Source organism: Pseudomonas sp. NFACC10-1, assembly GCF_900119195.1.
GTDB lineage: Bacteria > Pseudomonadota > Gammaproteobacteria > Pseudomonadales > Pseudomonadaceae > Aquipseudomonas > Aquipseudomonas cerasi.
Window position 1 is genome coordinate 900,988 of sequence record NZ_FPJB01000001.1, and the last position, 55,190, is coordinate 956,177.

General features: G+C 59.3%; 55 protein-coding genes and 4 tRNA genes (2 of these 59 only partly in view). 30 read left to right on the forward strand and 29 right to left on the reverse strand.

Annotation, left to right across the window (positions count from 1 at the left end; translation table 11 throughout):
* The 5 genes from BT119_RS03880 to BT119_RS03900 form a co-directional block, all read left to right on the forward strand.
* Positions 1-1,058: the 3' portion of an MBL fold metallo-hydrolase RNA specificity domain-containing protein gene (locus tag BT119_RS03880; protein ID WP_072364834.1), read on the forward strand. It extends 376 nt beyond the left edge of the window; only the last 1,058 of its 1,434 coding nucleotides appear in the window; its start codon lies beyond the left edge, outside the window; its stop codon occupies positions 1,056-1,058.
* A 198-nt stretch (positions 1,059-1,256) separates the two neighbouring features.
* Positions 1,257-2,237 carry a UDP-glucose 4-epimerase family protein gene (locus BT119_RS03885; protein ID WP_072364836.1) on the forward strand — a complete coding sequence of 327 codons (981 nt, stop codon included), beginning with the start codon at positions 1,257-1,259 and terminating at the stop codon, positions 2,235-2,237.
* Positions 2,230-3,240, forward strand: a complete 1,011-nt coding sequence (locus tag BT119_RS03890) for an MraY family glycosyltransferase (RefSeq protein WP_003369738.1) — start codon at positions 2,230-2,232, stop codon at positions 3,238-3,240. Before BT119_RS03885 ends, BT119_RS03890 begins: the two co-directional genes overlap by 8 nt.
* Before the next feature lie 104 nt (positions 3,241-3,344).
* A complete protein-coding gene (locus BT119_RS03895; protein ID WP_003434424.1) occupies positions 3,345-5,339 on the forward strand; it encodes a polysaccharide biosynthesis protein in 1,995 nt (664 codons plus the stop codon).
* Positions 5,340-5,497: 158 nt separating this feature from the next.
* Positions 5,498-5,860: a ComEA family DNA-binding protein gene (locus tag BT119_RS03900; protein ID WP_003434427.1), complete on the forward strand. Its 363-nt coding sequence runs from the start codon at positions 5,498-5,500 to the stop codon at positions 5,858-5,860.
* 101 nt (positions 5,861-5,961) lie between these two features.
* Here BT119_RS03900 and BT119_RS03905 read toward each other — a convergent pair whose 3' ends face one another.
* Together BT119_RS03905 and BT119_RS03910 are read right to left on the reverse strand one after the other, a co-directional pair.
* Complete coding sequence (locus BT119_RS03905) at positions 5,962-6,531, reverse strand: TetR/AcrR family transcriptional regulator (RefSeq protein WP_003369744.1); 570 nt, start codon at positions 6,529-6,531, stop codon at positions 5,962-5,964.
* Positions 6,532-6,651: 120 nt separating this feature from the next.
* Positions 6,652-7,443 carry a TlpA disulfide reductase family protein gene (locus BT119_RS03910; protein WP_072364838.1) on the reverse strand — a complete coding sequence of 264 codons (792 nt, stop codon included), beginning with the start codon at positions 7,441-7,443 and terminating at the stop codon, positions 6,652-6,654.
* 415 nt (positions 7,444-7,858) lie between these two features.
* Between BT119_RS03910 and BT119_RS03915 the strand changes: the two genes are divergently transcribed.
* Positions 7,859-9,136: an aromatic amino acid transport family protein gene (locus tag BT119_RS03915; protein ID WP_003369750.1), complete on the forward strand. Its 1,278-nt coding sequence runs from the start codon at positions 7,859-7,861 to the stop codon at positions 9,134-9,136.
* A 72-nt stretch (positions 9,137-9,208) separates the two neighbouring features.
* Here the strand turns inward: BT119_RS03915 and BT119_RS03920 are convergent, their stop codons facing one another.
* The 3 genes from BT119_RS03920 to BT119_RS03930 form a co-directional block, all read right to left on the reverse strand.
* Positions 9,209-9,415 (reverse strand): hypothetical protein, encoded by a 207-nt coding sequence (locus BT119_RS03920; protein ID WP_002554553.1) that lies wholly within the window; start codon positions 9,413-9,415, stop codon positions 9,209-9,211.
* Positions 9,416-9,538: 123 nt separating this feature from the next.
* Entirely contained in the window at positions 9,539-10,021 is a 483-nt protein-coding gene (locus tag BT119_RS03925) for a GreA/GreB family elongation factor (RefSeq protein WP_003369752.1), read from the reverse strand.
* Positions 10,022-10,024: 3 nt separating this feature from the next.
* On the reverse strand, positions 10,025-10,435 hold the full coding sequence (locus tag BT119_RS03930) for a hypothetical protein (protein WP_072364839.1): 411 nt from the start codon (positions 10,433-10,435) through the stop codon (positions 10,025-10,027).
* Between the two features lie 159 nt (positions 10,436-10,594).
* On the opposite strand from BT119_RS03930, the gene earP reads away from it, so the two are divergent.
* Positions 10,595-11,731: an elongation factor P maturation arginine rhamnosyltransferase EarP gene (earP, locus tag BT119_RS03935; RefSeq protein ID WP_054080858.1), complete on the forward strand. Its 1,137-nt coding sequence runs from the start codon at positions 10,595-10,597 to the stop codon at positions 11,729-11,731.
* 99 nt (positions 11,732-11,830) lie between these two features.
* Complete coding sequence (locus BT119_RS03940; protein WP_002554550.1) at positions 11,831-12,400, forward strand: elongation factor P; 570 nt, start codon at positions 11,831-11,833, stop codon at positions 12,398-12,400.
* Positions 12,401-12,502: 102 nt separating this feature from the next.
* Here the strand turns inward: BT119_RS03940 and BT119_RS03945 are convergent, their stop codons facing one another.
* Positions 12,503-12,922, reverse strand: a complete 420-nt coding sequence (locus BT119_RS03945) for an organic hydroperoxide resistance protein (protein ID WP_003434440.1) — start codon at positions 12,920-12,922, stop codon at positions 12,503-12,505.
* Positions 12,923-13,134: 212 nt separating this feature from the next.
* Positions 13,135-13,608 (reverse strand): MarR family winged helix-turn-helix transcriptional regulator, encoded by a 474-nt coding sequence (locus BT119_RS03950; protein WP_003369762.1) that lies wholly within the window; start codon positions 13,606-13,608, stop codon positions 13,135-13,137.
* Between the two features lie 188 nt (positions 13,609-13,796).
* Between BT119_RS03950 and BT119_RS03955 the strand changes: the two genes are divergently transcribed.
* Positions 13,797-14,543, forward strand: a complete 747-nt coding sequence (locus BT119_RS03955; protein ID WP_042930760.1) for a sulfite exporter TauE/SafE family protein — start codon at positions 13,797-13,799, stop codon at positions 14,541-14,543.
* Here the strand turns inward: BT119_RS03955 and BT119_RS03960 are convergent.
* The 3 genes from BT119_RS03960 to BT119_RS03970 form a co-directional block, all read right to left on the reverse strand.
* On the reverse strand, positions 14,533-15,387 hold the full coding sequence (locus BT119_RS03960) for a LysR family transcriptional regulator (protein WP_218190025.1): 855 nt from the start codon (positions 15,385-15,387) through the stop codon (positions 14,533-14,535). The genes BT119_RS03955 and BT119_RS03960 overlap by 11 nt on opposite strands.
* Positions 15,388-15,472: 85 nt before the next feature.
* A complete protein-coding gene (locus tag BT119_RS03965; protein ID WP_072364843.1) occupies positions 15,473-16,510 on the reverse strand; it encodes a glycosyltransferase family 4 protein in 1,038 nt (345 codons plus the stop codon).
* Positions 16,507-17,637: a hypothetical protein gene (locus BT119_RS03970; protein ID WP_003369770.1), complete on the reverse strand. Its 1,131-nt coding sequence runs from the start codon at positions 17,635-17,637 to the stop codon at positions 16,507-16,509. The genes BT119_RS03965 and BT119_RS03970 overlap by 4 nt, the downstream gene beginning before the upstream one ends.
* Before the next feature lie 460 nt (positions 17,638-18,097).
* Between BT119_RS03970 and BT119_RS03975 the strand changes: the two genes are divergently transcribed.
* Positions 18,098-18,331 (forward strand): DUF1127 domain-containing protein, encoded by a 234-nt coding sequence (locus BT119_RS03975; RefSeq protein ID WP_003369772.1) that lies wholly within the window; start codon positions 18,098-18,100, stop codon positions 18,329-18,331.
* Between the two features lie 27 nt (positions 18,332-18,358).
* On the opposite strand, the gene BT119_RS03980 is transcribed toward BT119_RS03975, so the two are convergent.
* Entirely contained in the window at positions 18,359-19,705 is a 1,347-nt protein-coding gene (locus BT119_RS03980; protein ID WP_003434448.1) for a class II 3-deoxy-7-phosphoheptulonate synthase, read from the reverse strand.
* A 169-nt stretch (positions 19,706-19,874) separates the two neighbouring features.
* On the opposite strand from BT119_RS03980, the gene BT119_RS03985 reads away from it, so the two are divergent.
* Together BT119_RS03985 and BT119_RS03995 are read left to right on the forward strand one after the other, a co-directional pair.
* Complete coding sequence (locus BT119_RS03985; protein WP_003369776.1) at positions 19,875-20,636, forward strand: spermidine synthase; 762 nt, start codon at positions 19,875-19,877, stop codon at positions 20,634-20,636.
* 420 nt (positions 20,637-21,056) lie between these two features.
* Positions 21,057-22,763: a DEAD/DEAH box helicase gene (locus tag BT119_RS03995; RefSeq protein ID WP_170846046.1), complete on the forward strand. Its 1,707-nt coding sequence runs from the start codon at positions 21,057-21,059 to the stop codon at positions 22,761-22,763.
* Between the two features lie 90 nt (positions 22,764-22,853).
* On the opposite strand, the gene BT119_RS04000 is transcribed toward BT119_RS03995, so the two are convergent.
* Complete coding sequence (locus BT119_RS04000) at positions 22,854-23,621, reverse strand: DODA-type extradiol aromatic ring-opening family dioxygenase (protein ID WP_072364847.1); 768 nt, start codon at positions 23,619-23,621, stop codon at positions 22,854-22,856.
* A gap of 101 nt (positions 23,622-23,722) precedes the next feature.
* Here BT119_RS04000 and BT119_RS04005 point away from each other — a divergent pair, with 101 nt between their 5' ends.
* Positions 23,723-24,379: a thiopurine S-methyltransferase gene (locus tag BT119_RS04005; RefSeq protein WP_072364849.1), complete on the forward strand. Its 657-nt coding sequence runs from the start codon at positions 23,723-23,725 to the stop codon at positions 24,377-24,379.
* Positions 24,380-24,809: 430 nt separating this feature from the next.
* Here the strand turns inward: BT119_RS04005 and htpX are convergent, their stop codons facing one another.
* Both htpX and BT119_RS04025 read right to left on the reverse strand, forming a co-directional pair.
* Positions 24,810-25,697 (reverse strand): protease HtpX, encoded by an 888-nt coding sequence (gene htpX, locus BT119_RS04020; RefSeq protein ID WP_003369784.1) that lies wholly within the window; start codon positions 25,695-25,697, stop codon positions 24,810-24,812.
* Positions 25,698-25,962: 265 nt separating this feature from the next.
* Positions 25,963-27,174 (reverse strand): pyridoxal phosphate-dependent aminotransferase, encoded by a 1,212-nt coding sequence (locus tag BT119_RS04025; protein ID WP_003314686.1) that lies wholly within the window; start codon positions 27,172-27,174, stop codon positions 25,963-25,965.
* Between the two features lie 188 nt (positions 27,175-27,362).
* Between BT119_RS04025 and msrB the strand changes: the two genes are divergently transcribed.
* The gene (msrB, locus tag BT119_RS04030) at positions 27,363-27,758 is read left to right on the forward strand and encodes a peptide-methionine (R)-S-oxide reductase MsrB (RefSeq protein WP_003434456.1); all 396 of its coding nucleotides are present in this window, start codon (positions 27,363-27,365) and stop codon (positions 27,756-27,758) included.
* Positions 27,759-27,815: 57 nt separating this feature from the next.
* Positions 27,816-28,301, forward strand: a complete 486-nt coding sequence (locus BT119_RS04035; RefSeq protein WP_003369788.1) for a glutathione peroxidase — start codon at positions 27,816-27,818, stop codon at positions 28,299-28,301.
* Between the two features lie 4 nt (positions 28,302-28,305).
* On the opposite strand, the gene BT119_RS04040 is transcribed toward BT119_RS04035, so the two are convergent.
* Entirely contained in the window at positions 28,306-30,657 is a 2,352-nt protein-coding gene (locus BT119_RS04040) for a hybrid sensor histidine kinase/response regulator (protein WP_003369790.1), read from the reverse strand.
* Positions 30,658-30,742: 85 nt separating this feature from the next.
* On the opposite strand from BT119_RS04040, the gene BT119_RS04045 reads away from it, so the two are divergent.
* Both BT119_RS04045 and BT119_RS04050 read left to right on the forward strand, forming a co-directional pair.
* Positions 30,743-31,633 carry an ATP-binding protein gene (locus BT119_RS04045; protein WP_003418057.1) on the forward strand — a complete coding sequence of 297 codons (891 nt, stop codon included), beginning with the start codon at positions 30,743-30,745 and terminating at the stop codon, positions 31,631-31,633.
* The gene (locus tag BT119_RS04050; RefSeq protein WP_072364851.1) at positions 31,630-32,112 is read left to right on the forward strand and encodes a GAF domain-containing protein; all 483 of its coding nucleotides are present in this window, start codon (positions 31,630-31,632) and stop codon (positions 32,110-32,112) included. Before BT119_RS04045 ends, BT119_RS04050 begins: the two co-directional genes overlap by 4 nt.
* A gap of 53 nt (positions 32,113-32,165) precedes the next feature.
* Here the strand turns inward: BT119_RS04050 and BT119_RS04055 are convergent, their stop codons facing one another.
* The gene (locus BT119_RS04055; RefSeq protein WP_054081671.1) at positions 32,166-32,924 is read right to left on the reverse strand and encodes a hypothetical protein; all 759 of its coding nucleotides are present in this window, start codon (positions 32,922-32,924) and stop codon (positions 32,166-32,168) included.
* Between the two features lie 304 nt (positions 32,925-33,228).
* Between BT119_RS04055 and BT119_RS04060 the strand changes: the two genes are divergently transcribed.
* The 4 genes from BT119_RS04060 to BT119_RS04075 all read left to right on the forward strand — a co-directional run bounded on the left by BT119_RS04060 (position 33,229) and on the right by BT119_RS04075 (position 33,638).
* Positions 33,229-33,304 (forward strand) — tRNA-Glu (locus BT119_RS04060).
* A gap of 2 nt (positions 33,305-33,306) precedes the next feature.
* Positions 33,307-33,382 (forward strand) — tRNA-Gly (locus BT119_RS04065).
* Positions 33,383-33,482: 100 nt separating this feature from the next.
* Positions 33,483-33,558: transfer RNA gene (locus tag BT119_RS04070), tRNA-Glu, on the forward strand.
* Between the two features lie 4 nt (positions 33,559-33,562).
* Positions 33,563-33,638: transfer RNA gene (locus BT119_RS04075), tRNA-Gly, on the forward strand.
* 110 nt (positions 33,639-33,748) lie between these two features.
* On the opposite strand, the gene BT119_RS04080 is transcribed toward BT119_RS04075, so the two are convergent.
* Complete coding sequence (locus BT119_RS04080) at positions 33,749-34,477, reverse strand: pirin family protein (RefSeq protein WP_003369800.1); 729 nt, start codon at positions 34,475-34,477, stop codon at positions 33,749-33,751.
* A gap of 183 nt (positions 34,478-34,660) precedes the next feature.
* Between BT119_RS04080 and BT119_RS04085 the strand changes: the two genes are divergently transcribed.
* The 3 genes from BT119_RS04085 (at position 34,661) to BT119_RS04095 (ending at position 38,989) form a co-directional block, all read left to right on the forward strand.
* Complete coding sequence (locus tag BT119_RS04085) at positions 34,661-35,569, forward strand: LysR family transcriptional regulator (RefSeq protein WP_072364853.1); 909 nt, start codon at positions 34,661-34,663, stop codon at positions 35,567-35,569.
* A gap of 117 nt (positions 35,570-35,686) precedes the next feature.
* Positions 35,687-36,679, forward strand: coding sequence for an ABC transporter substrate-binding protein (locus BT119_RS04090; RefSeq protein ID WP_170846045.1), 993 nt, complete (start codon positions 35,687-35,689; stop codon positions 36,677-36,679).
* 39 nt (positions 36,680-36,718) lie between these two features.
* A complete protein-coding gene (locus BT119_RS04095; protein WP_072364857.1) occupies positions 36,719-38,989 on the forward strand; it encodes a molybdopterin guanine dinucleotide-containing S/N-oxide reductase in 2,271 nt (756 codons plus the stop codon).
* Between the two features lie 7 nt (positions 38,990-38,996).
* Here BT119_RS04095 and BT119_RS04100 read toward each other — a convergent pair whose 3' ends face one another.
* From BT119_RS04100 to BT119_RS04115, 4 genes are all read right to left on the reverse strand, one after another.
* Positions 38,997-40,190 (reverse strand): acyl-CoA dehydrogenase family protein, encoded by a 1,194-nt coding sequence (locus tag BT119_RS04100; protein ID WP_072364859.1) that lies wholly within the window; start codon positions 40,188-40,190, stop codon positions 38,997-38,999.
* A gap of 21 nt (positions 40,191-40,211) precedes the next feature.
* On the reverse strand, positions 40,212-41,201 hold the full coding sequence (locus BT119_RS04105; protein ID WP_044309950.1) for an ABC transporter substrate-binding protein: 990 nt from the start codon (positions 41,199-41,201) through the stop codon (positions 40,212-40,214).
* 86 nt (positions 41,202-41,287) lie between these two features.
* Positions 41,288-42,871, reverse strand: coding sequence for a rhodanese-related sulfurtransferase (locus tag BT119_RS04110; protein WP_072364861.1), 1,584 nt, complete (start codon positions 42,869-42,871; stop codon positions 41,288-41,290).
* Positions 42,868-43,476 (reverse strand): cysteine dioxygenase family protein, encoded by a 609-nt coding sequence (locus BT119_RS04115; RefSeq protein WP_175550545.1) that lies wholly within the window; start codon positions 43,474-43,476, stop codon positions 42,868-42,870. The genes BT119_RS04110 and BT119_RS04115 overlap by 4 nt, the downstream gene beginning before the upstream one ends.
* Before the next feature lie 207 nt (positions 43,477-43,683).
* Between BT119_RS04115 and BT119_RS04120 the strand changes: the two genes are divergently transcribed.
* On the forward strand, positions 43,684-44,589 hold the full coding sequence (locus tag BT119_RS04120; protein ID WP_044309947.1) for a LysR family transcriptional regulator: 906 nt from the start codon (positions 43,684-43,686) through the stop codon (positions 44,587-44,589).
* Positions 44,590-44,654: 65 nt separating this feature from the next.
* Here the strand turns inward: BT119_RS04120 and BT119_RS04125 are convergent, their stop codons facing one another.
* Positions 44,655-45,743, reverse strand: a complete 1,089-nt coding sequence (locus tag BT119_RS04125) for an LLM class flavin-dependent oxidoreductase (RefSeq protein WP_003434496.1) — start codon at positions 45,741-45,743, stop codon at positions 44,655-44,657.
* 257 nt (positions 45,744-46,000) lie between these two features.
* Here BT119_RS04125 and BT119_RS04130 point away from each other — a divergent pair, with 257 nt between their 5' ends.
* The 4 genes from BT119_RS04130 to BT119_RS04145 all read left to right on the forward strand — a co-directional run bounded on the left by BT119_RS04130 (position 46,001) and on the right by BT119_RS04145 (position 48,955).
* Positions 46,001-46,858, forward strand: coding sequence for an ABC transporter permease (locus BT119_RS04130; RefSeq protein WP_003434499.1), 858 nt, complete (start codon positions 46,001-46,003; stop codon positions 46,856-46,858).
* Positions 46,859-46,862: 4 nt separating this feature from the next.
* Positions 46,863-47,687, forward strand: coding sequence for an ABC transporter ATP-binding protein (locus tag BT119_RS04135; protein ID WP_003434511.1), 825 nt, complete (start codon positions 46,863-46,865; stop codon positions 47,685-47,687).
* A 51-nt stretch (positions 47,688-47,738) separates the two neighbouring features.
* On the forward strand, positions 47,739-48,041 hold the full coding sequence (locus BT119_RS04140) for an Rdx family protein (RefSeq protein ID WP_003434512.1): 303 nt from the start codon (positions 47,739-47,741) through the stop codon (positions 48,039-48,041).
* 92 nt (positions 48,042-48,133) lie between these two features.
* Complete coding sequence (locus tag BT119_RS04145) at positions 48,134-48,955, forward strand: UDP-2,3-diacylglucosamine diphosphatase (RefSeq protein WP_003342638.1); 822 nt, start codon at positions 48,134-48,136, stop codon at positions 48,953-48,955.
* Between the two features lie 10 nt (positions 48,956-48,965).
* Here the strand turns inward: BT119_RS04145 and BT119_RS04150 are convergent, their stop codons facing one another.
* Positions 48,966-49,277, reverse strand: a complete 312-nt coding sequence (locus BT119_RS04150) for an Mpo1-like protein (protein ID WP_003393857.1) — start codon at positions 49,275-49,277, stop codon at positions 48,966-48,968.
* 191 nt (positions 49,278-49,468) lie between these two features.
* Entirely contained in the window at positions 49,469-50,923 is a 1,455-nt protein-coding gene (locus BT119_RS04155; RefSeq protein ID WP_003369828.1) for a TrkH family potassium uptake protein, read from the reverse strand.
* A gap of 173 nt (positions 50,924-51,096) precedes the next feature.
* Here BT119_RS04155 and BT119_RS04160 point away from each other — a divergent pair, with 173 nt between their 5' ends.
* Positions 51,097-51,657 carry a nitroreductase family protein gene (locus tag BT119_RS04160; RefSeq protein ID WP_003369830.1) on the forward strand — a complete coding sequence of 187 codons (561 nt, stop codon included), beginning with the start codon at positions 51,097-51,099 and terminating at the stop codon, positions 51,655-51,657.
* On the opposite strand, the gene BT119_RS04165 is transcribed toward BT119_RS04160, so the two are convergent.
* The 5 genes from BT119_RS04165 to BT119_RS04190 all read right to left on the reverse strand — a co-directional run.
* Positions 51,658-53,007 (reverse strand): sensor histidine kinase, encoded by a 1,350-nt coding sequence (locus BT119_RS04165; RefSeq protein WP_044309943.1) that lies wholly within the window; start codon positions 53,005-53,007, stop codon positions 51,658-51,660. It lies immediately after the preceding gene.
* A gap of 86 nt (positions 53,008-53,093) precedes the next feature.
* A complete protein-coding gene (locus tag BT119_RS04175; protein WP_003369834.1) occupies positions 53,094-53,579 on the reverse strand; it encodes a Spy/CpxP family protein refolding chaperone in 486 nt (161 codons plus the stop codon).
* 186 nt (positions 53,580-53,765) lie between these two features.
* On the reverse strand, positions 53,766-54,443 hold the full coding sequence (locus BT119_RS04180; RefSeq protein WP_003434516.1) for a response regulator transcription factor: 678 nt from the start codon (positions 54,441-54,443) through the stop codon (positions 53,766-53,768).
* A 7-nt stretch (positions 54,444-54,450) separates the two neighbouring features.
* Positions 54,451-54,864 carry an SH3 domain-containing protein gene (locus BT119_RS04185; RefSeq protein WP_060708066.1) on the reverse strand — a complete coding sequence of 138 codons (414 nt, stop codon included), beginning with the start codon at positions 54,862-54,864 and terminating at the stop codon, positions 54,451-54,453.
* Positions 54,865-55,005: 141 nt separating this feature from the next.
* A protein-coding gene (locus BT119_RS04190; RefSeq protein WP_003369841.1) for a YciI family protein crosses the window boundary here: on the reverse strand, positions 55,006-55,190 show its 3' portion. Its footprint extends 115 nt past the window's final position; the window shows 185 of its 300 coding nt (coding positions 116-300); its start codon lies beyond the right edge, outside the window; the stop codon is at positions 55,006-55,008.

Sequence of the window (55,190 nt, forward strand, 5' to 3'; positions counted from 1 at the left end):
CTCTGCCATTCGATGAATGGTTCAGCCTGGTCGACAACGAATCCCTGCATTGCCGGGTCCGTTTGCAGCGTGCCGGGCACATACTGGGATCTGCCTATATAGAATGCGATCTTCAATATCCTGCACAAACGCGTTCTGTGCGCGTGGTGTTTTCCGGTGACCTGGGGGCGAGTCATACGCCGTTTCTGCCTGCGCCGAAACCGCCCGAGCGCGCGGATGTGCTGGTGCTGGAAAGCACCTATGGCAATCGTGTTCACGAAGATCGCAGCATTCGTCAGCAAGGGCTTGAGCGCATCATAGGCAAGGCGCTGGAGGATAACGGCACCGTCCTGATACCGGCATTCAGCATCGGCCGAACCCAGGAGTTGCTCTACGAGCTGGAAGACATACTGCGACGCAAGATGCCATCGAATCATGCCGTCGAAAACGGTAGGCAGCCGGGTGACGGTGATCCGGACTGGTCGAGGTTGCCGATCATCCTTGATTCGCCTCTGGCGAGTCGCTTTACCAAGGTCTATCAGTCGTTTGAAGACTACTGGGATGAGGGCGCGCGGTTAAGGCTCGACGTCGGCAGAAAGCCGTTGGGTTTCGAACAACTGGTTACCGTCGACACCCATGAGGAACATCTGCGCACTGTCAATTACCTGGCCAGTACGGCGCGTCCGGCCATCGTGATTGCCGGTAACGGTATGTGTGCCGGAGGCAGGATCGTCAATTACCTGAAAGCCATGCTCGGTGACACACGGCATAACGTGGTATTTGTCGGCTATCAGGGCAAGGGAACGCCGGGCGAGGCCATTCAGTTGCACGGCCCGTCGGGCGGCTATGTAGAGCTGGACCGCGAGCGCTTCGATATAAATGCCGGGGTCCACACCGCAAAAGGCTATTCTGCCCACGCTGATCAGGTCGAACTGGTCGAGTTCGTGACGGGGATGAAAGAGTGGCCGACGCAAATCAGGCTGGTGCATGGCGAGGCGGCCGCGAAAAAGGTTCTGGGCAATATTCTGAGTCGCAAGTACTCGCTCAAGAAACGCCCGTTGGAACTGTTTATCCCTTGAAGGCGCGATGAGCACGTTAGTTGTCGGCCGATGCGGTAATCGAATTCTTGCAAGTGAGTGCCAATGCATGATTATCGTGCATTGTCCCTGGGGTACGTTGAACGTCATCGTGAAAGTTATAAAATGGCTTGAACATATTTCAGTTGTCAAAACGCGTTACTTAAGCAATATTTGGCCGATTTGGAAGGGCGTGTTTGCATGAGCGGTGATGTTGCATTGGTTGCAATAACAGGTGCGACAGGTTTCGTGGGCAGTGCTGTGGTTCGCCGACTGATCGAACGCACAGGCTGCTCTGTGCGGGTTGCGGTCCGGGGCGCTTATGCTGCTTCCGACTCGCGCATCGACGTTGTCAGTGCGCAATCATTGGCGCCGGACAATCAATGGGCAAGTTTTGTAACCGGCGCGGACGTGGTGATTCATTGTGCTGCCCGGGTGCATGTACTCAACGAGACCGCTGACGCTCCGGATCAGGAATACTTCCGCGCCAATGTCACCGCAACGCTGAATCTGGCCGAGCAGGCCGCAGCGGCAGGCGTCAGACGCTTCATCTTTATCAGTTCCATCAAGGCCAATGGCGAGTCTACGCTTCCGGGCGCGCCATTCAATGCGAGCGACCCGTGCAATCCACTGGATGCCTATGGCGTGTCAAAGCACAGGGCCGAAGAGGGCTTGCGCGAGTTGTCTGCCCGCACCGGTATGCAGGTGGTGATCATTCGACCGGTATTGGTCTATGGTCCGGGGGTCAAGGCGAACTTCAGAAGCATGATGCGCTGGCTGGACAAAGGGCTGCCGTTGCCGCTCGGGGCCATCGATAATCGTAGAAGCCTGGTGGCGGTGGATAACCTGGCAGACCTGGTGACGGTCTGTGTCGATCATCCTGCTGCGGCTGACCAGACGTTTCTGGTCAGTGACGGTGATGATCTGTCTACGGCCAGGCTGCTGCGCGAAATGGGCAAGGCCTTGGGCAAACCTGCCCGGCTGCTGCCGGTGCCGACCGTGCTGTTGAACGCGGCTGCAGCACTGTTGGGCAAGAAGGCTTTTTCACAACGGCTGTGCAACTCGCTGCAGGTCGATATCAGTAAAACCTGTACGATGCTGGATTGGCTTCCACCTGTGAGTATTGAACACGCCATGCAGGACACCGCTCGATATTATCTGGAACACGACAAGCATGATTGAGTGGCTGTCGGTCATCGCTATTGCCTTTCTGTCTCTGATTCTAACGGCGTTGTTGCGCAAGTATGCGCTCGCCAAAAGTCTGATCGACATTCCAAACGCTCGAAGTTCGCATTCCATACCCACGCCCAGAGGTGGCGGCGTTGCCATCGTCATCACTTTCGTCATGGCGATGGCTTTGCTGGGGTGGGCCGGCTATCTGCCTTGCTCTGCGCTTGTTGCCATCGTCGGTTCGGGCGGCTTGGTGGCGGTGATCGGTTTCATGGACGATCACGGGCATATCGCCGCACGATGGCGCCTGCTGGGGCATTTTGCTGCGGCTGCATGGGCCTTGTTCTGGCTGGACGGTCTTGCCCCGCTTGACGTCATGGGCTGGACGGTCGACCTGGGGCCATTCTGGCAAGTACTCGCGGCGTTCTATCTGGTGTGGATGCTGAACCTTTACAACTTCATGGACGGAATAGACGGTATCGCCGGTATCGAGGCGGTCACTGTATGCCTGGGCATGAGCATCATCTATGCCTTGGATGGCCACGCCGGGCTGTCCTGGGAAGTGCTCATGCTGGGCGCTGCCGCAGCAGGTTTCCTCTACTGGAACTTCCCGCCGGCGAAGATATTCATGGGCGACGCGGGCAGCGGCTTCCTCGGGATAGTGCTCGGTGTGCTATCCATTCAGGGTTCCTGGGCCTCACCTCAGTTATTCTGGTCCTGGTTGATTCTGCTGGGAGTGTTTATCGTCGACGCGACCGTGACCCTCGTGCGACGCCTGTTACGCAAGGAAAAGCTCTACGAGGCACATCGCAGCCACGCGTATCAGTTTGCGTCGCGTCATTACGGCCGGCATGTGCCGGTTACGCTTGCAGTGGGGCTGATCAATCTTGTCTGGTTGCTGCCGATTGCACTATGGGTTGCGCTGGGCGATGGAGAAGGGCTTATATGGGCGGTAGTTGCTTACTGCCCGCTGATTCTACTGGCGCTGAGGTTCCGCGCCGGCAAGGCAGAATAAGGTAACGAAGTGTTTTTCTGGTTGTCTCAGACACGTAGCTGTTTCACAGGTACCGATTTCAGATCATGTTGCAACCGGTAGCATAACGGAGCATTAAAAAATTGATGAGCAGGTTGCGGACCAGATTACTGGCTCTACCACGCCGCAAAAAACGAATAATTCAGGTGGCTGCCGACGTCCTGTTGGTCTGGCTGGCTCTATGGATGGCGTTTGTCGTACGACTGGGTATCGATGAGCTGATCAATCCGCTCGAGAAGCACACGTGGCTGTTCATCAGTGCGCCCGTTGCGGCTATCCCGCTGTTCATCCGGTTCGGCATGTATCGCGCAGTGATGCGCTATTTCGGCAATGATGCGCTGATTGCCATCATCAAGGCCGTGACGATGTCGTCGCTGATCCTTGGGTGCATGGTCTACGTTTACAGTAACCACCAGCAATTGGTCCCGCGTTCGGTGATCTTCAATTATTGGTGGCTGAGCATGGTCATGATCGGCGGTCTGCGACTGGCCATGCGGCAGTATTTTCTCGGCGACTGGTTCGCTGCGGCGCAGCACGTACCTTTCGCCAAGAGCGACAACGGTTTGCAGAAGGTTGCCATCTACGGCGCTGGCGCTGCGGGAAACCAGTTGGTCGCCGCATTGCGCATGGGCCGTCTGATGCATCCGGTGGCGTTCATCGATGATGATGAATCGATTTCCAACCGGGTTATTTCCGGTCTTCAGGTCTACAAACCGCGAAACATCCAGCGAATGATCGATTCCACGGGGGCTCAGGAAATCCTCCTGGCAATCCCTTCATCGTCGCGTGGACGTCGTCGGGAAATCCTCGGTTTTCTGGAAGGCTTTCCGCTGCACGTACGAAGCGTTCCGGGCTTCATGGATCTGGCCGCTGGCAGGGTCAAGGTCGATGACCTTCAGGAAGTCGACATTGCAGACCTTCTGGGGCGCGATGCAGTCCCGGCCCGCGATAACCTGCTTGAGCACTGCATCAAGGGCAAAACGGTGCTGGTGACCGGCGCTGGCGGCTCGATCGGCTCCGAGCTGTGCCGACAGATATTGCTGCTGCAGCCTACCCAGTTACTGTTGCTGGACCACAGCGAGTTCAATCTCTACAGCATTCTTTCCGAGCTTGAACAGCGCTCGGCCCGTGAGTCACTTTCGGTGAAATTGCTGCCCATACTCGGTTCGGTGCGCAACCACCCCAAATTGCTGTCGATCATGAAAACCTGGAAGGTCGACACGGTCTATCACGCTGCGGCCTACAAGCATGTGCCCATGGTCGAGCACAATATCGCCGAAGGCGTCATCAACAACGTTGTGGGCACGCTCAATACCGCCCAGGCGGCGTTGCAGGCAGGCGTGTCCAACTTTGTCCTGATCTCTACCGACAAGGCGGTCCGCCCGACCAATGTAATGGGCAGTACCAAGCGTCTCGCCGAATTGATATTGCAGGCACTGAGCCGCGAAACCGCACCAGTGATCTTCGGCGACAAGGCCAATGTCTATCAGGTCAACAAGACCCGCTTTACCATGGTTCGCTTTGGCAATGTGCTTGGCTCGTCCGGTTCGGTGATCCCGCTGTTCCACAAGCAGATCCAGTCAGGCGGGCCGCTGACGGTGACGCATCCCAAAATCACCCGCTACTTCATGACCATCCCCGAAGCCGCTCAATTGGTCATTCAGGCGGGCTCCATGGGGCATGGCGGCGACGTGTTCGTTCTCGATATGGGTGAGCCGGTCAAGATTGTCGAACTGGCCGAGAAGATGATCCACCTGTCCGGTCTGGCCATTCGCTCGGAGAAAAATCCGCACGGTGATATCTCCATTGAGTTCACCGGGCTGCGTCCTGGCGAAAAACTCTATGAAGAGCTGTTGATCGGCGACAACGTGGTTGCCACCGAGCACCCGATGATCATGAGTGCAAACGAAGATTGCCTGCCGTGGGATGTATTGAAAGGCCGCCTGACAAAACTGCTGGACGCGGTCGACCGCGACGATTACACCAGTGTGCGTCAGTTGCTGCGCGAAACGGTAAACGGTTATACGCCAGAGGGCGAAATCGTTGACTGGATGTATCAGGAACGCAGCGGCGAAACGTGATTTCATCAGCACCGCCGGGGCTCTGGGCAGAGGCGGAAATACGTTGAACGATCCGGCAACAGGCAGCAACGCTCGACTGCTTTTCCAGGAGGGGACGCTGGTCTAAGTTTCAGGCACAGCATGTGGATGCTGCCTTGAACTGCTATGGAGCTTTATCTATGCGAACCCCTATTTTCAGTGCCCTGATCTTTGCCTTGCTCACCAGTGCCTCGGTTGCGGTCAATGCCGCCCCTGTGTCTCAGCCCGCCACATCGGCGCCCTCGGTATCCCATTCGCCGATGATGGAGGACACCGCGCCCACTGCGGCGCATGAGCAACGCAAGGACAGGGTCAATCTCAATACTGCCGATGCGCAAACACTGCAGAAAGAACTGGCGGGTATCGGGAAGAACAAGGCCGATGCCATTGTGGCTTACCGGGAAGCCAACGGTGAGTTCACGTCGATTGATGAGTTGATAGAGGTCAAGGGGATCGGCAAGGCCATTCTGGAGAGGAATCGCGAAAAACTTGCGATCGACTGAACAGCGCTTCAGCCAGTAAAAACACAGGCCGATCAATGATTGGCCTGTGTTTTATAAACTCTCGCTGAGACGCTCCCCGCGAAAGTGTCTGTACCAGAGGGTCAATTGGTGCTCTTTTTTATCTCCTGTTTGAGATAGTCGCGGGTCGTGTCCAGAATGCGCTGTGACAGCTCCTCGTCAAAAGCGCTGCGGGCGAGTGCCAGACCACCCACCAGTGCGGACAGCACCGGCAGGCTTTTGGACTCCATTCCATTCTCCGCGAGGGGCTTGTCGAACTGCTCCAGCAGGTGAAGGATGATTTTATCCGTCGTCATGCTGGGCTGATCGCGCTGGCCCAGTTCCAGGCACATGGTCGGTAACGGGCAACCCCCGTCCTCCGCATCGCGGCTGGCTATCGATAGGTAGAGATCAATGAATTCACTGAGCGAGTCCTGTCTGGCGAAAACGTCGCTGGTGATTCCTTTTACATTGTCGAGGGCGTGACTCAATGCCTGTTCAACAAGATCATCCTTGGATTTGAAATGCGCGTAGAACCCGCCATGGGTCAAGCCAAGTGCCTTCATCAAAGGTTGCAAGCCCGTAGCACCAATGCCGTCACGACGGAAGCGCATGGACGCTTCCTTGACAATGCGTTGGTGCGTTTGGGCCTTATGATCGAGCGCGTAACGCATGCGCTGAGTCTCCAGAGAGGGCCAATGTGTCAGCGCATTTATACATGGATAGGTGAAACGTTGCAGCAGGCTTTCGCTCGCAATGAGAACTTCAGCTCAATCAGTCAGGTGAATACCTGACTATTTATCCAGATAATGAGTGAGGCTGGCTCTGGACAATTCGCCCAGATGGCTACCGATCAGGCGTCCGTCCGGCGAATAGAAGAGAGTGGTGGGTAGCGCCGCCGAACCGACCTGGCGGGCGAACTCGCCGTCCGGATCCAGAAAACTGTTGCTCAGCACCAGTTGCTGTTTGGACAGATAGTCGCTGACTGTCCCGGCGCTTTCGGCCTGATTGACGAACAGAAATGTAATGTCCTTGCGTTCCCGTTGCATGTCGCGCAGCACCGGCATTTCGCGGCGACACGGAGGGCACCAGGTGGCCCACAGGTTGATGACCACCGATTTGCCCCGGTAGTCGGACGCCCTGACCGGCTCGCCAGCCAGCGTCCGAAGTGTTGTATCAGGCAGTGAAATACGCTTTTGATAATGATCCAGAATCAAGCCGCCCGATACCCAGATCGCCAGTCCGATGCCCATCCCGAACGTCAGGGCGCGACGCTGTTCGGGACGGCGCCAGCCGATGATCAAGGCGCCCAGCAGGGCGCAGATAACCCCGGGCCAGACCAGAAAGCCGCCATCACGGATGTCCAGTGCCTTCCAGGGAGTGTCGCTGTACTGTGCGAAATAGGTCAGGACGAACGCGATACGTGCGCTGGCTACACCCAGAATGAAGAGTCCGAACACGGCGGTCTTTCTGGACAGGGTATGCCGGACAAGCCGCGCCTCTATCCAGGTGGCCGTCATCAAGGCGCCCAACAACAACAGGTGGGGTATCGCGAGGGCGAACGGCCCGGCGTTGATGCTCAACATCGTTTTGGGTCCTTGAAGGGGTTTTTGCCGGGATCACATTCAGCTGCCGGTGCGCTTATCTGCCTGACGACCATCCATTGCGCACTGCACAGGCGCAGCATGGTATCGCTGCCGGCCCCTCCAGGAAAACGCAGAACTGTTCCCGGATGTCAGGCCGCGTGGGCGGCTTGATTGAGCCTGTAAGCTGTTGAAACACTAATTCCTCGACAAGAGGTCGACCGTCCTCCAGCCCTTTGTACAAAAGGCGTGCGCTCGAATGCCGACTTGTTGTGGAAGAAACTATTGTCCTACAAGCCTTTGACTTCTGGCGTCAATCCCGGAGAATCTCGCCCGCTGTTTTCGAGGGGGGCGCTGAACTGCCGGTTTTTTCGACGCGTTTCCCTTTTTGATAAACCGGCCACGGAGAGTCGACCGGATGAATGATCAGGCTAATGGCGTCGTAGAACGTCTGGATGTAGCTCCCGAGAGCATCGCGTCGTGGAATCGTAATGACACGACCTGGATGCTCGGATTGTTCGGTACCGCCATCGGTGCGGGTACCCTGTTTTTGCCAATCAACGCAGGTATCGGCGGTTTCTGGCCATTGATGGCGCTGGCGCTGCTTGCGTTTCCCATGACCTTCTACGCCCACCGCGGGTTGACGCGCTTTGTGCTGTCAGGGCGTGAAGGTGCCGACATCACCGATGTGGTCGAACAGCATTTCGGCAAGAGTGCCGGTGCGATGATCACCTTGTTGTACTTCTTCGCAATCTTCCCGATCCTGCTGATCTACAGCGTGGCCCTCACCAACACCGTTGGCAGTTTTCTTGAGCATCAGTTGCACATCACGCCACCGCCACGCGCCGCACTGGCGTTCGTGCTGATCATGGGCCTGCTGGCCGTGGTGCGTTGCGGCGAGCGGTTCATCGTCAAGGCCATGAGCCTGATGGTTTACCCGTTCATCGTCGCTCTGTTGTTTCTCGCGGTATTCCTCATCCCGCACTGGACCGGGGGCATTCTGAGTACCGCTACGACGTTCCCCGAGCTATCGGCGTTCATACCTACGCTGTGGCTGGCCATCCCGGTGATGGTGTTCTCTTTCAACCACACACCGATCATCTCGGCCTTTGCCGTTGATCAGAAGCGCCAGTATGGTGAAAACGCAGAGGTACGCAGCTCGCAGATTCTGGCCCGCGCCCACGGTCTGATGGTGGTGATGGTGCTTTTCTTCGTGTTCAGTTGCGTGTTGACACTGTCACCTGCTCAACTGGCCGAGGCCAAGGCGCAGAACATTTCAATCCTGTCCTACCTGGCCAACCACTTCAATAACCCGACCATCGCCTTTGTCGCACCGCTGATTGCGTTCGTGGCTATTTCCAAGTCGTTTCTGGGTCATTACATCGGTGCAAGCGAGGGCTTGAAAGGCCTGGTTCTGAAAGCGGGTCGTCGTCCTGCACCCAAGGCGCTGGACCGTATGACCGCGGCGTTCATGCTGGTGGTGTGCTGGCTGGTGGCAACGCTTAACCCAAGCATTCTGGGCATGATCGAAACCCTGGGCGGGCCGGTGATTTCGGCTCTGCTGTTCCTGATGCCGATGTACGCTATCCACAAAGTCCCGGCCATGCGCAAATACGCTGGCGCATGGTCCAACTACTTTGTGGTTGCCGCCGGTGTGGTGGCGATTTCAGCACTGATCTTCTCGCTGGCCCGCTGAATCCGGCAAGCGAAACCTCCTGGTCTGCGCCGATTCAACGGCGCAGACTTTGATCAGGTTATGCGATCGTGATCAATCTACTGGCTCGGGATACAGCGGCCTGGACAAGTGCATGATGCTCGCATAGTCGTAAACGTACTGCCGTCCCGCATGGCTGGTCGAACGCAGTTGGTCGATCAGTTGTCGTTCTTTCTTGTTCAAGTATCTCAACGCCGGATCTTGGCTGGACTTCAGGCGATCACGTTCATGGGCGTCAGGGAATGCGATGACGTTCGTCATGAAAAATCTCCTTGGGTTTTAGTCCTTGTTTGCTTTGATGTTGCCCCGGTTGCGGTGGTGATGGCGACGGTTCACCTTACCCACAAAAACTTGATGCGATCAACCCTGTAGATGCCGGGTGTGTCACAACGTTTGTGTGATCTCGTAGGATTGTCGGCTGCCGTTGATGACAATCTGTACAGCATCGTCTTCGAATTTGCCCAGCAGGTTCTGCCCGAGGGGGGCTCTGGCAGTAATGACGGTGACCAGTTGATCGCCTGCGCTGACCTTCAGCCCGGCAGCATCGGGGCCGAGGAACAGATAGTGTGTCTGCCCGCCCGCATCCTCGACAACTATCAGATCACCGGTCTGAATACCGCGCGATTCATCGAATGGCTTGAGCGACCATTTTCGATAAAGCGCCAGCGACTGACGAATTTCCTCGACGCGGCGTGCCTGTCCGGCTGCCAGATAAGAGGCCTCCAGCCCTAGCGTGTCGTACTTGTTCTCGGCGATGTTCTCTTCGTGGGTTGCCGTTTCGTAGGCGGTCTGCGCCGCTCGTTCGGCGATGTCCAGATCGATGTTCAGTTTATCGATGATCAGTTGCAGTACATCCCGTTTATTCATGGTTCATCCGCAGTACTGATCGATGCTGGCACGGCTTTTCTCGCTTGGTGCGGTGCGATCCTGCTGTATCCAGAAATCACACTTCGAACGGTTGAAGGTACGCTGTTGTTGCTCCTGAGCCTGTTCACGCGCCTGGCGGGCCTCGCTTTCACGCAGGCTTTGCTCATATTTGCGAAACATCTCGGTCTCCGGCGCAGACGGGGAGGCGGCCTTTTGTGCGGGCGGTGCAGTCAACTGCGCGGCGGCATTGTCCAGCGCCTGGGCCTGGGCCTGGGCCTGGGTCGGTGGCAGGCTTTTGTAGTAGAGCAGGGCGGTCAGAAACACCGCCAGGGCGCCCAGCCAGATGCCCAGCGCAATGCACACGATCAATTTCAACGACACGTACAGGTCGCGACGGCGGGTGGGAAATGACATGGCTGAACTCCTTGCAGGCCAACAGATGTGATTGTGCCATGCCTGATGCCCAGGCATGAAAACTGTGCAGCATGTTTGCCTGGCAGCACCAGGCTGGTGACAACGTGCCGTTCTGAACGACAATCAGCGTTTTTTGCCATCCAGCCTCAGGGAGTCAGGATGAAAGCCTCGTGGGATATTTTTTGCAGCGTAGTCGACAACTACGGTGATGCGGGCGTGACCTGGCGGCTGGCGCGCCAGCTGGCTGCCGAGCACGGCCTGCAGGTGCGTTTATGGATCGATGATCTGTCGGCTTTCGTTCGCTTGTGCCCCGGTGCAGATCCACAGGCCCGGCAACAGTGGCAAGAGGGCGTGAGCGTCTGCCAGTGGCCGACCGACTGGGTGAGCACCGATATTCCTGACGTGGTCATCGAAGCCTTCGCCTGCCGCTTGCCGACGCGCTATACCGAATCGATGCTGCAGCGTTCGCCAAGGCCGCTGTGGCTGAATCTCGATTACCTCAGCGCCGAAGACTGGGTGTCCGGCTGCCACGGCCTGCCTTCGCCACAGTCGAACGGTTTGAAGAAGTTCTTTTTCTTCCCGGGCTTTTCCGAGGCCACGGGTGGGTTGCTCCGCGAAGCAAACCTGATCGAGCAGCGTCAGGTATTTCAGCGAGACATGGCCGCGAAACAAGGCTTTCTGAAGGGATTGGGTATCGAAGCGTTGGCCGAGGCACGGTTGATCTCGGTATTTGCCTATGAAAACCCCGCGCTCGGCAGTTGGCTCGACGTCCTGGCCAGCGACAGCCGGCCGACGCATCTTCTGGTGCCGGAGGGACGCATTCTCGGCGACCTGCAGCGCTGGCTGGGTATCGACGATCCGCTGTACGCCGGGTTCATTCAGGTCCGCGGGGGGCTGACGGTTCAGGTCCTGCCGTTCATCCGTCAGGAGCTTTACGACCAACTGCTCTGGAGCTGTGATTTCAACATTGTGCGCGGCGAGGACTCGTTCGTGCGTGCGCAGTGGGCGGGGCGGCCGATGCTCTGGCACATCTATCAGCAGGAAGAAGACGCGCATCTGCCCAAGCTCGATGCGTTTTTAACGCTCTACCTCGCGGGTCTTTCCCCGGCGGCCGCTCAAGCGGTGAATCAGTTCTGGCAGCGCTGGAATGTCGGCGGCGACCTTGGCGAGTGTTGGACGGCGCTGGCAGAACACTGGCCGCAGATCGAGCGACATGCCGAACGCTGGTGCCAGCAACAAGCCGCACAGACTGATCTTGCCACGGCGCTGGTGCAGTTTTATGTAAATTCGCTATGATACGCGGCCTTGATACAAGGCTCTGTACGAAAAAGGCCTGCGCAGGTTGTTTCTCGTACAGAGCCTTTGGTTAATTCCATCCAAATTCGGATATATGCAATGAAAACTGGTAAAGAGCTGAAACCCGGTACCGTGATCCGTCTCGAAAACGATCCTTGGCTGGTTCAGAAAGCTGAATTCACCAAATCCGGTCGTAACAGCGCGATCATGAAGACCAAGCTGAAAAACCTGCTGACCGGTTACAAGACCGAGATCGTTTACAGCGCCGACGACAAGCTGGACGACGTGATCCTGGATCGCAAGGAAGCCACCCTGTCGTTCATCAGCGGTGACACCTACACGTTCATGGACACCACTGACTACACCATGTACGAGCTGAACGCCGAAGACATCGAAAGCGTTCTGCCTTTCGTCGAAGAAGGCATGACCGACGTCTGCGAAGCCGTGTTCTTCGAAGACCGTCTGGTTTCCGTAGAACTGCCGACCACTATCGTGCGTCAGGTCGACTACACCGAAGGCTCCGCTCGTGGCGACACGTCGGGCAAGGTCATGAAGCCTGCCAAACTGAAAAACGGCACCGAGCTGAGCGTTGCTGACTTCATCGAAATCGGCGACATGATCGAGATCGATACCCGTGAAGGCGGTTCCTACAAAGGCCGTGCGAAGTAAGCATGGTTTTGTAACCCCGTTACGCAAAAAACCCGCATCGCTGCGGGTTTTTTTGTGCCTGGGATTCTTGCCGGACAGCGGTCACTCAGGCGTCCGACAGGATCAGACCGTTACATGCAGGCGCACATCGACGTTACCGCGAGTGGCGTTGGAGTAAGGGCAGACCACGTGAGCGGCATCGACCAGTTGCTGAGCGTCGGCTTGTTCCAGACCTGGCAGGCTGACATGCAGATCGATGTCCAGACCGAAACCGCCCGGGATCTGGCCGATGCCTACATGGGCGGTGATCGAGGTGTCTGCCGGAATGCTGCGTTTGCTCTGGCCGGCCACGAACTTCAATGCACCGATGAAACAGGCCGAATAACCGGCAGCAAACAGCTGCTCAGGGTTGGTGGCTGCGCCGCCAGCACCGCCGAGCTCTTTCGGGGTCGCCAGCTTGACGTCGAGAATCTTGTCGTTGGAGACAGCACGACCATCACGGCCGCCGGTGGCGGTTGCAACTGCGGTGTAAAGAGTGTCCATGATCTTTCCTCGTTCGATGAAGGTTTGATTGCGCTAAATGCTTGCGCGCTAACTAATCGCAGGACAAGGGTAGTCCAGGGATAGTTTGCGCGCAAGCTAATTTTGCAAAAAAGTTCGAGGCTGGTCGTTGGCGGGCGAGGCAACAGGCTTGAAGGGCCTGCCAGACCTCACGCGTAGTGGCCGGGCATGACGAGAGCCGGGTAACGCTTTTTCTAGAGACTATGGTGCAGGTGCTCGCGCAGCTCCAGCAACTGGGCCTGCAGGTCGCGAAGCTTTTCCATGGTCAGCCCGCTCGACGAGAGAATGCAACCAGGTACGCTCAAGGCCTTTTGTTGCAATTCGCGTCCCTGTGCGGTGAGGTGAAGCAACACCACCCGCTCGTCTTCCTTGCTGCGCGTACGGCTGATGAAGCCTTCGCCTTCGAGGCGTTTGAGCAGCGGCGTCAATGAGCCCGGATCGGTAAGCAGACGCGTGCTGACGTCCCCTACAGTAAGCCCGTCCTTTTCCCACAGCACCATCATCGCCAGATACTGTGGATAGGTCAGCCCGAGCGCCTGCAGCAGCGGCTTGTAAACCTTGGTCATCATCAACGAGGTGGAATACAGGGCAAAACACAATTGGTTATCCAGCAGCAGCGAATCGCAATCGGCAGGTGCGGAGCGGGTCGGGCTTTCGTCGGCACTCATATCAGGTCCTCAAACTCAGTCGAATGAGTTTAACTTAGTGTTGCACTCTTTAATGCGCCAGATAATTTCGCTCGTGCATGCTCGAAGCGCCGGCATTGTGCGTGACGCGTGAAAAAAACGGCGTCATCGGGTGTCGGTCCAGAGCAGGACTGCGTAGCATTTGGTCATTGACCGGGTGGGGACGCAGTGTGATTGAAATTGTGATGTTTGTATTGCTGGGTGCAGCGATGGGCACCCTGGGAGGGTTGTTCGGCATCGGTGGTGGTCTTGTGGCAATTCCCGCGCTCGGGGTGCTGTTCGGTCTGGATCAGCAACTCGCTCAAGGGACCGCCTTGTTGATGGTCCTGCCCAATGTGTTGCTTGCCTTGTGGCGTTACAACCAGCGCAACCGGATTCTGCTGCGTAATGCGCTGATGTTGATCATCCCCAGTTTCATTTTTGCCTGGCTGACCTCACTGCTGGCGGTCCGCGTCGACCCGCAGGGCATGCGCCTGGGCTTCGTCGGTTTTCTGGTGGTGCTGACCGTGTTCAACGTTGCGCAGATGTATTGGCGCAGCAAGCAGGCCGCTGGCGGGTTGCGTCATGAGAAGTGGTTATGGCTGCTGGGCGTCGGGTCCGGCGTGACCGGTGGCCTGTTTGGCGTTGGCGGCGGAGTAGTGGCGACGCCGATCCTTACCAGCGTCTTCGGCACGACCCAGGTCGTGGCCCAGGGGCTGGCGCTGTCCCTGGCTGCGCCGAGCACCGGCATCACGCTGGTCACCTACGCGCTGCACGATCACGTCAACTGGTCGATGGGCATTCCGCTGGCCATCGGCGGCCTGGCCAGCATCAGTTGGGGCGTGAAACTGGCGCATTCGTTACCCGAGCGAACCCTGCGCCTGATGTTCTGCGTGTTTCTGGTGTTCTGTGCGGTCATTCTCGCGCTCAAGGTTTGAAGCCGGCGATGATGTAATCGGCCATGCATTCGGTGATGGGCGAGGGATTTTCAGGGTTGCGCAGCAGGACGATGCTGGCGGTCGGCAACTGTGGCAATTGTTCCGCCTCGCCGAGGATACGCAAATCCGCTGTGGCCAGGCTCTGGAACTGTGCGGTGACTGCCAGGCCCGCACTGACCACTGCGGTGATCGCTGCCATGCTCGAGCTGCTGTAGGCGATGCGATAATCGCGCCCCGCGCCGTCCAGCGCATTGCAGGCCCAGTCACGACAGAAGCAGTGGGTGTTGAACATCGCCAGCGGAATGGGCGTTTGCTCATGTGGGGCAAAGCCGATGGCTTCCATCCACATCAGACGCTCCTGACGCAGCAGTGTGCCGATCTCAGTGCCGGGCTTGCACGTGACGATAGTCAGATCAAGGTCGCGGCGTTGCAGCAGAAGGTCCGATGGCTCGCAATGCACTTCCACCTGAACCAGCGGATAGGCCTGGGCGAACTGCGCCAGAATGCCGGGCAGGAAGCGCATCACGTAATCGTCCGGCGAGCCGATTTTTACCACGCCGATCATGTGCGGCTCGCGCAAGGTGTTGAACACCTCGCTGTGCAGCTTGAGGATCCGTCGTGCGTAACCGAGCAGTACCTGGCCCTCGGCAGTCAGGTTCAGAACCCGACCTTCACGCTGAAACAGCGGGCGCTGCACGACGTCTTCCTCAAGACGCTTCATCTGCATGCTGACCGCCGACTGCGTGCGATTGACGGCTTCGCCTGCACGGGTAAAACCGCCGTGATCGGCAATCGCCACGAAGGTGCGCAACAGTTCGGTATCAATGCTCGGGTAGGTGGCCAAACCATCAATCTCCCAGAGGGACTGCATAAGAAACATTCTTCAAGCTGATCTTATGCATCAGCTCTGTTTTTTACGATGACTACTTTTAACAGGGTGAGGACCGGTCAATGAGTGACTGATAGGCATGGACATAGTTTTCGGCCATTTGACGCGCTGAAAAACGCTTTTGAAACTGCTCGCGTATTCGCATGGCAGATAGCTGGCCCACCTTATGGACGGCGGCTATCGCTTCTGCTTCGTTGCGGACAACGAAGCCTGTGACTCCGTCTTCTATGACTTCTGGGACTGAGCCGGAGGGAAATGCGATCACTGGAGTACCGCAGGCCATTGCCTCGATCATGACCAGACCGAAAGGCTCTGGCCATTCAATAGGAAACAAAAGTGCCAAGGCGCCTGACAGGAAAGTGGTTTTTTCCTGCTCATTGATCTCACCTATGTATTCGACCAGCGGAGAATCCAATAGCGGACGTATGTCTCGTTCAAAGTAAGCGCTGTCAACGGCGTCTATCTTGGCAGCAATCTTGATGGGGATATCGCATTGTTGGGCGATGCGAATGGCCGCATCGACTTGCTTCACAGGCGTGATTCGTCCCAGAAAAGCAAGGTATGTCCTTTTCACTTGCCGGGGTGTATGGAGTTGTAGCGGCAAGCCGTGATACACCGTGCCCACCCAGTTGGCGGCTGGCAGATCATTGCGTTGAGCGTTGGAAATCGAAATAAGCGGCATGTCTGCAAAGGTGTTGAACACCGGTTTGAGTGCGGGCAGATCGACTCGACCATGCAAGGTGGTAACAAACGGTGTGGGCTGGCGGCTGAACAGGGAGAAGGGGTAGAAGTCCATGTGGAAGTGAATAATGTCGAACTCCTGCGCACGACGCCTCACGCGTTCCATCATGACCAGGTGCGGGCTGATGACGTCGAAGCTTCTGTAATCGAGCCTCAGAGCGGCGGGCCAGACTGCATCAAGCTCTGCAGACGTCAATGAGTCGCCGCTGGCGAACAACGTCACTTGGTGGCCTAGTTCAACAAGTGCCTCAGTGAGGTAGGACACCACTCGCTCCGTACCTCCGTAGCGTTGAGGCGGGACCGCCTCGAACAAAGGGGCAACCTGGGCAATTTTCATAAGCGATCTCCGTTTTCGGGTACGTTTATCCATTCCCTGATTTTTTGAGCGGCCACTGCGTCACCTCCGCTGCCGAAGCGTTCGATCAGCCGAGAAGTCTTGCCGCCTGTGCACTGGCGCATGCGGGCAACTGCAACTGCCATTTTTTCATTGAGAATGGCACTTCGCTCAATGTCTCCCAGTGTTGAAATCGCCTCGTCGATGCTAGCCAGACAGGTTTGTGTGGATGTTGTGTAATCAATGTTGACGCCCAGCGTTTCCCAGCCTAGCTCCGCGTCGACCATACCGGCGTTGCGCAGATGAGCCAGCTGAAGGCCTTGCGTATTGTTGACGGGCGGCAGCCATATGACCGGTGTTTGCATAACAGCCGATTCGTAGATGTTGCCCAAGCCAGGTGTACAAACTGCAAATTGGCAGTCATGCATCATCCGGGCGACCTCCGTAAGGGGGTAAGTGGTGGCATCGTCTGATTCCAGTGCTTCTGCGATTGTTTGGCTGGTGGCGATGTGAAGCTTCACCCCCTGATCGAGTGCTGCGCGCAAGGCGAGCGTAATCGCGCGGGCAAAGTCGATAAGCATCGCCTCATCGGTATAAGGGTTCTTAAGTCCGCCCAGATTAAGCAGGACAACGTTGGACTCGCTATTTCGAGGTGCGTACCTGGCCCGGGATGTGATGGGCGGGACGACAAAGTGATTGTTTGATTTTATGCCCGCGAGGCGTTCAACGACGCCTATAAAGTTCTGGGCAATATAAAGTAAGCGAGGGCGGTGAATAAGTTCTTCGATGCGGGGCCAGCGTGTTTCTGCTTGCCAGCACCAGGTCAAGGCATCATAAAAAACAACGCGTTTACCTAAGGACAGTGATCGAGTTGCTATGTCGAGATCCATGGCTGTTACAACGATATCGACATCAGAGATTATAGTATCCCAGTCGCTCGGGCTGCTTCCGGTCATGTCATGGATTTTTCGATAGGGGAGGTGCTTTTGCAGATCCAGTGAGTGCCCTTCACCCGCGTAGGCATGGCAGCCGCTGCCTATAAAGTAAGGTGCAATGGCGGCAATTGCCGCAGAGGGACCGAATCCAAACGGTTCGGCGTTGAATAAAATGCGATTGGCTTCCATGCCCATGTGTTTCTCCAGAACGCTACCTAATTACCGATGCACGTCTTCTCGTTTCGGGGGCGCCTCTCCGCACCCTCAGCGGTTAGCTATTATCTTCAATGGACGGGTGTCAGCCGTTTTTATAATCGGTATTGGTATAATGATTTTTACAGTAGTTACTCAAGATGCTGTTTTCAGAATTCTAGAACGTTCACGGGGCCTGTCAATCGAAACGCTAGTCTATTCTGTAATAACGAAAGCGTTTGGCTTGCTGTAAGGTTGCTGCATGTCTCGCTTGGGTTTTATATATTGGTTATATGTCTGTCGGGGCAAGTGGGCAATTAAATAGTTATCGACTGGCGGTGTGAGCGGCAGCACATTTGGGTTGATCAATGCATCAATTTTAAGGATGTATTGCATAAGAAACATTCGTTGGATTGATCTTATGTCAGGCGCGAGACTTTAGTCATCTCACACGGAGGGCAAGATGATGAATGGTCAAAAAGAGTGTGTATTGATCGCAAGACCTGCCGGGCATGCTCAGCCTGGCAAGGCGTTGGTGTGGTTGAAGCATCACTTGCAGCGCTGGCTGGAGCTGCACCTTCAGCGCCGCTATCTGGCGCAGATGAGTGATGACACGCTGAAGGATCTGGGTCTGAGTCGGGCCGACATTCAACAGGAAGCCGAGCGTCCTTTCTGGGACGACCCGCTCAAGCATTGAGCGGGCCGTTGCACTGGGGTTTTTTGTTTAGCGCCTGACCTGCTTGAGGGTCTCGGCAATCAGGAAGGCCAGTTCCAGTGACTGATCGGCGTTCATGCGTGGGTCACAATGCGTGTGATAGCGATCCGAAAGGCCGTCTTCAGTGATCGGACGGGCGCCACCGATGCATTCGGTGACGTTCTGTCCGGTCATTTCGATGTGAATGCCGCCGGCGTAAGTGCCCTCGGCCTGATGCACCTGGAAGAACTGCTTCACTTCGCCAAGGATCTGCGCAAAGTCACGGGTCTTGTAGCCACTGCTGGCCTTGATCGTGTTGCCGTGCATCGGGTCCGAGCTCCAGAGCACCTTGCGGCCTTCGCGCTCGACGGCGCGGATCAGCTGCGGCAAGTGATCACCCACCTTGTTGGCACCCATGCGCGCGATCAGGTTCAGGCGGCCCGGGTCGTTGTCCGGGTTGAGGATGTCGATCAGGCGAACCAGGTCGTCGGTGTTCATGCTCGGGCCGACCTTGACGCCGATCGGGTTGTTGACCCCACGCAGGAACTCGACATGCGCGCCGTCCAGTTGGCGGGTACGGTCGCCTATCCACAGCATGTGCGCCGAGCAGTCGTAGTAATCGTTAGTCAGGCTGTCGCGTCGCACGAAGGCTTCTTCGTAATTGAGCAGCAGCGCCTCGTGAGCGGTGAAGAAGCTGGTTTCGCGCAGTTGCGGCGAGCTGTCCATGCCGCAGGCGCGCATGAACGCCAGGGTTTCATCGATACGCCCCGCCAGTTGGCTGTATTTCTCGGCCAGCGCCGAGTTGGCGATGAAGTCCAGGTTCCATTTATGGACCTGATGCAAGTCGGCGAAACCGCCCTGAGCGAAGGCGCGCAGCAGGTTCAGGGTGGCGGTGGACTGGTTATAGGCCTGCAGCAGGCGCTCCGGGTCCGGTACACGGCTCTTTTCGTCGAACCCGATACCGTTGACGATATCGCCGCGGTACGCCGGGAGCGTCACGCCGTCGATGATTTCGTCGTTGGCCGAGCGTGGCTTGGCAAATTGCCCGGCCATGCGTCCGACTTTCACCACCGGGCAGCCGGCGGCAAACGTCATCACGATTGCCATCTGCAGCAGAACCTTGAACGTATCGCGAATCTTGGCGGCGGAAAACTCCATGAAGCTTTCCGCGCAGTCGCCGCCCTGCAGCAAGAACGCACGCCCCTGGGTTACTTCGGCAAACTGACGGCGCAACTCCCGGGCCTCGCCGGCGAATACCAGCGGCGGATAACTGGCCAGCGTCTGTTCGACCCTGTGCAGGTGCTCGGCATCAGGGTAGTGAGGTTGCTGCTGAATCGGCAGTGCCCGCCAGCTGTCGGGGCTCCAGGGTTGGCTCATTATTGGCTCTAGGGTTGTGCAATCGGATCGGCATGTTAGCAGTTCGTCGTTGCTCTGCCAGTCTGGGGCGGACCATTGGAGCGGCGCCGCACGCCACAACGTGTGACAAAGCCGCGCGCTTGCCCGACAATTCGTATTTTGCGCTCAGCGCAGACAACCAGGAACGGTGATGACGGAAGAGCGTGAGCGCGTAGAGCGGATCCTGGCCGAGGTCCACGACGACTTCGGCATGATTCGCGTGCTGGAAGTGGAGGACTACCGCTTTCTGGAGTTTGGCGATGCCATCGAGCAAAGCTGCACCTTTACAGCCGATCCGAGCTGGCTGGAGTACGACTACACCCGGGCGATGCTGATCGGCGCGCTGTGCCACGATGCGCCGGAAAGCGCGCTGTTTCTGGGGTTGGGTGCCGGCACGCTGACCCAGGCCTGCATGAAGTTCCTGCCGCTTGAAGACGTGGAGGTCATCGAGCTGCGCCCGGATGTGCCACGTCTGGCCATGGAGTTCATGGGGCTCGACGACGATCCGCGTCTGTATATCCGCATCGGCGATGCGCTGGACCTGCTGGACAGTACAGAGCCTGCCGACCTGATCTTTGTCGACCTGTACACCGATGTCGGGCCGGGGGTCGGGCACCTGGCCTGGAATTTCCTGCAGAGCTGTCAGCAGCGGCTCAATCCGGGCGGCTGGCTGATCATCAATCAGTGGGCCACCGACGACGGCAAGCCGCTCGGAGCTGCCCTGCTGCGCGGCTTGTACCACCGTCATTACTGGGAGCTGCCGGTGAAGGAGGGCAACGTCATTCTGCTCGTGCCGGCCGACCTGGATCAGACGCTGGATATCGACGCGTTGAGCGGGCGAGCCGAGGCACTTGCGGCGCATCTGGGTTACTCGCTGGCGTCGTTGATCGGGGCGATTCGTTCCGCGACCTGAGCAGGCGAAAAGTGAGGCGATTGTGCCGAAAACGGGGTGGGACAATTCGCCACACCTTGAAGGTCGGGATGCTGGCGATGCGCAGGAATAGGTTAAACGTTTAAGCAGTAATGCCCGCAATCTCGGGCCCGCGCCCCGATCAGGCGGCCTTCTGCCTGGACTCAGGGCCTGCCGCCGCTCAAGAATGGCGCAACGTTTCGTAAAAAAAGACTCACTAAGGTGCGTATTTCCGGTATAGTGCGCGCCGGCCTTAACACGGCCCTCGTCAAGGTATTGCAGTTCCCCGAAGCCAGCTTCGGTTGCTTGTTCGCACAACGGACTAGCCTGGACGATCCATTCATCAAACGTTTTCGCAAATCCCCGCCGACAAAGCAGCCAGGGTGACCTCAAGGTCGTACACGGCACGCGCAGCTTTGAAGCATGGGTCTTTGCGGATGCACTAGAGGCAGACCCATGACCCAGGAAATCGGCGGCTTCGCCGCTCTCGAACTTCATCCCAATATCGTTGCAGCAGTCGTCGCCACTGGCTACGAAGAGCCTTCGGCCATTCAGCAGCAATCGATCCCGATTATTCTCGCCGGTCACGACATGATTGGTCAGGCGCAAACCGGTACGGGTAAAACCGCTGCGTTCGCACTGCCTATCCTGCATCGTATCGACCCGAGCAAGCGCGAGCCGCAAGCACTGATCCTGGCCCCGACCCGCGAACTGGCACTTCAGGTTGCCACCGCGTTCGAGACCTACGCAAAACAAATGCCGGGCGTGACCGTTGTAGCGGTCTACGGCGGCGCGCCGATGGGCCCTCAGCTCAAGGCTATCCGCAACGGCGCACAAATCGTCGTCGCTACCCCGGGCCGTCTCTGCGACCACCTGCGTCGTGACGAGAAAGTCCTGGCGACCGTGAACCATCTGGTTCTCGACGAAGCGGACGAAATGCTCAAACTGGGCTTCATGGACGACCTCGAAGTCATCTTCAAGGCCATGCCTGAGTCCCGTCAGACCGTACTGTTCTCGGCCACGCTGCCACAGTCGATCCGTGCCATCGCCGAACGCCATCTGCGCGATCCGAAGCACGTCAAGATCCAGACCAAGACCCAGACCGTTACCGCGATCGAGCAGGCTCACCTGCTGGTTCACGCTGACCAGAAGACCTCGGCCGTACTGAGCCTGCTGGAAGTCGAAGACTTTGACGCCCTGATCATGTTCGTCCGCACCAAGCAGGCGACCCTGGATCTGGCCAGCGCCCTTGAAGCCAAAGGCTACAAGGCTGCCGCACTGAACGGCGACATCGCCCAGAACCAGCGCGAGCGCGTTATCGAATCCCTCAAGGATGGCCGTCTGGACATCGTTGTGGCGACCGACGTTGCTGCCCGTGGCCTTGACGTTCCGCGTATTACCCACGTGTTCAACGTGGACATGCCGTACGATCCAGAGTCCTACGTTCACCGTATCGGCCGTACCGGTCGTGCCGGTCGCGAAGGTCGCGCACTGCTGCTGGTGACGCCTCGTGAGCGCCGCATGCTGCAAGTGATCGAGCGTGTTACCGGTCAGAAGGTTGCGGAAGTCCGCCTGCCGGATGCCCAGGCCGTTCTGGATGCACGCATCAAGAAACTGACCAACAGCCTGTCGCCACTGGTCGCTGATGCCGAATCGACTCACGGTGATCTGCTCGATCGTCTGACTGCCGACATCGGCTGCAGCCCTCGTGCCCTTGCCGCTGCACTGCTGCGCAAGGCTACCAACGGTCAGGCACTGACCCTGGCAGCCATCGAGCGCGAGCGTCCACTGGTTCCGAACAACGCCCCGCGCGGTGATCGTCCAGAGCGCAGCAGCGACCGTGGTGATCGTCCTGAGCGTGAGCGTCGTGCGCCGGTTCCATTGGCCGAAGGCCGTGCTCGTTGCCGTACCGCGCTGGGTGCGCGTGATGGTATCGCTGCCAAGAACCTGCTGGGTGCCATTCTCAACGAAGGCGGCCTGGCCCGCGAAGCGATCGGCCGTATCCAGGTTCGTGACAGCTTCAGCCTGGTCGAACTGCCGGAAGATGGTCTTGAGCGTCTGCTGACCAAACTCAAGGACACCCGCGTCGCTGGCAAGCAGCTCAAGCTGCGTCGCTATCGCGAAGACTGATCGGCTCTTGAGCTGATCGGCCAATAAAAAATCCCCGACTGGTTCGGGGATTTTTTTGCTTCGAATTCGGGCGGTCGGATGCTTTCGGGATCAATCGAAGCGGTAGATATCCATCCCTAGCGCGCCCATGGTAAAGCCCTGATAGGCAATGCCGAAGGCACCGCCAGCGCCGCGTGCGAAATACAGCGGTAGCAGGTGTTCGTCACTGGGGTGCGCTCTGGCCGCATGAGGAGCCAGGCTGCGGTAGTCGTGCAGTGCGGCTTCATCGTCGTCTTGCAACTTGTCGATCATCCAGTCACGAAAGGTTGCAGCCCAAGGCTCGATACTTTCGGGGCCGGCGTTCCAGTCAAGGTCGCGCAGGTTATGCGTGATGCTGCCTGAACCGATGATCAGCACACCCTGTTCACGCAGGCTGGCCAGTGCCCGGCCTACGCGGGTCTGCAATTGCGGCCCCTGGCGGCTGGGTAGCGAAACCTGCACCACCGGAATATCGGCGTCCGGGTACATAAGCGACAACGGCACCCAGACGCCGTGGTCGAAGGGACGTCTGCTGTCGATGCGTGCAGGCAGGTCACTGGCGGCAAGCAGTTCAACCACCTCGCGCGTCAGCTCCGGCAGCCCTTGCGCCGGGTACTGAACTGCAAACAGTTCGGGCGGAAAGCCACCGAAGTCATGCCATGTCTCGGGTTGTGGATTGCCGTTGACGATCAGTTCATGACTTTCCCAGTGGGCAGACACCATCACGATGGCGCGAGGCCGCGGCAGGCTGGCAGCCAGTCGCTTCAGGGCCGGGCCGCTTTCGCCGGGTTCCAGCGCCAGCATGGGGGAGCCATGGGAAATAAACAGGCTGGGGAACATTTAAAGCTCCAGAATAGAGGGATGACTCATAGTCGGTCATTTTTATGATCTAAATCTAATATAAGTTCTGGCGCTTTTTTATCGAATTTTCAGGAGGTTTCATGCAGGCGGATTTTTGGCTGCAGCGCTGGGGTGCCGGGCAGATCGGCTTTCACCAGTCAGAGGTCAATAAAGACCTGCAACAATATTGGTCCTCGTTGAATGTTGCGCCAGTAGCGCGGGTTCTGGTGCCGTTATGTGGCAAGAGCCAGGACATGAGCTGGCTGAGGGGGCAGGGGTATCACGTGGTGGGCGCCGAGCTCTCCGAGGCGGCGGTAGAGAGCTATTTCACTGAGCGTAGTGAGCGGCCGCACATTACGTCACATGGCGACTTCAAGGTCTACGCTGCGCCGGGTATCGAAATCTGGTGCGGTGATTTCTTCGCGCTGACTGTGCGCGATATCGGTCACTGCGCGGCGTTTTACGACCGCGCCGCGATGATCGCTTTGCCAGCGGACATGCGTGAACGCTATGTGCGGCAGCTTGAAGCGCTGATGCCGCAGGCGTGCAGTGGTTTGCTGATCACCCTGGAATACGATCAGACCCTGCTCGAAGGCCCGCCCTTCTCCGTGCCGCACACATGGCTGCACAGGGTCATGTCAGGGAACTGGGAGGTTACCAAGGTTGGTGGGCAGGATACGCTGCACAGCAGTGCCAAGGGGTTGAGGGCCGGATTGGAGCGTATGGATGAGCATGTTTATGTGTTGGAGCGTCTGTAACTCTGAGAGCGCAGGCCTCCCGACTCTCACTTCCGTTGCTGTGCGTTGAGTCAATTCTTGGAGGCAGCACAACGTCATGCCTTGTCCATAGTCACTGCACACAAAAGCGCTTTTTTATCGCGATCGCACTGACGACGCAAATTGCGACGTTAGTGACGGCTGAGTCCTGGCGCTGATCCGGGGGTAACTCGGCAGGACGCCGAGTTAGCCGCACCGGGCCATGGATGGCCCGGTGCGGCGACCCCCGGATCAGTGACAGGGCGAAGGAACCCGACGAAGTCGGGCCGGAAACAGGAGCGAGGGGATTTGCCTACTTTGGCCCCATCAAAGTAGGTCGCCGAGGGGCGAAAAGGTGACCTGAGTCGAACCTCATTTCCCCTGACAAAGAAAAACCAGCGTCTCACGCGGAGCGTGGGTGCGACCATCTGATTCAACCGCGGCGGCGCAGGGCCTCGATGCGTTGCTCCAGCGGCGGGTGGCTCATGAACAGGCCAGCGAGGCCTTTCTTGAGGCCGGCGTTGATACCGAAGGCAGTCAGGCTGTCGGGCATGTTCACCGGTACGCCCTGTTCGGAGCGCAGGCGTTGCAGCGCACCGATCATGGCACCTGTACCCGCCAGTCGCGCACCGGCATCGTCAGCGCGGAATTCGCGTTTGCGCGAGAACCACATGACGATGGCGCTGGCCAGAAAGCCCAGTACCAGCTCGGCAAAGATCGTCGTGATGTAGTAAGCGATGCCCTGACCGTTTTCAGTCTTGAAGATCACCTTGTCGACGAAATTACCGATGATGCGGGCGAAGAACATCACGAAGGTGTTCACCACACCCTGCACCAGCGCCAGCGTCACCATGTCGCCGTTGGCAACATGGCCGATTTCGTGCGCCAGTACGGCTTTCACCTCATCCGGCGAAAAGCGTTCGAGCAGGCCCTGGCTGACCGCGACCAGTGCATCGTTCTTGTTCCAGCCCGTGGCGAACGCATTGGCTTCGTACGCCGGGAAAATACCGACTTCCGGCATCTTGATGCCCGCGTCGCGGGACAGTTGTTCCACGGTCTGCAGCAACCATTGCTCATGGCGGGTGCGAGGCTGGCTGATGATCTGAGTACCGGTGCTCATCTTCGCCATCCACTTGGAGATGAACAGCGAGAACAGCGAGCCCGCGAAACCGAACACAGCGCAGAAAACCAGCAGCTGATTGAGGTTCAGATCAACCCCGTTGGCCGCCATGAACCCATTGAAGCCAAAAAGGCTCAGGGTGATGCTGGCAATCAGCACGACCGCAAGGTTAGTGGCCAAAAACAGCAAAATGCGCATCATGGTCGAAACGTTCTCCTCAGGTAAATATGTAACTCGATGCCGGGTATATAAGGTGATGCTTGCTGCTATTCAACAGAGGGACTATTTCAAACTGTGTCCTCTGGTCGCAATCAATGCTAATCCCGCAAGGCTGAACGGCGCCTGAGCCAGAGTGGTCGATGCCTGAAGCGTTTACGGCAGGAGGTTCATGCTGTTTCGGGCAGACAGAAATAAACTGCCCCGAGCGGGTCGGGGCAGAGAGGTCAGGCGAGAGGGCTCTGGCTGTTTACTGCCGATAACCCTTCAGGAAATTGCCGATGCGACCAATGGCCTGCTCCAGCTCATCGACGCGGGGCAGGGTCACGACGCGGAAGTGGTCAGGGTACGGCCAATTGAACGCAGTACCCTGAACCACCAGCAGCTTCTCGGAAAGCAGCAGGTCGAGGACGAACTTCTCGTCGTTGAGGATCGGGCAGACCTTCGGGTCAATGCGCGGGAACGCATACAGCGCGCCCATCGGCTTCACGCAGCTGACACCGGGAATGTCGTTGAGCAGTTCCCAGGTGCGGTTGCGCTGTTCCAGCAGGCGGCCAGGAGGAAGAATCAGGTCGTTGATACTCTGATAGCCGCCCAGTGCAGTCTGAATGGCGTGCTGGCTCGGTACGTTGGCACACAGGCGCATGTTGGCCAGAATGTCGATGCCTTCGATGTAGCTCTGCGCGTTGTGTTTCGGCCCGGAAATGGCGATCCAGCCGGAACGGAAGCCCGCAACCCGATACGACTTGGACAGACCGTTGAAGGTCAGACACAGCAGGTCCGGTGCCAGCGAGGCGGTGCAGATGTGCACTGCGTCGTCATAGAGGATCTTGTCGTAGATTTCGTCGGAGAACACCACCAGATTATGCTGGCGAGCCAGCTCCAGCATGCCCAGCAGTACTTCGCGCGAGTACACCGCACCCGTCGGGTTGTTCGGGTTGATGATGACCATCGCCTTGGTGTTCGGGGTGATCTTGGCCTTGATGTCTTCAAGATCCGGCCACCAGTTGGCCTGCTCGTCGCACAGATAATGCACCGGGCTGCCACCGGACAAGGCGACAGCAGCGGTCCACAGCGGATAGTCGGGGGCCGGAACCAGCACTTCGTCGCCATTGTTGAGCAGCGCCTGCATCGACATCACGATCAGCTCGGACACGCCGTTGCCCAGGTAGATGTCTTCTATGCCGACGCCTTCGACCTGCTTCTGCTGGTAATACTGCATTACCGCTTTGCGGGCGCTGAACAGGCCCTTGGAGTCGCTGTAGCCCTGCGCAGTCGGCAAGTTGCGGATCACGTCCTGCAAAATTTCGTCCGGCGCCTCGAAACCAAACGGTGCCGGGTTGCCGATGTTCAGCTTGAGGATGCGATGGCCTTCCTCTTCCAGGCGTTTGGCGTGCTTGAGCACCGGCCCGCGAATGTCATAGCAGACGTTTGCGAGCTTGTTCGATTTGTTGAACTGCATGGTGATGATCCCGAAAATGGACGAGCTGTCGCCGGCTTGCAATGAAGGTCGCTACATTCGCCATGAAAATGGGTTTGTGTACGACAAACGCGGGTGCCAGACTGACGTCTGACCTGGCGCAATGATACGTGCCACCTGATCTGCGGAAAAGGTACAGATCAGGGTTTTTCGAATTCGGAGGTGTACCTGTGGAAAAGTTGCAGAAAACGCTGGAAGAGTGGAAACAGATGCTCGACCCGGAGCAGTACAACGTCTGCCGTCTGAAAGGCACCGAGCGACCGTTCTCCGGCAAGTACAATGAGACAAAGACCGACGGCATCTATCACTGCATCTGCTGCAATGAGCCGCTGTTTGATTCCACCACCAAGTTCGATTCAGGCTGCGGCTGGCCCAGCTTCTATGCGCCGCTCGAGGGCAGTGCGGTGGTCGAGGTTCGCGATATGAGTCACGGCATGATTCGTACCGAAGTGGTCTGCGCCAAATGTGATGCGCACCTGGGCCACGTGTTTCCGGATGGACCGCCACCCACCGGCCTGCGTTATTGCATCAATTCGGTATGCCTGGATCTGGTGCCACGCACCTAGACGCCTTGCAAATTCAGTCACCGCCCTGTTCCAATTTCAGTATCGAGGCCTCCTTTGATGAGTGAAAACCTGCTGAGCATCCCGGTCACGACGATCAAGGGCGAACAGAAAACCCTCGCTGATTTTTCCGGCAAGGCGTTGCTGGTGGTCAATACCGCCAGCAAATGTGGCTTTACCCCTCAATACAAGGGGCTGGAGAAGCTCTGGCAGGACTATCGGGATCAGGGGCTGGTGGTGCTGGGCTTTCCCTGCAACCAGTTCGGCAAGCAGGAGCCAGGCGACGAGGGAGCGATTTCCGGCTTTTGCGAGCTGAACTACGGCGTCAGCTTCCCGCTGTTCAAGAAGATTGATGTGAACGGCGAGCAGGCCCATCCATTGTTCGTGCAGCTCAAGCAGCAGGCTCCCGGTTTGCTGGGTACGGAGCGCATCAAGTGGAATTTCACCAAGTTCCTGATTGGCCAGGATGGCCGGCTGGTCAAACGTTTTGCGCCACTGACCAAGCCCGAGGAACTGACGGGAGACATCGAGGCGCTGTTGCGTTGAGCCTTCAGTCGATGCCGGTAATGGGTATCCACTGATCCAGAATGCTGACCAGTTCGGCACGTCGGAACGGCTTGGCCAGATAGTCATTCATGCCCGCCGCCTTGCAGCGCTCGCGTTCATCGGGCATGGCATTGGCGGTAAGGGCGACGATCGGCAGGTTCGGCCAGCGGCCACTGCTGCGGATCTGGCGGCTGGCTTCATAGCCGTCCATGACCGGCATGTTGCAGTCCATCAATACCAGATCGAAATGGCCCTGCTCCAGCTGTTCCAGGGCTTCGCCGCCGTGGCTGCTGATGATCACTTCGCAACCCAGCTTGCCGAGGATGCCCTTGGCGACCAGTTGATTGACCGGGTTGTCCTCCACCAGTAACACCCGCGCCAGACGTGGCGCTGTGTGTTCGAGCGCCTGTGTGTCCTTGAGGCCCGTTTCTTCCTGGCCCAGGATGCGCCGCAGTGTGTGGTAAAGCGCGTTGCGCGCCAATGGCCGGGCCTGCTGTTGCAGCGGGGCCAGGGCGGCGACCTGTTCGCCAGGCATGAAGTTGCCATAGGCGGTTACCAGCAGGATCGGCACGGGCGTGGTGGGGCGAATCGCGAACAGGCACTCGGGGCAGTCGGTAATCACCAGGTCCGGGCTGCTGTCGAGATCCACGGCTTCCGGGCGATCATCGATGCTGCGTCGCTTGAGGTCGACGCCCCAGAACGGCAGCAGACTGCCAAGCAGCTCCACCAGGCCGCTGCCTGCCGAACTGACCACGGTCACCCGGCCTTTGAGCGGGGTCTGAGTGACCGCGGCCACGTGCACCGGCAGCGGCAGTTCGGCGCAGAACTGGCTGCCGAAGCCGGACTGTGACTGGATGCTCAGCGTGCCATTCATGGCCTCGCAGAGGTTATTGGTCAGCGCCAGGCCGAGTCCGGTGCCGCCGTACTGGCGGGTGATGGCGGTTTCAGCCTGGGTGAACGGCTGGAAGATTCGGGTCTGCGCGTCCTGCGCAATGCCGATGCCGGTGTCGCGGACTTCGATGCGCACCCGGTTTTCACCGGAGCTGGCGTCCCGATGGTGAGTCAGACGCACATCCACACGCCCGAAACGGGTGAATTTGAGGGCATTGGACAGCAGGTTGCTGACGATTTGTCGCACCCTGGTCGGATCGCCGGTGACCATGGCCGGGAAGTCCGGCGCGATCAGGCAGGTCAGTTCCACGCTGGGCGCTGCGTTCTGAGACAGCAGGTTGGCGGTGTCCTCGATCAACATCCCCAGGTCAAAAGGAATGCGTTCGATCTCCAGATGACCGGCATCGAACTTGGACATGTCGAGAATATCGTTGAGCAGCTCGACCAGCACCTTGCCGGAGTCGTGGGCGATCATCAGTTGCTGGCGCTGTTCGGCACTCAGCGGACTGTCCAGCGACAGTGCCAGCATGCCCAGCAGGCCGTTGAGCGGGGTGCGAATCTCATGGCTCATGTGCGCCAGAAACGCAGAGCGCGCGTGAGCCATGTCCAGTGCGGTACTGCGCGCTATCTGCAGTTCTTCATTGGACTCGCGCAGGCGCAGGTTGCTGGCCTTGAGCTCGTTGGTGCGCGCCGAGACGATGTTTTCCAGTTCGTTGAGGTGGTCGGTCAGCCGGTCCTCGGCCGCGCGTCGCCTGGAAAACTCGCTGCTCATGGTTTCAAACTGACGGTTGAACGTCTCGACCAGCACGCCGATTTCATCCTGGGCATGGTAGGGCGGGCAGGTTATTTTCCCCTGGTCAGGGTTGCGCGGATCGCGACTGCTCAATTCGCGGATCACCCTCACCAGTGGCTTGGTCAGGGTCGCGTAAAACAGAATGGTCAGAATCCCGGCCAGCGCTAGGCTGCGGACAAAGCCATTGAGCAGGGTGATTTCAGCGCGTTGCAGAAAATGGCTGCCGAACGCGAAGGTGTCCACGGTCAGGTACAGTGTGCCGATGGTTTCATTGGGCAGGTGATTGAGGTGCAGCTTTTCCTGAAACTGCCGGCTTTCGCCGAACAGCCAGTCGCTGAACACCCGATAACGCCCGGTGGCCATCGGACGCTCGACGCTGGAGAGCACGGCGTCGTTGTTATCGGTAAGCCTGGCGCTGACCACGGCAGGGGAGCGCAGCAGGCCGAGTGTGAGTTCCTGGGCCAGTTCGGAGTCGATGTTGTAGGCGATGCGCGACGCCGGGTTCTGGATGATTTCCAGCAGTGACTTGATTTCACGATTGATGGAAGCGTCTTCGCTGGCATAATCGATTGCAATCTGAAACAGGCTCAGCAAGGTCCCCAGCACGAAGCCGATCGATACAGCCAGGCGCGCCTGCTTGAACGACAGCCTGTTTTTGAGCGATATATCCATGAGTACTGCCACTTCTGGTGCCCGGTGCCGGCCAAGCATAGCTGATCGGCACCGCTGACTAATCAGTTAAATATAAGGAGATCCCGTGGATTCTCGGTTGGATGCTTTTCTGCAGCGCGCCGACGCCGTGCTGGCCCGACTGGAACCCTTGCTGCCAGCGCTGCGCGAGCCGGTCGACTGGTCGCAGGCACTGGCCGCGCGCTGGGTGCGAGAAGGCCGCAGCGGTTACCTGATGCCTTTGCAGGTGAGCCTGGATACACGCCTGACCGATCTGATCGGCGTCGACCTGCAACGTGATCAGTTGGGGCGCAATACCCGTCAGTTTATCGATGGGCTGCCTGCCAACCATGCCTTGCTGTGGGGTTCGCGCGGTACCGGCAAGTCGTCCTTGATCCGCGCGCTGCTGGCCGAGTACGCCCCGGCCGGCCTGCGTCTGATCGAGATCGAGCGTGATCATCTGGGCGACTTGCCGCGTGTGGTCGAACAACTGCACAAGCTGCCGCAGCGCTTTGTACTGTTCTGCGATGACCTGTCGTTCGAGTCGGGCGAGGGCGATTATCGCGTACTGAAAAGTGTGCTCGACGGCTCGCTGGAGCAGGCACCGGACAACGTGCTGCTGTACGCGACCTCCAACCGTCGTCACCTGGTGCCCGAGAAGGAAAGTGACAACGTTGACTGGAAGCACGTTGACGGCGAACTGCACCCCAGTGAGGCCGTCGAAGACAAGATCGCCTTGTCTGACCGGTTCGGGCTGTGGCTGTCGTTTTATCCGTTCACTCAGGAACATTATCTGAACGTGGTCGAACACTGGATCACGCAATTGGCGCAAAAAGCCGGATTGCAGTGGCAGCGTGACGAAAACCTGGAAAAGGCCGCGATTCGCTGGGCAACCGCGCGCGGCAATCGCAACGGCCGCTGCGCCTATCAATTTGCACGTTACTGGGTAGGACTTGAATTGTTGGAGCAACACACATGATTGATTTGCAAAACACCGGTGCGGGCCTGGACGGCTACGGTCTGTTGGCCGCCCAGCTCGAAGCCCTGCTGGCCGACGAGCGCGATTTCATCGCCAATGCGGCGCAGTTCTCGGCGTTTCTCTATACCCAGCTCGACGAGCTGAACTGGGCGGGCTTTTACCTCAATCGCAGTGAAGAGCTGGTACTGGGGCCGTTTCAGGGGCAGATCGCCTGCGTGCGCATTCCTTTCGGTCGCGGCGTTTGCGGGGCGGCCGCGCAGAGTCGGCAAACCCAGCGCGTTGAGGACGTTCACGAGTTTCCCGGACACATTGCCTGCGACAGCGCATCGAACAGCGAGTTGGTGGTGCCATTGATCAAGGACGGGCGTCTGATCGGCGTTCTGGACCTGGACAGTCCAAGCGTGGGGCGTTTCAAGGAGGGGGATCAGGCAGGGATCGAGCGTCTCGCGGCTATCTTTCTGGCATCGACCGACTGCTGAGCCAGTCGGCCTGCCGCTGCCGGAGCACAGTTCCGGCAGCGGCGGGGCAGTCATCAATCGTAGATGACTTTCTTCTTCCATTCCGACTCGGTGTCGTCCTGCTTCAGGCCTTCGGTCAGTGCGTTGTCGTCGTCTTCGGTCGGTGCGGTGTTGGTCAGCACTACCGAGTTGGCACGGGCCAGTTGTTTTTCCATCGCCAGCAGCTGCTGTTGATAAGTAACCGGGTCCGGCTGGTTGCGCAAATACTGTACGCCGCGCTCGAACGCCAGACGTGCCTGGCCTGGCTGATCCTGAGAAAGTGCGGTCTGGCCAAGGTTGTTGAAGAACTCGATGTGCAGATTGACCAGAATCGTGCGGATTTCACGGATCCAGTGTTTCGCTTCGCTGGTCTGCAGGAAACCGTCATGTGCAGCGCGCGTCACCTGACCGTGCAGGGCTTCCAGCAGAAAACGCACGTCCTTGGCCTTGGCTTCGGTCTGGATCGGTGTGACCGGATTGGGTATGTCGATGCCTTCGCCCTTGGCAATCTGCTGTTCCAGTTCGCCGATGCGGTGCTTGAGCTGAGCGTTGCCTTTCTCCATATTCAGCATGCGCTGTACAACGTTCAGCTCCAGCCGCGTCAGCAACAGCTTCAAGGCGGGTGACATCAGCTGACCCGGGAACACTTCGGTGATCTCGCTGCAGCGACGCAGGCGATCCCCGAGTTCGACCTTGGTGCGAGCCTTCTCCAGTTTGCCGTTTTCAGCGACGTGATTCAGGTAGCCGATCGCGATGAGCAGTGCGATACCTGCTACTACCATCAGCGTGATCATGAGTGGAGTCACTGTGCAAACCTCATTCGTTCAATTAGTTTTAGTGCGAGTGTAGTGGCTAAGCACTACTGCGCATAGATGTCCCTCTCGGAGTTTGTCGGCATCTCTTCTATATAGATTAGGGGAGATTGATCAGCCGGGCGCCTGGCGACAGCCGGTCAGCGTCAGAACGGCATCGAAGTTATTGATTTCAATAAATTTTCACATGGGGGTTGACGACCCCTCAATCCATCCATAGAATGCGCGCCACTTACAGCGTAAAGCACACAGCGTAGCGCAAATAAGTAGTGAATGTTGTAGGTGTGTCCCCTTCGTCTAGTGGCCTAGGACACCGCCCTTTCACGGCGGTAACAGGGGTTCGAGTCCCCTAGGGGACGCCATTGCGGGAATAGCTCAGTTGGTAGAGCACGACCTTGCCAAGGTCGGGGTCGCGAGTTCGAGTCTCGTTTCCCGCTCCAATTTTAAGCAGCTTTGCCTTAGGGCAGGGTTGAGTGAAACCAGAACACGTCTTCGGATGATGTCTGGAACTGAAACACACACCATTGTGTTTCAGGCAGTGTCCCCTTCGTCTAGTGGCCTAGGACACCGCCCTTTCACGGCGGTAACAGGGGTTCGAGTCCCCTAGGGGACGCCATATTGCGGGAATAGCTCAGTTGGTAGAGCACGACCTTGCCAAGGTCGGGGTCGCGAGTTCGAGTCTCGTTTCCCGCTCCAAATTCACAAAAACGCCGCTCAACAGAGCGGCGTTTTTGTTTGTGCGTTTTAAGCCATATGTTTTAACGTTATATAAAGGAACGCCACTCTAAGAGCGGCGTTTTTTCATTTCAGGCTCGAGGCATCTGCGGCAATTCGTTTGCTCGCATGTCGAACACCAACACCTCTGCGTCAACCCCTGCGCTCAGGCTCAGAATCTGTTCGTCGCGTACACGCACGCCATCCCCTTCACCCAGTTGCTCGCCGTTGAGCACCACACTGCCACGGGCAACGTGTACGTAGGCATAGCGGTTGGCTGCCAGCTTCAGGGTCGCGCTTTCATCGCCATCGAACAGACCGGCATACACTCGAGCGTCCTGGCGCACCTTGAGCGCACCGTTCTCGCCTTCGGGCGAAATGATCAGTTGCAAGCGGCCGCGTTTCTGCTCCGGGCTGAAATGCCTCTCCTGATAGTCGGGCGCCGCGCCTGCAACATTCGGCACGATCCAGATCTGCAGAAAATGCACGCCCTCGGTCTGCGAATGGTTGAACTCGCTGTGTGCCACACCCGTGCCGGCGCTCATCAACTGCACGTCGCCAGGGCGAATCACCGAGCCAGTGCCCAGTGTATCCTTGTGTTCCAGCGCGCCTTCCAGCACATAGGAAAAGATCTCCATGTCCCGGTGAGGATGCTGACCGAAGCCTTTACCTGCACTGACACGGTCGTCATTGATCACCAGCAGGTCGGAAAAACCCTGTTCCTGCGGATTGCGATAGCCGGCAAAGGAAAAGGTGTGAAAGGATTTCAACCAGCCGTGGTCGGCTGCACCACGATCAGAGGCTTTGCGAAGAGTCAGCATGATTCTTTCTCCATCTATCGACGCTGCACATTCAGCAATCGATCACGTAGGAGCAAGAGTACGGCTTATCGACTGTCGCAATAAGTAGCTGAAATATGAATAACTGTCTCGCTGAGGTTGACAGTACTCAGCGCTGCGTTACGCTCTGCCGAACGCCATTAGCGCTTGATCAGGTCGCAACATATGAACCCTTTCGAAGACATGCGGATGTTCTGCCAGGTGATGGAGTCAGGCAGCCTGACCGCCGCGTCCGACAAGCTGGGCCTGTCCAAGCAGTTTGTCAGTCGGCGCCTGATGCAACTGGAGGAGCGGCTGGGCGTACGCCTGCTCAACCGTTCGACGCGACGTCTGGATGTCACGCCGTTGGGGCAGAGTTACTACGAATCCGCCCTGCGCCTGCTGGCCGAGCTGGAACAGGTGGAGCAGGGCATCGCCGGGCAGAACAACGAACCGCGTGGCACCTTGCGCGTGAGTGCGCCGCTGTCGTTTGCCGTTACGCACCTGGCGTGCCTGCTACCGCTGTTTTTGCAGCGCTATCGCGACGTGGCGGTGGAAGTGGACCTGAGTGATCGTCCGGTGGATGTGATCAGCGAAGGCTACGACGTGGTGCTGCGTATCGGGGTGCTGGAAGATTCCAGTCTGATCGCCCGGCGCATTGCCTCGATCGACCGGGTGTATTGCGCCAGTCCGGCGTACCTGGCCGAGCGCGGCACACCACAAAGGCCCGAAGACCTGCACACCCATGATTGCCTGCCCTATGGCCACAGCCGTCAGGCGCAATGGCGTTTTCAGGGGCACGACAAGCCTTTGAACCTCAATGTCAGCGGGCGCATGCGTGCCAATAATGGCGAGTTGCTGAGGGAATCGGCGATTGCCGGGCTGGGCATCACCTATTTGCCGACCTTCATTGTTGGCGCGGCGTTGCGCGACGGCAGACTGGTGCGGGTGCTGGACGAGCTGCGCCCCGAGCCCTTGACGCTGTCAGCGGTTTACCCGCAACACCGTCAGGCGTCGCGACCGGTGCAGGCATTCATCGAGTTCCTGCGCGAGCGTCTGGAGTCAGGCATTGAGCTGAATGATCGGCCAGCTTGAAGCAGGCTGGCGGCCGATCTGTTGATGATTAATTTGCATCTTAGGCTAGAACAAAAATGAATTTAGCTAATTTTTGTTCGGGTGTTAGGGTCGTTGCCGATCATTTCGATTTGCCCAATGCCTGTGGAGAACATACCTGTGCCAACGACCCTCGTCCTTTGGAGCCAACGCTTGCTGAAGGGGCTGGCGCTGGGCCTTGTGGCCTCGCTCAATACCCAGGCGGCCAATCTGATCGTCGGCGATCAGAGCTACAGCGCGCGTACCGTGATGGAAGCCGCCGGGGTGCTTGAGAATTTGCCTTACGAACTGGAATGGAAGCAGTTCACCGCAGGCTCGCCGGTCGCCGAGGCCTTGAACGTCGGCAGCCTGGACATCGGCTTGCTGGGTGATTCGCCTGCGCTGTTCATGGGCGCGCTGGGCGCTCCGATCAAGGTGATCGGAGTGTCACGGCAGAACCTCGACGGCGTTGCCATCGTTGTGCGCAAGGACTCGCCGATCAAGACCGTGGCGGATCTGGCGGGCAAGAAAGTCGCCATCTGGAAAGGTTCGTTCAGCCAGCAACTGATGCTCACTGCACTGGACAAGGCAGGTGTCGCCCGCGATGCCGTTGAATATCGCTACCTCAGCGCACTGGATTCCTCCCACGCGCTGGATGGCGGCTCGGTGGATGCGATTGCCACCTGGGAACCCTATGTGACTCAACAGGAGCGGCAGGGCGCGCGGATTATCGCCACTGCCGAGGGCTTGATTCCTGCGCAAAGCTTCATCGTCGCCAACGATCAGGCGATCAAGGACAAGCGTGCGCAGATCAGTGATTTCCTGCAGCGCCTGCAGGCCGCCCGCGCCTGGTCGGTCAGCGATCCGCAGCACAATGAACGCTATGCCAACGCCTGGGCCGCGCTGACCAAGGCCGATGCCGAGGTGGCTCGGCGCTGGTTTTCCCGTGCTCAGGTGGTGGTCGTGCCGATCACTGCACAAGTAGTTGCCGGTGCGCAGCAGACCATCGATTTTTTCAACAACGCGGGGCTCACCAAGCGTTATCCTGCTGCCAGCGTGTTTGACGAGTCGTTCAGTGCAGCGCTGGCCGATCAGGCGCAGGCAGCGCGCTGACCGAGCGCCTGCCACTGCGCTTATCCGGGGGCCTTCACCATGAGTTTCACATCACTGCATTGGGGCGCTTATCGTCCACAAGTCGAGGACGCCAAGTTGGCCGGGCTGCTGCCCGCAGAATGGGACAAGGACCCTTCTCCGATAGGCGATTCGGTTGCCGACGCCATTACCTCACCGACCCGCATCAGGCGCCCGGCGATACGCCGCAGTTTTCTTCAGCAGGCCGGTGGACGACCCGATCTGCGTGGTCAGGAGCCGTTTGTCGAGGTCTCCTGGGAGGTCGCGCTGGATCTGGTCGCCAGCGAGTTGCAGCGAGTCAGGCACGAACATGGCAATCAGGCTATTTTTGGCGGCAGCTACGGCTGGGGCAGCGCGGGGCGCTTTCATCACGCACAAAGCCAGTTGCATCGCTTCCTCAACTGCATCGGCGGTTATGTGTTCAGCACCGACAGCTACAGCCTGGGTGCCGGGCGGGTGCTGATGCCGCACATCGTCGGCAACATGGACTGGTTGCTGGCGGCGCATACCTCGTGGAAGAACCTGGCCGAGCATTGTGAGCTGTTCGTCGCGTTCGGTGGCTTGCCCGCCAAGAATGCGCAGACCAGCCCCGGCGGTGCCAGCGACCATCTGTTGGGCGACGCGCTGCGACGCATGTCCGCCGCGGGCGTGCAGTTCGTCAATGTCAGCCCGCTGCGTGACGATCTGGTTGGCCCGACGCATAACCAGTGGCTGGCGGTACGTCCCGGCAGCGACACGGCGTTGATGATGGCGCTGTCCTGGGTGTTGATCAGCGAAGGGCTGCACAACGAGGATTTCGTCCAGCGCTATACCGTGGGCTATGAGCGTTTTCGCGATTATCTGCTGGGCCACACCGATGGCCAGCCGAAAGACCCGCGCTGGGCCGAGGCGCTGACCGATATTCCTGCGCAGCAGATTGTCGAGCTGGCACGACGCATGGCCAGCAAGCGCACCATGATCAACGTCGCCTATTCATTGCAGCGCTCGATACACGGCGAGCAACCCTTCTGGATGACGGTGACCCTGGCCGCGCTGTTGGGGCAGATCGGTTTGCCCGGTGCCGGTTTCGGCCTGGGGTATGGTTGCATGAACAACACCGGCAGTGGCCGCAAGGCGTTCTCGGGGCCGCGCTTTTCCCAAGGCAGCAACCCGGTCACGGACTTCATTCCGGTCGCGCGGGTGACGGATATGCTGCTCAATCCCGGCACACCCTTCGATTACAACGGACAGCAGCGCACGTACCCGGACATTCGCCTGGTGTACTGGGCAGGTGGCAATATCTTTCACCACCATCAGGACCTCAATCGGCTGCTGGAAGCGTGGCAGCGGCCGCAAACCATCATCGTTCACGAACAGTTCTGGACCGCCCAGGCGCGCTATGCCGACATCGTACTGCCGGCCACCACGGCTCTGGAGCGCAATGACATCGGCAGTTCGGCCTCCGACCGCTTCATGATCGCCATGCAGCAGGCGATCGAGCCAGTGGGCGAATCGCGTGACGACTACTCGATCCTGGCTGCGCTGGCCGAGCGACTGGGGGTGGCACAGGCGTTTACCGAAGGCCGGGATGCCCAGGAATGGCTGCACTTTATCTATGACGAGTCTCGGCAACGGGCCGAAACGTTTGGCATCACCCTGCCGGAGTTTGAGCAATTCTGGCGTGACGGTTTACTGGAAATAGACTACCCGCACACCGACAACATACTGCTCGAATCCTTTCGCCAAGACCCAGACGCGCATCCGTTGCCGACACCGTCCGGGCGCATCGAAATTTTCTCCGAGCGCATCGCAGGCTTTGGCTATGCCGATTGCCCCGGTCACCCGGTGTGGCTGGAGAAGCCTCGGCCAACCCACGCGCTGCACTTGCTGTCCAACCAACCGAAAACCCGTCTGCACAGCCAGTACGACCACGGCAGCTACAGTCGCTCCTCGAAAATTCAGGCGCGCGAGCCGCTGACCCTTAATCCGCTGGATGCTCGCGCACGCGGACTGGTCGATGGCGATGTGGTCAAGGTGTTCAACGAGCGGGGCGCGTTTCTGGCCGGGGTGATCGTCTCGGACGGCATTCGCCCCGGCGTAGTGCAGATTGCCACCGGGGCCTGGTTCGACCCGCTGGTGCACGGCGAACGGGGCAGCCTGGAAAAACACGGCAACCCGAATGTGATCACCGAAGATGTAGGCGCCTCCAGCCTGTCACAGGGCTGTGCAGCGCAGACGGCATCGGTGGACATCGTCAAATGGGACCAGGATCTGCCGCCGGTGACGGCGTTCGAACCGCCGTCACTGCTCTGACAGGGGGTTAATGGCCTTTGCTGCGCGCCGCAAAGGCCGCCTTGCCCACGCCCGTCAGTACTGCGTCGTTCTGTGGGGTGTGCACCCGACCGCACAGGACGTTGCGGTAGTGGCGCTGCAATGGGTTGCTGCGTGACAGTCCCGGATTTCCCGAAGCCTCGATGGCCAGCTCTACCGCGCGGATGGCGTTGCCGGTTACCAGGTATTTGATCTGCCCGGCGTGCTGGGCAGGTGTGTGCCCGTGGACAGCCGATTGCAACAGGCTGCGATTGGCGAACAGCAGGGTATCGATCTGCCCGACGGTTTCCTGAAAGCGCGGCAAGGTCGACAGCGACGCGCCGAGGTTGGAGGGCGTGCGCTGTTCCAGCCAGTGCACCAGCCAGTCGCGGGCGGATTGAGCGATGCCGTCGTAGACCGACGACAGCAGCACCGACATCCACAGCAGGCCCGATCCATCCAGTTCGGATTGTGGGGCGCTCCACGGGCTGACGCTGACGGCGTGATCAAGTGGCACCAGCACGTTGTCGAATCTGACTTCGTGGCTGCTGGTGGCGCGCATGCCCAGATGATCCCAGTCCTCAATGATGGTGATGCCCGGCGTGTCCTTGTGGACGAGCCAGCTGCCCACCAGCGGGTCATCGTCATCGCTGCGCGCCCACACGGCAAACCAGGTCAGACCGTGGCTGCCGGTGGAGTAGATCTTGCTGCCGCTGATGCGCCAGCCTTGAGCGGTGCGGCGCGCGATGGTGCCTGGCAGGCCACCCCGCGCGGGCGTTCCCAGATCGGGCTCGACGCGCAGAGCGTTGATCAACGCGCCCTCGCGCACGGCTTGTTCGGCCACTTGCACGCGCAGATGGCTTGGCCAGTTGCGGTTCTCCTGCAGCCTTGAATGCTGCAGGTATTGCATGACCAGAATCAGCGCCGTCGACGGCTCTCCCCTGGCCACCGCACTGATCACCTGTTGAGCACGGGGCAAGTCGGCACCGCCGCCGCCCAGTTCGGTCGGAACGGTCAGGCCAAGCAGGCCGTGAGCGTGCAGCAACTGGAAGTTGGCATGGGGAAATTGCGCGCTGATGTCGTATTGCTCGGCGGTTTCGGCCAGTGCTGCGGTCAGTTCCGCCAGCCGTTTGCTGAAGTCCTCGTCGGACTCGGGTGCGTTATGCAACTGGCGCGGGATAGGGCGCAGGGGCGAGAGTGTCATGCGGTGTCCTTGTCGCAGCGTTTATGGGGCGGTGGCCTGCGCGATCTGCGCGCGCGATGCGTTGAAGCTTTTGTCGAAGCCTGTCGAAACGTCGATCCGTTTGCTCAGGATGCCTTCAGCCAGGTAAGTGTCGGCCGTGTTTTGCAGGCCCTGGACAATCTGATCGTCAATCGGCGTACGTTGCATTTTCGTCGCCTTGGCTACCGCCAGATGCACCGCCAGGGGCAGGCCGGTGACTTTCGCCTGGGCCGCCGCGTACTCCTCGGGATGGGCGTTGGACCAATTGAAGGCGCGTTCCACACGCGCAACGAAATCGTCCAGTTGCGCGCGCTTGCCTTCGATGGCCTTGCTGGTTGCGGCAAGGTAGAGGTGGTTGCTCAGCAGCTCGCTGCCGCTGACCAGCACCCGCGCGTCGCTTTGCGTGATGGAGATCGTGGTGTACGGGTCCCAGGTCGCCCAGGCGTCCGCATCGCCACTGTCCAGCAGCAGACGCGATTCACTGGGTAGCAGATTGATGAAAGTGACGTCACTGGTTTTCAGCCCGGCCTCATGCAGGGCGCGGATCGCCAGATAATGGCCGATGGAACCGCGTCCGGTAACGATACGCTTGCCCTTGAGGTCGGCAACGGTCTTGATCGGCGAGTCCTTGGGCACCAGCACAGCGGTGGTGAAGCGGCCCTGAGCATGGGTGATGCTGACCACTTTCAAGGGTGCACCCGCGCCCAGAGCGAATACATAAGGCGCATCACCCAGCGCACCGATATCCACCGCGCCCGCATTCAGTGCCTCTCCCAGCGGGGCTGCCGAGGGGAATTCGGAAAACTGGATCTCGTAAGGCACGTCTTTGAGCTCTCCGGAGACCTGCAGCAGGATTTTCAGCAGCGACTTTTGATTGGCGACCAGCAGCGGCGCCTGCTCGGCAGCCAGCACCTGCTGACCTGCCAGCAGGCTGAGCAGTGCGCCCAGCAGCAGGCTTTTAAAGGGGCGGGCGGATTTGAAAAAAGGCAGCATCGAGGTGTTTCTCCATTGAGTTGATTGGTCGTCCAGACACCCATCGTTCCTCACGCAGAGCATTGGCACGATGGTCGTTTGTCCGCTCAAATCACATAAAACCCGTGTGTGCCGTCACGCCCCAGCTGCTCCACCAGGCCGAATTCCCAGTCCAGATACGCCTGCATGGCTTCGCGCGGTGCGTCGGTGCCTTCGTACGGGCGGCGGTAGCGATCGATGCGTGGCGAGGCCAGTCGGCTTTCGCCGTGTTCCAGCGGCAGACCGGCCTTGATCCAGCTGGCGGTGCCGCCTTCGAGCAGAAACACCGGCTTGTCGGTCAACGCTTCGAGGTCGGCTACGGCAAAGCGCGCCAGACGGCTGCTGCCGCAGGTCAGAACATAACGGTCAGCGGGTGGCAGCTTGCCCAGCGCCTGTTTGAGGTCGGCGCGCAAGGTCCACCAGGCACCGGGAATGTGCTGTTTGACATAGTTGGCGCTGGCGGTGAAATCCAGCACCGCCACGTTGACCTGTGTCTGCCAGTGGGCGAGGGTCTCGACGCTGATCGCCTCCACCTGCGGTGGCGTCGGGAAGGGCGCGTCCCAGTCGCCCTGTTCGCTGAAGTCTGCTGCATCCAGGTCATCGAGCACCGACACGTCCCAACCCAATTGCGCCAGCCAGGACGCCGACATGTTGGCGCGTACGCCGTCGTCGTCCAGCAGAGCGATTCGCGCACCGCGTACGCTGGCGAAATGATCGGTTTCCTGCACCAGTTGCCCGCCCGGTGTAGAGCGCGCGCCTGGCAGATGGCCTTTGGCAAACTCTTCCGGGGTGCGGACATCGAACAGGTAAGTGGTGCGTGAAGCCTCGGCTTGCCAGCGTTGCAGATCAGCACGGCTGGCACGTTTGACCTTGGCGCGATCGGCCACCTTGCGGGCATCGGCACTGGCGGTTTCGCGGGTCTCTTCACTGACTGCCGCAAAGCGCCGGTTCTGGCCATGGTCCAGCGTCTGGCCGGCCAACAGCCAGCCAATCGTTCCATTGCGCAGCGCGTTGATCGGATTGGGCAGGCCCGCGTTGACCAGCGACTGGGTGCCGATGATGCTGCGCGTACGACCGGCACAATTGACGATGATTCGAGTAGAGGGATCTGGTGCCAGCTCACGTGCCCGCAGCACCAGTTCGGCGCCCGGTACGCTGATGCCGCCGGGAATGCTCATGGTCTGGTATTCGTCATAGCGCCGGGCATCGAGCACCACCACGTCGGCATTGCTGTCGAGCAGGCGCTTGACCTCTTCTGCGGCCAGCGACGGGGTGGCGCGGTGATGCTCCACCAGCTCGCCAAACGCCTTGCTCGGCACATTCACGTCGATGAACAGTTCGCCGCCAGCCGTGCGCCAGCCCTGCAGGCCGCCGTCGAGCAGCTTCACGTTGCTGTAGCCCAGTGTCTGCAGGCGTTGCAGGGCGACCTGCGCCAAGCCTTCGCCATCGTCGTACAGGGTCACGGCAGTGTCGCGTCGCGGAATGCGGGAGAAAACCTCCAGCTCCAGCTTCGACAGCGGGATGTTCACGGCAAACAGTGGATGAGCCTGGGCAAAGGGGGCCTCTTCGCGGACATCTACCAAGGCCAGCTCCTGGCGGTCCAGCAAGGCCTGGCGAATATCGGCGAATGATCGGGTGGCAGATGTGGTCATGGGGTCGAGCTCCCTGTTGGCTGATCCTGATGGGCAGTGGCTGCGGCGTTCGAATAGCCGGAAATGAACAGTTTTTCGGTGCCGTCGAGGTCATAGACCGCACGCTTCACGGTGCCGATATCGGCGCCGTAAACGTGGATGCTGATCGACACCTGATCGCTGAAGGCGTTGCTGACTTGATGAACATCGTTGCTGTGCGGTGACAGCGCCTCGACCTGGCCGGGTTGCAGGCGAATCGCCGCGCCGCTGGTTTCCAGGCGTCCTTGCGCGTTGCGAAGGTAACCCTGGGAATCTTCCGCGCCGCGCAACATGCCGATCAGCCCCCACACGCGATGGTCGTGAATCGGCGTGCGTTGCCCTGGCCCCCAGACGAAACTGACTACCGAAAAGCGCTGCTGTGGATCGACATGCAGCAAAAATTGCTGGTAGCGATTGGCATCGGGTACGGCGAACTCTTCTGCCAGCCAGTCATCGTGGCTGACCAGTTGCGCCAGCAGCTTGCCGCCGCGGCGCAACAGATCGCCTTCGTGCGGTTCGCTGCCAAGCAGTTCGGTGAGTGCATCGATAAAGGCCCCGAGTCGTTCCGGGTGTCGGTTCTGAGTCATGTCCATTTCCAGATCAAGGTCGGGCAATGGTTTGATATAAGCATAATATGGATATTTAATATGCTATTTTTTAATGATTAGGTTATAACGAAAACGTCTTTTACTTCTTTGTGGTAATCCGCGAAATCTACGCTCGGGCTATCCATGAGCGCCTGCTGGTACTATGCTTTTTGCCTATGTTTAATCTCTTCTTTATGTGCGGTCCGAATGAAAATTGATGATATCGATGCGTTCGTTGCAGTCATCCGCTGCCAGTCGATCAGCCACGCCGCTGAATCGCTGGACCTGACCCAGCCCGCCATCACGCGCCGGGTGCAGAATTTCGAGCAAGCCCTCGGGGTCGAGCTGTTCGACCGCAATACCAAGCCGCTCAAGCCGACCCCGATGGGTCTTCAGGTGTACCAGAAGTGCCTGGCGATCCTGCGCGAGATGGATTCGTTGCGCGAGCTGGTGGCCAGTGACACGCCGCCCAGCGGTCTGCTGCGTCTGGGCGTGCCACAAACCATCGGTGACGTGGTGCTGCTCGATGCGCTCAGGCAGTTGCGTGGGGAATTTCCCGACCTGCGTGCTCAGGTCAGCACCGGTTGGGGCAGCCACCTGATCGGCAAGATCGAAAACGGCGAGCTGGATGCGGCGGCTGCACTGTTTCCGGCAGGCAAGATATTTCCGGACAACATCATTGGTCAGTCGATTGGCAAGATGGAGCTGGTGGTGGTCTGCGCCAAGGGCCTGGTGCCGAAAAAGCCCGGCAAGCTGGCAGACTGTTATGAGCAGGGCTGGGTGCTGAATCCGGACGGTTGCGGCTTTCGTGCAGGTTTGCAGCGCACGCTGACCGATCAGGGCCTGAGCATGAAGGTCAATCTGGAAACCTTCGGCACCGAGCTGCAACTGGGGCTGGTGGCCGATGGCATGGGGCTTGGCCTGGTGCCCAGGCCGTTGCTGGAACGAAGCGCGCACCGCGAGCAGTTGGTGGCGTTGCCGCTCAAGGACTTCAAGCCGGTGATGGACTTGTGGCTGTTCTACCCGCGCTTCCTGGGTAACCTGCAAGCGCCGGTCGAAGCCTTTGGCGCACTGGTGGCCCGGTCGCTCAAGCCGGTCTCGGCCGCCGCCTGAACACCGCATCGCGGGCAGGCGGTCTGGCGCTGGGCGTCAGACCGGCCCGCAGGATATAGGTTGAATCAGGCGACCTGTTCACGAGCCTGCTGTTCACGCTGCGCCACCAATGCGCGAGTCAGCGGGATCAGCTTCTTGCCGTAGTCGATGGCATCTTCCAATGGATCGAAGCCGCGAATCAGGAAAGTGGTAATCCCCAGGTCGTAGTAATCCAGCAGCGCTTCAGCGACCTGTTCCGGGGTACCGACCAGCGAGGTCGAGTTGCCCTGGGCGCCGAGCAGGCCGGCGATGCCTGTCCACAGGCGCTTGTCCAGGCGCGATCCTTGTGCTGCGGCGGCCAGCAGGCGGCGTGATCCTTCATTCGGCGGTTCGCGACGTACGAAGCCATTGCGGTCTGCCAAGGCCTTGGCCTTTTCCAGAATGCTGTCGGCGCGTGCCCAGGCCTGTTCCTCGGTCTCGGCCAGAATCGGACGCAATGACAGGCTGAAACGAATGGTCCGCCCATGTCTGGCGGCTTCGGCGCGAACCTGTTTCACCACGTCACGGACCTGTTCGTATGTCTCGCCCCACAACGCATAGACATCGGCGTGTTTACCGGCCACAGCAATTGCCGCTGCCGAGGAACCGCCGAAGTACAGAGGGATATGTGGCTGCTGTGGGGATTTGACCAGTGAGTGCGCACCCTCGAACTGATAGTAGGTGCCGTTATGATCGAACGGCTTGTCGCTGGTCCATTCCTGACGCACCACGCTGAGGTACTCGTCGCTGCGTGCGTAGCGTTCGTCCTTGCCGATGTGGCTGCCGTCGGCACGCAGTTCCTTGTCGTCACCGCCGGTGATGATATGCACGGCAGTGCGGCCGCCATTGAAAACGTCCAGCGTCGCGAACTGCCGTGCCGCCACTGTAGGGGCGATGAAGCCCGGGCGATGGGCGACCAGGAACTTCAGTCTGGTGGTGACGCTGGCGGCATGCGCTGCGACCAGCGTGCTGTCCGGGCTGTTGGAGTGGTAGGCGATCAGTGCGCGATCAAAACCGGCATCTTCATGAGCCTTGGCCACGGTCTTCACGTAGTCGGGCTGGATGGTCGCGCCGCTGCGCGGGTGGATTTCAGAACCGGGTTGCGTGGCGATATAGCCAATGAATTCGATGCTCATGAAAACTCCTGCCAATGGTTGAGGTCCGTTCGACCTTGTCGAGAGGCACCATAAAGGCAAGGAGCAGACGCTGTGAAATTCGATTTCGGTCTAAGTTAATTATAAAAAATATGCATTATCGTATCGGTTGGTGATCAAATATTTTAACTATTAGCTTAGTTCTAAATCGAATTTCACGCGGCGTTCTTATGCTCATAATATGGCCTTCATAATGCATCGGGTGCGCCTTGCCCGATTTGTCCAGGAAGGATGTACCCATGTCTGACACAACACTCATCCCCGCGGAACCCGGTTTTCTGGTGGTCAATAAACCCGCACAGGGCCGCGCCTCGCAACCGGGTCGCCCGCGCTGGCAAGTGCCGGGCTCTGTCTTGCGCCTACTCAGCCCGCTGGCGCTGTTGCTGCTCTGGGAACTGGCCTCACACACCGGGCTGCTGCCAGTCCGCGTGATTGCCGCGCCGTCGCAGATCGGCGGTACGCTCTGGTCGATGATCGTCTCGGGCGAACTGGCTCACCACTTGTGGGTTTCATTGCAACGGGCGCTGTTGGGCTTGAGCATCGGCGTCAGTATTGGCGTGGTGGCTGCGCTTGTGACCGGGCTTTCCCGACGCGGCGAAATCGTTCTCGACTCGCCCATGCAGATGATGCGCACCATTCCCTCGCTGGCACTGGTGCCACTGTTCATCCTCTGGTTCGGCATTGGCGAGTTCACCAAAGTGGCGCTGATCGTCATGGGCACCACCTTTCCGGTGTACCTGAACCTGTTCTCCGGCATCCGCAATATCGACCCGAAACTGATCGAGGCTGCCAACACGCTCGGGCTGAGCCGCCGCGAGCTGATCTGGCACGTCATCCTGCCCGGCTCGTTGCCTGCGTTTTTTGTCGGGCTGCGTTATTCACTGGGGATTTCGTGGCTGGCCCTGGTCTTTGTCGAGCAAATCAACACCACCGCTGGCATCGGTTATCTGGCCAGCGATGCGCGGGACTTCATGCGCACTGATGTAATCGTTATCTGCCTGTTGATCTACAGCGTCCTTGGCCTGGTGATCGACGGCATCATTCGTACGCTGGAGCGCTATGCGCTGGCCTGGCGGCCGACCTTCGTGAGGCATTGAAAACATGGCGACTCTCGATTTGCGCAACACTTCAACTGTCGCGCCCGAAGCAGGGCAGGCACCTGTGCAACTGCGCAACGTGGTGCGTCAGTTTGGCCGGCAACGGGTCATCGACGGGCTGAATCTGGACATTGCTCCAGGGGAATTTGTCGCCTTGCTCGGCGCCAGTGGCTCTGGCAAGACCACCTTGCTGCGCACCCTGGCCGGGCTGGACGAGATCGACAGTGGCGAACTGCGTGTGCCGGTGGCGCGGGCGGCGGTGTTTCAGGAGCCGCGCCTGATGCCGTGGAAAAGCGCATGGAAAAACGTGGTTCTCGGCCTGCGCATCAACGATGCCAAGGCTCGGGCCGAAGCGGCCTTGACCGAAGTTGGCCTGGCGCATCGGCTGAATGCCTTTCCGGCCACCTTGTCCGGTGGCGAAGCGCAGCGTGTGGCGCTGGCGCGGGGGCTGGTCCGTGAGCCAAAACTGTTGCTGCTCGACGAGCCTTTCGCTGCACTCGATGCCCTGACGCGCATTCGCATGCATCAGCTGATCATCGACCTGTGGCGCAAGCACACCCCGGCGGTGCTGTTGGTGACGCACGATGTCGATGAGGCGATCCTGCTCGCGGACCGGGTCATCGTGCTGGCCGATGGCAGGATTGCCGATGACATTCGCGTCGACCTGCCGCGCCAGCGTGACAGCGGGCAGGCCGGGTTCCAGCTGATTCGCAGCCGCTTGCTGGGCTTGCTGGGCGTCAAGGTGCGCGCGGCTGCCGATACTGCTCCGCAAGCGCCGGAACAGGATGTGACCCTCAGTGCGCTGCGTCGCTTCGCCAGCGCTCGTTGATTCGGCGCACGCTGCGTATCATGGCCGTCTGAATTTCCGAAGGGGACGCCCATGTCTGCCGAAAAACCTGAAGTCATCATCACTTATTGCATTCAATGCCAGTGGCTATTGCGCGCTGCCTGGCTGGCCCAGGAACTGCTGAGCACGTTCAGCGACGATCTGGGTAAAGTCTCGCTGCAGCCAGGCACCGGCGGCGTGTTCCACATTACCTGCGACGGCGTACAACTCTGGGAACGCAAGGCCGATGGCGGCTTTCCCGAAGCCAAAGTGCTCAAGCAGCGGCTGCGTGACCAGATCGACCCGGCCCGCGATCTGGGCCACAACGACCGCCATACTCCGGAAAGTCCTCAGTAATACAGGCGACTGTCACGACATCGCCATGCACGTGTCACATTCGGTTAACCGGCATGCTCCACTCTTCTGGAAACCCTGCCGGAGGTCGTCACATGACCAGTGCTCAGCTCGCCACACCCAGCCGCAAACAACGCGTGCGCACCTTGTGGATTTCCGACGTTCACCTGGGCACGCGCGATTGCCAGGCCGAGCACCTCTCCGCGTTTCTCAAGCGCTATCAGGCTGACAAGGTGTATCTGGTCGGCGACATCATCGATGGCTGGAAACTGCGCGGCGGCATGTACTGGCCACAAGCACACACCAACGTGATTCGCCGCTTGCTGACCATGAGCAAGCGCGGCACTGAAGTCATTTACGTCACCGGCAATCACGATGAATTCCTGCGCCGTTACTCCAAACTGGTGCTGGGCAACATTCAGCTGGTCGACGAAGTCGAACACGTGACGGCCGATGGACGTCGCTTTCTGGTCATTCACGGCGACCAGTTCGACGTGATCACCCGCTACCATCGCTGGCTGGCCTTTCTGGGCGACTCGGCCTATGAATTCACCCTGACCCTCAACCGCTGGCTCAACCACTGGCGCGCCAAGTACGGCTATGGCTACTGGTCGCTGTCGGCGTACCTCAAGCACAAGGTCAAAAGTGCGGTGAATTTCATCAGCGATTTCGAGGAAGCCATCGCCCATGAATGCGTGAAGCGCGGGCTGGACGGGGTGGTCTGTGGGCACATCCACCATGCGGAAATCCGTCAGGTGGGCGGCGTGGAATACCTCAACTGCGGCGACTGGGTCGAATCCTGTACCGCCCTGATCGAACACCTGGACGGCAACATCGAGCTATTCCGCCTGGCGGATGCGCATTTGAAGGCGCAACAGGTTGCGGTCGAGGAACCCGCCAGCGAAACGCTTGCCTGAAGCAAGCGGCTTAGAACGGCACCTTGCCCAGGAGCATGTCGCGGTACATCACGAAGTCGCCGAGCAGGCTGTAAAACGGATGCTTGAATGTGGCCGGACGATTCTTCTCGAAAAAGAAATGCCCGGCCCAGGCAAAGCCGTAACCCGCGACCGGCAACAGCCACAACAACCCCCACCGGCCGCTGCCCACACCAAACGCCAGCAGGAAAATCACCAGCGATGTACCGACAAAATGCAGACGCCGACTGGTAGCGCTGCTGTGCTCGGCAAGATAGAAAGGATAGAACTCGGCAAAGCTCGAAAAACGCCTGATGGTATCCACGGTGCCTGTCCTCGTGTGGGTTCTTATTGTTATACACAAATTTAGCCGGCTGTCGTGCCGATGTGGAGTATTCGAGTCCTGCTCATGTTTACGACTATCGTGCCAACGCTCCGCGTGGGAACGATAAATCAAATGCCGTCTTCGCGAATAAGCGAAGCGTCGCTCGGTCCGCTCCGACGCCCAGCCAGACCTCAATGCCGCCAGAATGCCGGTACACAGAGCACCAGCACAGTAATGATTTCCAGACGGCCAAGCAGCATGCCGCCGGACAGAATCCATTTGGCCGCATCCGGCAGGGTAGAGAAATTGCCCGCTGGCCCGATGACCTCACCCAGCCCTGGCCCTACACCCGATACCGTACTGGCAGCGCCGGTCAGCGCCGTCATCCAGTCCAGCCCGAGCAGCGACAGCATCAGCGCGATCAGACAGATAGTGATCGTAAAGAAAAACGAAAAGGTCAGGATCGAGCGCACGATCTCATCGTCCAGTCGATGGCCATTGTATTTCTGCTTCATCACCGCGCGCGGATGGATCAGTTGATTGAGGTTGGTCTTGAGCAGAATGTAGGCCACCTGAAAACGGAAGATCTTCACGCCGCCCGCTGTCGAGCCGGAACAGCCGCCGATAAAGCCCAGATAAAAGAACAGCATCAGCGAGAAATTGCCCCACAGGCTGTAGTCACCCAGTGCAAAACCCGTCGTCGTCACCACCGAGGTCACGTTCAGCGCGACATGGCGCAGCGCCTCGGTCCACGGCAGGTCCGTGGTGTTGGCGTACCAGACCGTCATGACCAGCCAGGTGATCAACAGCAGCCCGATCAGCCCCTGAACCTGCTCATCCTTGATCAACGCCTTGCGATTGCCGCGCAGGGTGGCGACATACAGGGTAAAGGGCAGACTGCCGAGGATCATCACCACGATCGCCACCCAGTGCACCGCCGGTTGCGGCCATTTGGCCAGCGATTGGTCGGACGTGGAGAAGCCGCCGGTGGAAATCGCCGACATCGCATGGTTGATCGCGTCGAACAGACTCATGCCCGCCGCCCAGAAGGCCAGGCTGCCCAGCGCGGTAAAGCCGACGTAGGCGAGCACGATGAACTTGGCCACCATGTGCGAGCGGGGCATGACCTTTTCCGAGCGATCCGAGGACTCGGTCTGGAACAGACGCATGCCGCCGATGCGCAGCAAGGGCAGAATCGCCACGGCCATACCGATGAAGCCGATGCCGCCCAGCCAGTGCAGCATCGAACGCCAGATCAGAATGCCCGGTGACATGCTGTCCAGGTTGCTGAGTACTGTCGAACCGGTGGCAGTAATGCCCGACATGCTTTCAAAAAACGAGTCGGTGTAACTGATGTGCTGGGTCAGCAGAAAGGGCAGGGCGGCGAAAATGCACACCACGATCCAGCTGGAGACGGTCAGCATGTACATGTCCCGCGGGCGCAACTGAACGTTGTCGGGGCGTCCGGGCACCACCAGCGCCAGGCCGGCGATAAAGGTAATGGCGCTGGCCCACAGGAATTCGCGCAGGTCCTCGAAACGGTCGTAGATGACCAGCGTGGCCATGGGCACGATCATGGCGACAGCCAGGGTGATCAGGAAGATGCCGATAATGAAACCGATGATACGCAAGGTCGGCAACGACATGACAGGCTCTGGCTGGTGTGAGGAAAGGCGCCATTCTACCTGCGCTTGAGGGCATGTAAACCGGCGCCGCCGAGGACCGGCTGCGAGCGCAGAGGTAACGAATTGTCCGTCGCACTCGTTATTGACGCTAAACAGGCTCTAGAATGCTCGATCACTTTTCAAGGAGACAGTCCATGCAGGCGCTCGACGTTTTGCTCAATCGTGTATCGGTTCCACGACTGGTCGACCCGGCCCCGGACGCTGCGCAGCGGGAAATCCTGTTCGGTGCTGCATTGCGCGCGCCGGACCATGGACAGCTCAAGCCGTATCGTTTTCTGACGGTCGAAGGCGCGGCCCGTGACCGCATGGGCGAGATGCTGGCGCAGGCGCTGCAGGAGAGTGGCGCTGAAGTTACCCCGCAGGCGCTGGAAAAGGCCCGTCTTGGCCCATTGCGTGCACCCTTGGTGGTGGTCGTGATCGCGCGCTTGCAGGACCACTTCAAAGTCCCGCACTCGGAACAGCGGATCACCGCCGGATGCGCCGCACATGGCGTGTTGCTGGCAGCGTATGCACTGGGTATCGGTGCGGTCTGGAGGACTGGCGAGCTGTCCTATGCGCCTCAGGTGGCCAAGGGCTTCGGCCTTGAAGCCGGCGAAGAAGTGCTCGGCTTTCTGTACCTGGGCACCCCGCTGAACCCGCCGCGCGAAGCGCCAAAAGTCGATGTGGGCGGGTTTGTCAGCGAGTGGCAGGGCTGATCAGACAGACGATAAACTGAGCGGCTCTCTGGGCAGATCCAGCGTGGCGATAAACCCGCCTTCCGGGTGATTGCCCAGCATCAGGGTGCCGCCATGTCGCTCCGCTGCGCGTTTGGCGATCGCCAGCCCCAGGCCGTGACCGGGCGTGGTCTGGCCGGGGGCGCGGTAAAACGGCTCGCCCAGTTGTGCCAGATGTTCGTCGGCAACCCCCGGACCATGATCGCGGACGCTCAGACGGACGTGATCGCCGACCTGAGTTGCCTGCAGATCGATGCGCTGACCGGAGGGGTTGAAGCGCAGCGCGTTGCGCAGCAGGTTGTCCAGCGCACGTTCGATCATGTCCGGCCAGCCTTTGAACTGCAGGCTGTCCTGCACCTCGACGCGAATGTTCTGGTCGATACCATCCAGTTGGGTGTCGTTCTTCAGGCGCTGCAGCAGCGCTTCGAGGTCGACAGGCTCAGGGCCGCGAAGCTCGGCGTCGAGGCGCGCCAGGGCCAGGATCTCGCTGATCAGCGCCTCCAGCCGGTCACACTCACGGCCCAACCGTGGCCAGAGCTTTTCACGCTCGGCAGGCTCGGCACGTTCAGCCAGCGCCAGGGCGATGCGCAATCGGGCCAGCGGTGAGCGCAATTCATGAGACACATCGCGCAGCAACTGGCGCTGACTGCCGATCAGGCTTTGCAGGCGCGCGCCCATGCGGTTGAAGTCCTTGGCCAGCACGCCGAACTCGTCACGCCGGTTGGCCAGCTGTCCGAGGCTGTGCTGTTGATAGCTGGTTTGCCCCAGGTCGTGCACTGCACCGCGCAGGCGACTCAGCGGTCGTGTAATCGACAGCGTCACGAACAGGCTGAACAGGGTCAGCACCACCAGCGCAATGCCCAGCGCGCTCAGCGGCCACATCAGACTCTGACGGTGCCATTCGTCGAGCTCCGGGTGCGGAACGCGGTAGATGAACAGGTAGGTTTCGCCGGTCTTCGGGCTGCTGTACTCGGTGGCCAGACGGCGCCAGGGCAGTTTGCGCCCCTGATCGTCGTCTTCCCGCTGCCGCGCTTCCAGAGCTGCGGCGCGCGGCGGGAAGGTGCCACGCACCATCGGCTCGCCGCTGTCGCTGAGCACTTGTGTGTCGATACGATTGCGACGTTTGATGTCCTGAAGAAATTCCTGAGCGTTATCCGCGCCCTTGTCCTCGAAGCGTTGCGTCCACTGTTCGGGTAACGAGTTGAGCACCGGGTGACGACTGAGGATCCACGCATCCTGATTGAGCATGTGCCCCATGAGCACCGACAGGCCGCCTACCAGAGCGATGGCCAGCCAGAAGCTGGCCAGGATTCGCCAGAACAATGAACGCACGGGATTTCCTCGGTCTCAGTAAAAAAGCCCGGCATGCGCGTGCATGCCGGGTTGTGTTCAGCTCATCGGGCCGCGAGGCCTGATGGTTACAGCGTTTTTGCTGCTTTTGCCGCTTTCCAGGCCTTGAACTCGGCCCATTCGGCGCGACGCTCATCTTCTTTCTTCTTGATCTCGTCAAACAGCTTCTGCTGGTCAGGCCTCAGCAGTGCACGAACTTCGCTGTCGGTCTTGGAGCGTTTGGCTTCGATTTCGTCGTGCATTGCTTTCTGGTCGGCAGCAGGCATTTTTTCCAGGTAGCTTTGAGTGATTTCGCGACGCTCGTGCCGTTGCTCGCGCATCAAGCGTTCGATCTGCTGACGCTGTTCACGTGTCAGGTCCAGCTCGGCCATCGGTCCCATCGGGCCAGGGCCGCGATCCATACGTGGGCCAGGGCCAGGGCCGCGGTCATCGCGATCCATGTGCATGGCAGGTGCGTCAGCATCCGGGCCACCGGCAGGTGGCGCTGGTGGTGCGGCCATGGCAATGGTCGGCAGGGCAGTGGCAAACATCAAAGCGATCAGGGTCTTGCGCATTGTGTATCTCCTTGTCTCTAGTGCGGCTCGATGCCGATGAGCCCAGTTTAGGGAGATCAAGGTCAAGCGCAGTCAGCGCTTGGTAAAGCTTGTGTAAGGAGACCGTTGCAAGTTGTCAGCTTAAGGCTACACGCCAGAAGCGCCGGGCTTTCAGCTTGCTGCGTCAGGCTTGCCACGTGAAGCGACTCAAAGCGCGTAGTAATAGCCGCGGCTGCGCAGCGCGACGATGCGTGGGCGGCCATCGGCGTGCGGGCCGATTTTCTTGCGCAGGTTGCTGACGTGCATGTCCAGACTGCGGTCGTACAGGGTCAGTTTGCGGCCCAGGGCCAGTTGCGCCAGTTCCTGCTTGTCCAGCGGTTCGCCGGGCTGGCGCATCAGCGCTTCCAGCAGGCGGCTTTCGGACACTGTGAGGGTCAGCTCCTTTTCGTCGACACTGACCACACCGCGCATCGGGCTGAAGGTCAGGTCGCCCAGTTCGAGCTGGCTGGATGATGCGACCGGATGACTGCGGCGCAGCACGGCGCGCAGGCGGGCAGTGAGTTCGCGAGGGTCGCAGGGCTTTGCCAGGTAATCGTCAGCGCCCAGTTCAAGACCCAGAATGCGGTCCAGCGGCTCGCCGCGTGCCGAGAGCATGACCACCGGCAGGTCGGGGTGGTCGGCACGTAATTGCTTGAGCAACTCCAGACCGCTGCCGTCAGGCAGCATCACGTCCAGCACCACGGCAGCGGGTGCGGCGTCGGCCAATGCCTGACGCGCGCTGGTTCCGTCGTGACAGGCGCGCACCTGAAAGCCTTCCTGGCTCAGCCAACTGCTCAGCAGTTCGCACAGTTCCTGATCATCATCAATTAGTAACAGCTCGCTCATGACTCACTCAATTTAGCCACTGCCGACGTTGCCTACGCCAACCGCTGACCAATATACCGCACAGAAGGGCGAACATCGCAACGCCACCGCCTGCGATGAACCATTGTTGCTGCTCGGTCAGCAGGCGCGGGGGCGCTGCGGACAGTGCTTCTTTGAGCTGCAACTTGAGCTTTTGGTTCTCCTGACGCAAACGTGTCAGCAAGGCGTTGTTGCGTTCCGGATCGGCGTTCTGTAACTGCCGGGTCAATTCTTCGCGCTGCCGCTCGCTGTCCTTGAGACGCACCTGGAGGTCGGCCATCTGGCTGGCGGTGCCGGGCTGATGCAAAGGCTGTACTGCGCCACCTTCACCGACCGTCTCGGCGTTTACCTGCACACTCGCCGCCATCAATATCGCCAACAGACACCACGTCGCTGAACGCATCTGAACTCCCTTTTACCGAGCCGTGTAAATTCGCACATTGAGCAGGTTATCGGCAGGCAGGCGGGAATGATGAATGAAGGGCGGGAGGACGGCCCTGCTTCGCTGGAAGCAGGGCGTGCAGGTGTTGTCGGAGGGCGGGGATTAGGGCAGGACTTGCTTGAACGGCTTGACCACGACGTTGGCATAGACGCCAGCGGCAACAAATGGATCGGCTTCGGCCCACGTCTTGGCGGCGCTTTGCGATTCGAACTCGGCAACGATCAGGCTGCCGCTGAAACCGGCAGCGCCGGGGTCGTTGCTGTCGACTGCCGGGTGTGGACCGGCCA

Excerpts from the sequence above, each read along its gene's own strand:
- BT119_RS03885 (WP_072364836.1), top strand. The coding sequence starts at position 1,257 with ATGAGCGGTGATGTTGCATTGGTTGCAATAACAGGTGCGACAGGTTTC.
- BT119_RS03890 (WP_003369738.1), top strand. The coding sequence starts at position 2,230 with ATGATTGAGTGGCTGTCGGTCATCGCTATTGCCTTTCTGTCTCTGATT.
- BT119_RS03895 (WP_003434424.1), top strand. The coding sequence starts at position 3,345 with ATGAGCAGGTTGCGGACCAGATTACTGGCTCTACCACGCCGCAAAAAA.
- BT119_RS03900 (WP_003434427.1), top strand. The coding sequence starts at position 5,498 with ATGCGAACCCCTATTTTCAGTGCCCTGATCTTTGCCTTGCTCACCAGT.
- BT119_RS03905 (WP_003369744.1), bottom strand. The coding sequence starts at position 6,531 with ATGCGTTACGCGCTCGATCATAAGGCCCAAACGCACCAACGCATTGTC.
- BT119_RS03910 (WP_072364838.1), bottom strand. The coding sequence starts at position 7,443 with ATGTTGAGCATCAACGCCGGGCCGTTCGCCCTCGCGATACCCCACCTG.
- BT119_RS03915 (WP_003369750.1), top strand. The coding sequence starts at position 7,859 with ATGAATGATCAGGCTAATGGCGTCGTAGAACGTCTGGATGTAGCTCCC.
- BT119_RS03920 (WP_002554553.1), bottom strand. The coding sequence starts at position 9,415 with ATGACGAACGTCATCGCATTCCCTGACGCCCATGAACGTGATCGCCTG.
- BT119_RS03925 (WP_003369752.1), bottom strand. The coding sequence starts at position 10,021 with ATGAATAAACGGGATGTACTGCAACTGATCATCGATAAACTGAACATC.
- BT119_RS03930 (WP_072364839.1), bottom strand. The coding sequence starts at position 10,435 with ATGTCATTTCCCACCCGCCGTCGCGACCTGTACGTGTCGTTGAAATTG.
- earP (WP_054080858.1), top strand. The coding sequence starts at position 10,595 with ATGAAAGCCTCGTGGGATATTTTTTGCAGCGTAGTCGACAACTACGGT.
- BT119_RS03940 (WP_002554550.1), top strand. The coding sequence starts at position 11,831 with ATGAAAACTGGTAAAGAGCTGAAACCCGGTACCGTGATCCGTCTCGAA.
- BT119_RS03945 (WP_003434440.1), bottom strand. The coding sequence starts at position 12,922 with ATGGACACTCTTTACACCGCAGTTGCAACCGCCACCGGCGGCCGTGAT.
- BT119_RS03950 (WP_003369762.1), bottom strand. The coding sequence starts at position 13,608 with ATGAGTGCCGACGAAAGCCCGACCCGCTCCGCACCTGCCGATTGCGAT.
- BT119_RS03965 (WP_072364843.1), bottom strand. The coding sequence starts at position 16,510 with ATGAAAATTGCCCAGGTTGCCCCTTTGTTCGAGGCGGTCCCGCCTCAA.
- BT119_RS03970 (WP_003369770.1), bottom strand. The coding sequence starts at position 17,637 with ATGGGCATGGAAGCCAATCGCATTTTATTCAACGCCGAACCGTTTGGA.
- BT119_RS03975 (WP_003369772.1), top strand. The coding sequence starts at position 18,098 with ATGATGAATGGTCAAAAAGAGTGTGTATTGATCGCAAGACCTGCCGGG.
- BT119_RS03980 (WP_003434448.1), bottom strand. The coding sequence starts at position 19,705 with ATGAGCCAACCCTGGAGCCCCGACAGCTGGCGGGCACTGCCGATTCAG.
- BT119_RS03985 (WP_003369776.1), top strand. The coding sequence starts at position 19,875 with ATGACGGAAGAGCGTGAGCGCGTAGAGCGGATCCTGGCCGAGGTCCAC.
- BT119_RS03995 (WP_170846046.1), top strand. The coding sequence starts at position 21,057 with ATGGGTCTTTGCGGATGCACTAGAGGCAGACCCATGACCCAGGAAATC.
- BT119_RS04000 (WP_072364847.1), bottom strand. The coding sequence starts at position 23,621 with ATGTTCCCCAGCCTGTTTATTTCCCATGGCTCCCCCATGCTGGCGCTG.
- BT119_RS04005 (WP_072364849.1), top strand. The coding sequence starts at position 23,723 with ATGCAGGCGGATTTTTGGCTGCAGCGCTGGGGTGCCGGGCAGATCGGC.
- htpX (WP_003369784.1), bottom strand. The coding sequence starts at position 25,697 with ATGATGCGCATTTTGCTGTTTTTGGCCACTAACCTTGCGGTCGTGCTG.
- BT119_RS04025 (WP_003314686.1), bottom strand. The coding sequence starts at position 27,174 with ATGCAGTTCAACAAATCGAACAAGCTCGCAAACGTCTGCTATGACATT.
- BT119_RS04035 (WP_003369788.1), top strand. The coding sequence starts at position 27,816 with ATGAGTGAAAACCTGCTGAGCATCCCGGTCACGACGATCAAGGGCGAA.
- BT119_RS04040 (WP_003369790.1), bottom strand. The coding sequence starts at position 30,657 with ATGGATATATCGCTCAAAAACAGGCTGTCGTTCAAGCAGGCGCGCCTG.
- BT119_RS04050 (WP_072364851.1), top strand. The coding sequence starts at position 31,630 with ATGATTGATTTGCAAAACACCGGTGCGGGCCTGGACGGCTACGGTCTG.
- BT119_RS04055 (WP_054081671.1), bottom strand. The coding sequence starts at position 32,924 with ATGATCACGCTGATGGTAGTAGCAGGTATCGCACTGCTCATCGCGATC.
- BT119_RS04080 (WP_003369800.1), bottom strand. The coding sequence starts at position 34,477 with ATGCTGACTCTTCGCAAAGCCTCTGATCGTGGTGCAGCCGACCACGGC.
- BT119_RS04085 (WP_072364853.1), top strand. The coding sequence starts at position 34,661 with ATGAACCCTTTCGAAGACATGCGGATGTTCTGCCAGGTGATGGAGTCA.
- BT119_RS04090 (WP_170846045.1), top strand. The coding sequence starts at position 35,687 with ATGCCTGTGGAGAACATACCTGTGCCAACGACCCTCGTCCTTTGGAGC.
- BT119_RS04095 (WP_072364857.1), top strand. The coding sequence starts at position 36,719 with ATGAGTTTCACATCACTGCATTGGGGCGCTTATCGTCCACAAGTCGAG.
- BT119_RS04100 (WP_072364859.1), bottom strand. The coding sequence starts at position 40,190 with ATGACACTCTCGCCCCTGCGCCCTATCCCGCGCCAGTTGCATAACGCA.
- BT119_RS04105 (WP_044309950.1), bottom strand. The coding sequence starts at position 41,201 with ATGCTGCCTTTTTTCAAATCCGCCCGCCCCTTTAAAAGCCTGCTGCTG.
- BT119_RS04110 (WP_072364861.1), bottom strand. The coding sequence starts at position 42,871 with ATGACCACATCTGCCACCCGATCATTCGCCGATATTCGCCAGGCCTTG.
- BT119_RS04115 (WP_175550545.1), bottom strand. The coding sequence starts at position 43,476 with ATGACTCAGAACCGACACCCGGAACGACTCGGGGCCTTTATCGATGCA.
- BT119_RS04120 (WP_044309947.1), top strand. The coding sequence starts at position 43,684 with ATGAAAATTGATGATATCGATGCGTTCGTTGCAGTCATCCGCTGCCAG.
- BT119_RS04125 (WP_003434496.1), bottom strand. The coding sequence starts at position 45,743 with ATGAGCATCGAATTCATTGGCTATATCGCCACGCAACCCGGTTCTGAA.
- BT119_RS04130 (WP_003434499.1), top strand. The coding sequence starts at position 46,001 with ATGTCTGACACAACACTCATCCCCGCGGAACCCGGTTTTCTGGTGGTC.
- BT119_RS04135 (WP_003434511.1), top strand. The coding sequence starts at position 46,863 with ATGGCGACTCTCGATTTGCGCAACACTTCAACTGTCGCGCCCGAAGCA.
- BT119_RS04140 (WP_003434512.1), top strand. The coding sequence starts at position 47,739 with ATGTCTGCCGAAAAACCTGAAGTCATCATCACTTATTGCATTCAATGC.
- BT119_RS04145 (WP_003342638.1), top strand. The coding sequence starts at position 48,134 with ATGACCAGTGCTCAGCTCGCCACACCCAGCCGCAAACAACGCGTGCGC.
- BT119_RS04155 (WP_003369828.1), bottom strand. The coding sequence starts at position 50,923 with ATGTCGTTGCCGACCTTGCGTATCATCGGTTTCATTATCGGCATCTTC.
- BT119_RS04160 (WP_003369830.1), top strand. The coding sequence starts at position 51,097 with ATGCAGGCGCTCGACGTTTTGCTCAATCGTGTATCGGTTCCACGACTG.
- BT119_RS04175 (WP_003369834.1), bottom strand. The coding sequence starts at position 53,579 with ATGCGCAAGACCCTGATCGCTTTGATGTTTGCCACTGCCCTGCCGACC.
- BT119_RS04180 (WP_003434516.1), bottom strand. The coding sequence starts at position 54,443 with ATGAGCGAGCTGTTACTAATTGATGATGATCAGGAACTGTGCGAACTG.
- BT119_RS04185 (WP_060708066.1), bottom strand. The coding sequence starts at position 54,864 with ATGCGTTCAGCGACGTGGTGTCTGTTGGCGATATTGATGGCGGCGAGT.